Raw genomic sequence first — 54,862 nt, 5'->3', positions numbered from 1 at the left:
GCAGCCTTTCTTACTGTCAAGCTGTTTTTCGAAATTTTCGTTTCTACTCAACCGCTTGCGCTTTCGATCCGATTCACTCTTCTCGTCAGCGGGAGGCGCATTCTACAGCGTTCAAACTCGCTGTCAACACCTCCTGTTCAGCTTCATTCGCCAGTGGCGAACCTCTCGAAGCGGAACCTTCCGACACTCTCTCCAAACATTCAACTCATTGATCTACAAGGAGTTTTGCTTGGCGACTGCGCCGGAAGTGGGGCGCATTATAGGGATGCAAAATCTGCCGTCAACAACTTTCTGAAGTCTTTTTACTCTGTAGCCAGAGATACACGCGCAAAGGACTTCTTGCCGGCCTGCAACACGTGAGTCGCACCCAGCTTGAAGACGAAGCCGCGATCCACTACCTCGCCATCTACACGAACACCACCAGCCCCCAGCAGATCACGAGCTACCGCAGCGTTCTTTACCAGGCCCGCCTTATTAAGGACGGATGCGATGGGCATATCTTCGGCAGCGGACAACTGAACCTCAGGCAGGTCGAGCGGCAGCTCGCCTTCCTTCATACGGTTACCCGCCGAACGATGAGCAGAGGCAGCGGCTTCTTCGCCATGGAAGCGAGCCACGATCTCCTCGGCCAGCTTGATCTTGATGTCGCGCGGATTGGCGCCCGCTTCTACATCGCGCTTGAACTGCTCGATCTCTTCCATGGAGCGGAAGCTCAGCAGCTCAAAGTAGCGCCACATCAGCTGATCCGGAATGGACACCAGCTTGTTGTACATGACGCCCGGCGCTTCCTGGATACCTACGTAGTTACCCAGGGACTTGGACATCTTCTTCACGCCATCCAGACCTTCCAGCAACGGCATGGTCAGGATGCACTGGGACTCCTGCCCATAGGCGCGCTGCAATTCACGCCCCATCAGCAGGTTGAATTTCTGGTCGGTACCGCCCAGCTCCACGTCCGCACGCAACGCCACAGAGTCGTAACCCTGAACGAGCGGATAGAGGAACTCGTGGATCGCGATGGGCTGATTAGTGCTGTAGCGCTTGTTGAAGTCATCGCGCTCGAGCATGCGTGCAACCGTGTACTGCGACGCGAGGCGAATGAAATCAGCCGGACTCAGCTGGTCCATCCAGGTGGAGTTGAAGGCCACCTCGGTCTTGGCCGGATCGAGGATCTTGAACACCTGGGCCTTGTAGGTCTCGGCGTTATCCAGGACCTGCTCGCGAGTCAGCGGAGGGCGGGTAGCGCTCTTGCCACTGGGGTCGCCGATCATCCCGGTGAAGTCACCGATCAGGAAGATCACCTGATGCCCCAGCTCCTGGAACTGGCGCAGCTTATTAATAAGGACGGTGTGCCCCAGGTGAAGATCAGGAGCAGTCGGATCAAAGCCCGCCTTGATGCGCAGCGGCTGGCCACGCTTGAGCTTTTCGACCAGCTCGGATTCGACCAGGACCTCTTCCGCACCGCGCTTGATCAGCGCCAGCTGCTCTTCAACCGACTTCATGACAGGACTCGTAGACCATGGATAGACAAAGGGGAACCAACCATACAAGATCGCGAACTAATTACAAGTTTTGCGCCCAGCCCCATGCCAGTCAGCGGAAGGCACCAATCCAAGGTTGCCTAGGGCGGATTTTGATTATATTTTAGGCAGTTAGTTCATATTCCAAAAACACCACACGCCATGACGCATTCAGTACCTAAAGCGCCGCCGCCATACCCGAAGAGCCACTTGCTGGCTGCAAGCGGTGTGGCTGCGCTGCTCAGCCTGGCCCTGCTGGTGTTCCCGTCTCGCGAGGTCGAGGCGAAGAAGACCTACATCAATCTGGAGCTGGAGAACGGCTCGGAGATGGTGACCCAGGAGAAGGACGATCTCCGACAAGGTCCCGCTGCCGGGGATGAGGGTCTCTCGCCATTCGCCAAGATCGAGAACCCAGCCGAGAACCAGAACAGCGCCGAGAAAGACGCGGATAAGAAGAAAGAAGTAGCTACCGCTCCCGCTACCGTACAGACGCCTACCGATCCCAGTCTCAAGACTGCGACCGTGGGCAACGGCGACACTTTGTCCACGGTGTTTGCCAAGGTCGGCCTGTCCGCCAACGTTCTGCACGACGTCCTGAACAGCAGCAAGGACGCCAAGCAGCTGAGCCGCCTGAAGGTTGGCCAGAGCTTCGAGTTCAAGCTGAACCCCAAGGGTGAGCTCGAGAAGATCAGCACCAAGCTGAGCGGTCTCGAAAGCGTTCACCTCGAAAAGACTTCCAAGGGTTACGCCTTCAAGCGTGACCTGATCAAGCCGGAGCTCCGCTCGGCTTATGCTCGCGGCGTAATCGACAGCTCCCTGTTCCTGTCCGCCAAGCGCGCCGGTCTGTCCCATGACCTGACCATGGATCTGGCCAACATCTTCGGCTACGACATCGACTTCGCCCTCGACATCCGCGAAGGCGACGAATTCGAAATGATCTACGAAGAGAAAGTGGTCGAGGGCAAGAAAGTCGGTAGCGGCGAAATCCTCGCGGCTCGCTTCACCAACCGGGGCAAGACCTTCTCTGCAGTCCGCTACGTAGACAAGCAAGGCACCGCCAGCTATCTGCGCGGTGACGGCACTGCCATGCGCAAGGCCTTCATCCGCACCCCGGTGGACTTTGCACGGATCAGCTCGCGCTTCTCCAACGGCCGCCGCCATCCGGTCCTGAACAAGATCCGCGCTCACAAAGGCGTGGACTATGCAGCACCTCGTGGCACTCCGATCAAGGCCACCGGTGACGGCAAGATCGTCCTGGCAGGCCGCCGCGGTGGCTACGGCAACGCCGTGATTATCCAGCACGGCAGCAAATACAAGACGCTGTACGGACACATGCAAGGCTTTGCCAAGGGTATTCGTACCGGTGGCAGCGTGAAGCAGGGCCAGATCATCGGCTACGTGGGCACTACCGGTCTCTCCACCGGCCCGCACCTGCACTACGAGTTCCAGGTGAACGGCGTGCACGTCGATCCGCTGGGCGTGAAGCTGCCCATGGCCGATCCGCTGATGGCCAGCGAGAAGAAGCGCTTCCTGCAAATGACCCAGCCGCTGATGGCGCGGATGGATCAGGAAAAGGCCAGCATGCTGGCCTTGAACAAGCGCTGATCCGATGCCGCGCTACCTGGGGGTGATGTCCGGGACCAGCCTTGATGGCCTGGACATCGCTCTGGTCGAACAGACCGATCGCATCGCCCTCCTCGATACCCACTACATCCCCATGCCCAGCTCGCTGCGCAGCGAGCTACTGGCACTCTGCGCCTCCGGCCCGGACGAACTGGCCCGTGCCGCACTGGCGGAGAACGGCTGGGTCGAACTGGCCGCTACCGGCATCAATGCCTTGCTGGTTCGCAACAACCTGGGCGCCAAGGACATTCGCGCCATTGGCAGCCACGGCCAGACAGTACGCCACGAGCCCGCACGCGGTTTCACGGTCCAGATCGGCAATCCAGCCCTGCTCGCTGAGCTGACCGGCATCACCGTGGTCGGCGACTTCCGCCGCCGCGATGTCGCTGCCGGCGGCCAGGGAGCACCGCTTGTGCCGGCATTCCACGAATCGCTCTTCGGAGACGCCAACAGCCACCGTGCGGTGCTCAACGTGGGTGGTTTTAGCAACCTGAGCCTTATCGAACCGGGCAAACCGGTCCATGGATTCGATTGTGGTCCGGGGAACGTCCTGCTGGATGCCTGGATTCATCTCCAGCGCGGCGACAGCTACGACCGCAATGGCGACTGGGCGGCAAGCGGTACGCTGCAACAGCGCTTGCTGGACACCCTCTCGGGTGATGCCTTCTTCACCACGCGTGGTCCCAAGAGCACCGGACGTGAGTTGTTCAATCTCGGCTGGCTCCAGTCGCACCTGGCTCGCCTTCCGAAATTCAAACCTGAGGATGTGCAGGCCACTCTGCTCGAACTCACCGCCCAGAGCATCACCGATGCCCTCCGCGCTGCGCAGTCGAAGACCGATGACCTCCTGGTCTGTGGGGGCGGGGCTCACAACGGCCAGTTGATGCTGCGCCTCGCGACCCTGCTACCCGGTACCCAAGTCCGCAGCACCGCAGATTTCGGCGTGGACCCGGACTGGGTCGAAGCCATGGCCTTTGCCTGGCTCGCACACTGCTGCCTCGAAGGGATTCCCACCAATCGCCCCAGCGTCACTGGCGCCAGGGGGCTGCGTATCCTCGGCGCGATCTACCCCGCCTGACCCGCAAACGAAAACGCCGTGCCCAAGGGCACGGCGTTTTGTTGAATTCAGACGAGGTTCAGATCGAGAAGGACGAACCGCAGCCGCAGGTGGTGGTGGCATTCGGGTTCTTGATCACGAAACGCGAACCCTCGAGGCCTTCCTGGTAATCGACTTCGGCACCCGCCAGGTACTGGAAGCTCATCGGGTCGACCACAAGGCTCACGCCGTCGCGCTCGACAATGGTGTCATCGTCAGACACGTCTTCATCGAAAGTGAAACCGTACTGGAAGCCCGAGCAGCCGCCACCGGTGACGAACACACGGAGTTTCAGGCGCGGGTTGCCCTCTTCATCGACCAGGTTCTTCACCTTGCTGGCCGCGCTATCGGTAAACATCAGGGCTGAAGGGGTGAAGGTTTCGACGCTCATGCTGCAACTCTCCCGGCTTGACGCCGCCATACTGCGCTAAGGCGAGGCATTATCCGCTTACCCTAGAAAACTGGTCAACTATTAAGCGATTTGACCCACGATCGGGATCAGAGTGCGGCGCCGGTGATACCGCTACCGGCGCCGCAGACCATCAGGGCAGCAGCGCGGCGTGGGACAGGCCCAGGCGCTCCTCGAGGCCGAACATGATGTTGAGGTTCTGCACAGCCTGGCCGGACGCGCCCTTGACGAGGTTGTCGATGACCGAAAGCACCACCACCAGGTCGCCGCCCTGGGGACGGTGGACCGCAATACGGCAAACGTTGGCACCACGGACGCTACGGGTTTCCGGATGACTGCCGGCCGGCATCACATCGACGAAAGGTTCGTTGGCGTAGCGTTTCTCGAACAGGGCCTGCAGATCGACGGTCTTGTCCGCGACATTCGCGTAGAGGGTCGCGTGAATGCCACGGATCATCGGCGTCAGGTGCGGGACGAAGGTCAGGCCGACCGCGCCACCGGCAGCACGGCGCAGGCCCTGGCTGATTTCCGGCAGATGGCGGTGCCCCTTCACGGAGTACGCCATCATGCTCTCGCCCGCTTCGCAGAACAGCGAGCCCACCTTGGCGCCACGACCCGCGCCGCTGACGCCGGATTTGCAGTCAGCAATCAGTTGCGTGGTGTCGGCCAGACCGGCCTCCAGCAGCGGAATGAACCCGAGCTGGGTAGCCGTCGGGTAGCAACCCGGGACAGCGATCAGACGCGCGCCCTTGATGGCTTCGCGATTCACTTCCGGCAGGCCGTAAACGGCTTCCGGCAGCAGCGCGGGCGCGCCGTGGGGCTGGCCGTACCACTTGGCCCACTCTTCAGCGTCCTGCAGGCGGAAGTCGGCAGAAAGGTCGATCACGCGAGTGCCGGCGTCCAGCAGTTCACCCGCCAGGGCATGAGCAACGCCGTGCGGCGTCGCGAAGAAGACAACGTCGCAGCCGCCCAACGTAGCCACATCGGGCACGCTGAACGCGAGGTTGTCGTAATGGCCGCGCAGGTTCGGATACATATCGGCGACCTTCACCCCAGCCTCGGATCGCGAGGTGATTACCGCGACTTCCGCGTGCGGATGCTGAGCCAGCAGACGCAGCAGTTCGACACCGGTGTAGCCCGTGCCGCCGACGATTCCGACCTTGACCATCACTTGCCCCTCAAAGAACCGATTGGAAAGCTGCCGATGATAAGGCCGCATCGGCCAGGGGCCAACCGCCGAGGTGACGTGCGGCCGCTCCAACCTCTACTATCCGGGCAATCTGCCTGATGGAAACCGTCCCATGCTCTATCTGTGGCTCAAGGCCCTGCACATCATTGCCATCGTCTGCTGGTTCGCTGGCCTGTTCTACCTGCCCCGTCTCTTCGTCTACCACGCCCAGGCCGAGGACGAACCCAGCCGCGAACGCTTCAAGATCATGGAGCGCAAGCTGTACCGCGGCATCATGGGCCCATCGATGATCGCCACCCTGGTGTTCGGTATCTGGATGCTCTATCTCAACCCGGGCTGGCTCAGCCAGGGCTGGCTGCACGCCAAGCTCACCCTGGTCGTCCTGCTGATTGGCTATCACCACGCCTGCGGTTCGCTGCTCAAGCGCTTCGCGCGCGGAGAGAATCGCCGTGGTCACGTGTTCTATCGCTGGTTCAACGAAGTCCCGGTGCTGTTCCTGATCGCCATTGTCATCCTGGTGGTGGTCAAGCCCTTCTGACCCTGACAAAGAGGAATGCCAGATGTCCCTGCCCGCCCTGCTCGAACAACGCCTGCGCTTGCCGATCGTAGCTGCGCCGATGTTCCTGGTGTCCAACCCCAAGCTGGTCCTGGCCTGCTGCAACAATGGCATCGTCGGCAGCTTTCCTGCGCTCAACCAGCGCGAGAGCAGCGGTTTCCGCGCCTGGCTCGACGAGATCGAAGCCTCGCTCGCAGCGGATGCAGCCCCCTATGCGGTGAACCTCATCGTCCACCACAGCAACCCACGGGTGCAGGCGGACCTGGCCATCTGCGTGGAAAAGCGCGTCCCGATCATCATCACCAGCCTGGGCGCCGTGAAGGAAGTGGTCGACGCCGTGCATAGCTATGGCGGCCTGGTATTCCACGACGTAACCACCCGGCGCCATGCGGAAAAGGCCGCTGAAGCCGGTGTGGACGGCCTGATCGCGGTCGCTGCCGGTGCCGGCGGCCATGCCGGCACCTGGAGCCCGTTCGCGCTGATCGCCGAAATTCGCCAGTTCTTCGACAAAACGCTGCTGCTCGCCGGCTGCCTCAACCACGGCCACGAAATCTTCGCGGCACAGATGCTCGGCGCCGACCTGGCCTATCTCGGCACCCGCTTCATCGCCACTCAGCAGAGCGATGCCGAAACCCGCTACAAGCAGATGATCCTCGACGCCCGTGCCGCCGACATCATCCACACGCCAGCTGTTTCCGGCGTTCCCGCCAGCTTCATGCGCCAAAGCCTGGAAGCGGCCGGCTATGACATGAAGCGCCTCGCCGACAAAGGCAGCATCGACTACGGTGAGAAGCTGAAACCGGTCAGTGACGAAGCCAAGGCCTGGAAGACCGTGTGGTCCGCCGGCCAGGGCGTCGGCAACATCCGCGACCTGCCGACCGTGGACGAACTCATCGCCCGCCTCGACCAGGAATACCGCGCCGCGCGTGACAAGTCCGGGCAATTGGGCCAACGCTGGGCGCGATGAGGCGACGCACACTGCTCGGAATTGGTGCACTCGGCGCGCTGGGCATCTGGGCGGCGCGCCCGTCCGATCATGGCCGCCCCCACGACGCCTACTTCGCACACCTGAACCAGCTGCTGCGTGAAGACGGTGGCGGCGTACCGCAGATGATCATCGACCTCGACCGTCTGGACGCCAACGCCGACGTGCTTGCCGCCAGGCTTGGCCCACGCCCGCTGCGGCTGGTAGCCAAGTCATTGGCGTCTGGCGGATTGCTCGATTACCTGTCGCGCCGCCTGAACTGCACGCGTTTCATGGTTTTCCACCAACCGCAACTGAACCAATTGGCTCGACTCTTCCCTGCGGCCGACCTTCTGCTCGGCAAACCCCTGCCCGCCGCCGCAGCCTTGGCCTTCTACCAGCAGTTACCCCATCACCGCGGATTCGATCCGAGCCATCAGGTGACCTGGCTTGTGGATAGCACCCAGCGCCTGCAGGAGTACACCGAGCTGAGCCGCGCGCTTGGCCAGCCTCTGCAAGTTGCCCTGGAGATCGACATCGGCCTCGCACGCGGCGGATTCGCCACACCCCAAGAACTGGCCAGCGCCCTTGCGCAGATGGACGCGGCCGCGTCGCCATTGAAACTGCGCGGGCTGATGGGATACGACGCCCAGGTCGCCCACGCGCCATTCTGGGTCGGCACGGACAAGGCGTTGAGTGAGAGCAACGCGCGCTATCAGGCATTCATCCAGGCAGCCCGGACATCCCCGCTCTGGCCACGGGATTCCCTGCTGAATGGCGGCGGCAGTCAGACCTACCCGCTGCATGCCAATGGCGACAGCCCGTTGAACGAGGTAGCGGTGGGTTCCGCGCTGCTCAAGCCTGCCGCTTTCGACAGTGAGTTGCTCCGGGAACACCACGCGGCCCTGTGGATAGCCAGCCCTGTGCTCAAGGTGCTCGATGCCGCCCTGCCCTATCTGGATAGCATCCAGGGCCTTCTGCAGGGCTGGAACCCCAATCGCCAGCGCGCCCATTATCTGTACGGTGGCAACTGGCAGGCGAAACCTGTCTCCCCTTCCGGGCTCGCGTACGACAGCCTCTATGGTCGCAGCGCCAACCAGGAACGCCTGATCGGCTCCGTAGCCACGGGACTCGCCGTGGACGACTGGATCTTCCTGCGCCCCGAGCAATCCGAAGGCACCCTTGGTGAGTTCGCTGACCTGCGCCTGCTGCGCCGCGGCAATCTGGTTGGACGCTGGAATCCACTGAGCCTGGCCTAAGGCCAGTTTTTGTGCGCCAGGCCGCTTGTGCCGTGGGCCAGAGCGCAATTACGCTGTGCCATCATTCTTTCTGTCGCTGACAAGGACGCCCGCATGACCGAAGCCCGCTTCAAAATCGTCTTCGATGGAGAGCCCATGCCCGGCGTGGCACTGGAGACCGTCAAGGAAAACCTCGCCCGCCTGTTCAAGAGCGACACCAGCAAGATCGACAGCCTGTTCGGTGGCCGTAGCGTCGCCCTGAAGCGCGACCTGGTGGAAGCCGAGGCAGACAAGTATCTCGCCGCACTGCAACGCGCCGGCGCGAAGGTGCGCAAGGAGCAGGACATTGCAGCCGGACTTAGCCTGGTGGCCACGGACGATCATCCGGACCCTGTCGCCACTGCTGCCGTGGAAAGCAGCTCTGGTACGGACACCATGAGCTGCCCGAAATGCGGACACGAGCAGGCCAAGGCAGCAGAGTGCCAGGCCTGCGGCGTCATCATCGACAAGTATCTGGCCCGTCAGGCGCAATTGGCGGAAGAGCCGGCGGTGGTGAAAACGTCTGTCACCAACAACGAAGCGGCCTCTCCTTACGCGCCTCCCAGGGCACAGGTCGGCGAACATCTGCCGGAATTCGGGGAACTGAAAGTCTTTGGCACCAGCGGCCGGATCGGCCGGGTACGCTACCTCGGCTGGAGCATGGCGCTGATGCTGGCGTTCCTGCCGATAGGCGGGGTGATCCTCGGCAGCTTCGCACTCTCCGACGCCTTGGCGGGGCTGCTGACCCTGGTAGCCTGCCTTGCCCTAGTGGTGGTCAGCGTCTGCATCGGCGTGCAGCGCCTCCACGATATCGGCTGGTCCGGCTGGCTCTGGCTGCTTAACTTCGTCCCGATCGTTGGCAGCGTGTTCGCCCTGCTGATGCTCTTCATGCCCGGTACCGACGGCCCCAACCGTTACGGGCCGCCGCCGCCACCCAATAGCCGCGCGGTAAAAGTGCTGGCATGGCTGATCATTTTGGTGCCGGTTATCGGTATAGTCGCCGCCATTTCGTTACCGGCCTACCAGGACTATCTGATGCGCGCCCAGATGGGCGATGCCGCTAGCTTCGAACAGCCGGCCGATGCGCCCGCTCTCGAAGACGAGTCCGCAGAGTAAGCAACCTCCCGGGGCCGGTGTTGTCCAACCCGGTCCTGTTATGGAGAACCCCAGATGCCTCGTTATGCCTTGATCACCGGTGCCTCCAGCGGTATTGGCCTGGCTCTGGCCGAGGCACTGGCGCGACGCGGTCGGCACCTGTTGCTGGTCGCGCGGAATCGGGAAGCGCTCGAAAGTATCGCCTGCGAACTGACACAGCGTTTCGGCGTGGAAGTGCTGTTCCGCTATTGCGATCTGGCCGAACCCCTTCATGTATCCGGCCTGCTGATGGACCTGGAACAAGGCGAGCGGGAAATAGACCTGCTGGTGAACAACGCCGGCATCGGCTCCTCCGGGGCGTTCGTCGGCCAGGACTGGGGGCGCGAGCAGGAACTGATCGAACTGAACATCCTCGCCCTCGCGCGACTCTGTCATGGCATCGGCGGCCTGATGGCGCGACAGGGCGGTGGGCAGATCCTCAATGTCGCCTCGGTAGCGGGCTTCCAGCCGGGCGCATGGATGAGCAACTACTACGCAAGCAAGGCTTACGTGCTGAATTTTTCCGAAGGTTTGCGCGAGGAGTTGCGACCGCGCGGCGTGAAAGTCTCCGTGCTATGCCCCGGCCCCACCCGCACAGCCTTCTTCCGCGGCGCTCAGATGGAAGTCGGGAGCCTCGCAGGCAGCAAGCTGATGATGAGCCCGGAAGAAGTGGCGCTGATCACCTTACGCGCGCTGGAAAAGAACCGCGCGATCATCATCCCCGGCTGGCGCAACCGGCTGGCTGCGCAGTTGCCGCGACTGGCACCACGCTGGCTGGTGCGCAGCCTGGTGGGCCGGATCAATCGCCGCTTCGCCCAGCCCTGATCAGCCTCAATCCGCCTTCACGCACCGTCCATCCGCCCACGCACGCAGGTTCGCCAACTGCTCGGCCATCAGCACCGAAAGCGGTGCCGTTCCCTTGAGCTCGCGTAGCAGCAGGGCTTGGTCAGCCGGGCATTGCTGGGCTTGTGACGCATAGAGCATTCCCACGACGGCCTGCTCGATCTCGGCCCCCGAGAAACCATCACTGGCGGCAACCAGCTGGTGCAGGTCGAACTGCGCCGGGTCCAGCTCGCGACGAACGAGGTGGATGCGGAAGATTTCGGCACGAACCTCGGGCTGCGGCAGATCGACGAAGAACAGCTCGTCGAAACGCCCCTTGCGCAGCAACTCCGGCGGCAGGCGATCGATCGCGTTGGCGGTTGCGACCATGAACACCGGCGCCTTGCGCTCCGCCATCCAGGTCAGCAGGGTCCCCAGTACGCGCTGGCTCACGCCGCCATCGTGGTCGCCGCTAGCCAACCCCTTCTCCACCTCGTCCATCCACAACACGCAAGGCGCCATCTGCTCGGCAAGCTTCAGGGCCTCGCGCAGGTTGCGTTCGGTCTCGCCGAAAAACTTGTTGTACAGGCAGGCGAAGTCCAGACGCAGCAGCGGTAAGCCCCAGAGTCCGGCCACGGCCTTGGCCGCCAGGCTCTTGCCACCGCCCTGCACGCCGACCAGCAGAACGCCCTTCGGCCGATCAAGCGCTTTCTCATCCAGCACCGCAGCCTGACGCTCGGCCAGCCAGCGCTTGAGATTGGCCAACCCGCCTACTTCGGCGAACCGGGCGGTCTCGTATTCGAAGCTGAGAACGCCTTCAAGATCCAGCAACTGGAACTTGGCCTTGTTCAGTTCAGGCAGGTCCTCCTGGGTGATTGCACCGTCGTCGCAGATCACGTTGCGCGCCAGCGCGCGCGCCTCGCCATGGCTCATGCCGCGCAGGTTCTTCACCACCTGTTGCAGGGTACGGTTGTCGGTTCGGACCCGGGCGCCACGATTGCGCTCGCTCCAGCGTGAAGCCTCTTCCCGGACGATGCTCAACAGCTCGTCTTCATTGGGCAGCGCCAAGTCGAAGCGAGCGGCGTAGCGCTGGACTTCCGGCGGCAGCTTCAGCGCGTGCGAAACCAGCACCAGCGTCGGCTTGTGATTGCCCTCCGCCATGGCCACCTCCTTGAGCAGGCGCACCACCTTGGGATTCTCGCCAAGGAACGGATGCAGGTCGCACATCACATAGAGGTTTGGCTGCGGATCGGCCTTGATCAGCTTCAGTGCCGTTTCCGGTTCGCGACTGTCATTTTCGCCCAGGCTCTCGCCACCGAAACCCAGACGCTGCAGCCCTTCGCTGATGGCCCAGGTGAAAAGCCCGAGTCCCCGTTTGACCGCCAGGCTGGTGAGCGTTTCCAGCACCCGCCGCTCGTCCCATGACTCGATCAGGATCAGCTTCACGCGTGAATCCAGCACCAGGCCGAGGTCGTGGATATCGTTCTTCACAGGGGCTCCTTGTGGGCGTCGGCCAGCGCTGGCCGGGGCAATCGCTCGCCGTTAAACTCGGGACTTCTTATATCAGGCCGGAGAATTCCCGTGGACTGTCTGTTCTGCAAAATCGCCGCCGGACAAATTCCCGCTCGCACACTCTACGAGGATGACCAGGTCGTCGCCTTCCACGACATTTCGCCGCAGGCCCCTGTGCACTTCCTGGTGATTCCGAAGAAGCACATCCCCACCCTCACCGACCTCACCGAAGACGACAAGGCCCTGGTCGGCCATATTGCCTACACCGCCCAGCGCCTGGCCCAGGAGCAAGGTTGCGACCAGGGCTTCCGCCTGGTGATGAACTGCAACGAACAGGGTGGCCAGACCGTCTTTCACATCCACATGCATGTGCTCGGCCAGCGCCAGATGCACTGGCCGCCGGGCTGATCCCATCGGCCGGGGCCTGATACCGGTCAAGCCTCGGTCATCCCCTTGCGCTAGAATGCCCGCCGATATTCCACGGAGGTGCCGCATGGCCAGCGAACGTTCCTATTCCCCCGCCGACCGCCTGTTGCTACAGGCCGATGCCGCGCTGCGTACGCTGCTGCCGTTCACCGGCCAGCCTTTCCGCCCCTCCCCTGCCGAAGGCCAGGCCGACGCCGAACTCAAACCCGAGGACGCTCGCCATATTGCCGGGCTGATGCGGATCAACCACACCGGAGAGGTCTGCGCCCAGGCGCTCTATCAGGGCCAGGCACTGACCGCCAAGTTGCCGGAAGTGCGCGAGGCCATGGAGCACGCGGCGGAAGAAGAAGTCGATCATCTGGCCTGGTGCGAACAACGCATTCGCGAACTCGGCAGCCGCCCGAGCGTCCTCAACCCGATCTTCTATGGCCTGTCCTTTGGCGTCGGCGCCGTGGCCGGCCTGATCAGCGACCGGATCAGCCTGGGTTTCGTCGCAGCCACTGAAGACCAGGTATGCAAGCACCTCGATGAGCACCTGGAACAGCTGCCGGCCGAGGACGCCAAGTCGCGAGCCATCCTCGAGCAGATGCGTACCGACGAGGAACAGCACGCCAATAGCGCCCTGGAAGCGGGCGGCCTGCGTTTCCCCGCGCCGGTGAAGTTCGGCATGACGCTGTTGTCGAAGGTCATGACCAAGAGCACCTACCGGGTCTGAACCCCGTATATGAAAAAAGGGCGCCCTAGGGCGCCCTTTTCGTTTCCACCGCGAAGCGGCCTCAGTGAGGCACGTTCCGCGCGTAGAAGATTTCCAGCATTTCGTGGCGCACGCGCTCTTCGACTTCCTTGCGCTGGGCAGGCGTCAAGTTGCGGGTGGCGTCACCGAACAGGTAGTTCTCCAGCTCGAAGTCCTTGAGCAGCATCTTCGTGTGGAACATGTTCTCCTGGTACACGTTGACGTCCGTCATCTGGTAGGCGTCCTGGGTGTCGTCGGAGAGGTAGTTCTGGATCGAGTTGATCTCGTGGTCGATGAAGTGCTTCTTGCCTTCCACGTCACGGGTGAAGCCGCGCACGCGGTAGTCCACGGTGACGATGTCCGAATCGAACTGGTGGATCAGGTAGTTGAGCGCCTTCAGCGGGGAGATCACGCCGCAAGTAGAGACATCGATGTCCACCCGGAAGGTGGCGATACCCGACACCGGATGGATTTCCGGGTAGGTATGAACGGTGATGTGGCTCTTGTCGAGGTGCGCCAGGATGGTCTCCGGCAGCGGGCCCGGAGATTCCTCGATCTGGCTGTCGGTGGGCGTCACCGGCTGCTCGGAGATGAGGATGGTCACGCTCGCACCCTGGGGATCGTAATCCTGGCGGGCGATGTTGAGGATGTTGGCACCGATGATATCGACTACGTCGGTGAGGATCTGGGTCAGGCGTTCGGCGTCGTACTCTTCGTCGATGTACTGGACGTAGGCCTGCTGGTCCTCGGGGGTTTCCGCGTAGCAGATGTCATAGATGTTGAAGCTCAAGGTCTTTGTCAGGTTGTTGAACCCGTGGAGCTTGAGTTTGCTTTTCACCGTTGAGAGCTCTCTGTGCATATGCGGCTCTGCCGCGTGGTTGAGCATGCCCGTCAGAAGCGCACGACACTTCTGCGTAGGACGGTTTACACCTCTTCGCGTTGGCGATTGTGGTCGTAGGTTCGGGGCCCGATGCCCCGGAAATTGGAAGGGGGCGAATTATGCAGACGACGGGCGCCGTCTGCCAGAGTTTGCCGCGCAAATATGATGGCCGGATGTCTTCGGACAACCGGCCATCGGCCCAAGGTTCAGGGCGTTTTCACGATCGCGCGCGCTGGAACGGGTGCTCAGCCCAGTTCGACGATCTCGTAGTCATGGGTGATCTCGACGCCGGCCCGGCCGAGCATGATCGAGGCCGAGCAGTATTTCTCGGCGGACAGTTCCACGGCGCGTTTGACTTGCGCCTCTTTGAGGCCCCGGCCCTTAACCACGAAATGCACGTGGATCTTGGTGAAGACCTTGGGGTCTTCGCTGGCGCGCTCGGCATCGAGGAAGGCTTCACAGCTTTCCACGGGCTGGCGGGATTTCTTCAGGATGCTCACCACGTCGAAGTTGGTGCAGCCGCCCAGGCCGAGCAGCAGCATTTCCATGGGACGCACGCCCAGGTTACGACCACCGGACTCGGGCGGACCGTCCATCACCACCACATGGCCGCTGCCGGATTCGCCAAGGAACAGGGCTTCGCCCGCCCATTGGATGCGTGCTTTCATCGCCTGGAACTCCGCTCGGAAAAAGGTGCGGTAGCTTATCACAGCGCCTTTTCCACACCGGGCCTCAAATAGTTCCTGAGCAGGTGTTAGGTGCGTCGCAAAATCACATTGTCGAATGGGGGAGCTCTGTTAAGCTGGCGCCGGATTACTGGCACACTTGGCCGGACAACTATTAGAAAATTGCCTGTTTGACAAAGGCTTACCTTCTCTTTTTCGGGACTCGGGCATGGTCGCAATTACCCTTACACCAAAAATAAAGAGCCTGGACAAAATACTCGCGCATTGTCACCGCCGCCGTTACACGGCCAAGAGCACCATCATCTATGCCGGTGACCGTTGTGAAACCCTCTTCTTCATCATCAAGGGCTCCGTCACCATCCTGATTGAGGACGACGACGGTCGCGAGATGATCATCGCCTACCTCAATGCCGGAGACTTCTTTGGCGAGATGGGCCTGTTCGAGAAAGAGGGTGCGGAGAAGGAGCGCAGCGCCTGGGTCCGCGCCAAGACAGAATGCGAAGTGGCTGAACTGAGCTACGCCAAGTTCCGCGAACTCACCCAGCAAGACCCGGAAATCCTCTATGCACTGGGCAGCCAGATGGCTGACCGCCTGCGCAACACCACGCGCAAGGTGGGCGACCTGGCCTTCCTCGATGTCACCGGCCGCGTTGCGCGCACCTTGCTCGACCTGTGCAAGCAGCCCGATGCCATGACCCATCCGGACGGCATGCAGATCAAGATCACGCGTCAGGAAATTGGCCGGATCGTGGGCTGCTCCCGCGAGATGGTCGGCCGCGTGCTCAAGAGCCTGGAAGAACAGGGTCTGGTGCACGTAAAGGGCAAAACGATGGTGGTTTTTGGCACCCGCTGAGAACCCCAAATGAAAAAGCCGGCGCAAGCCGGCTTTTTCATTTCTGGAGGACCGAACCGGATCAATCCGGATCGATGCCCGCCACGACGCGGTTGCGGTCGGGGAAGAACAGCCGGCCCAGCTCGACGCCTGGCTCTTCAGCGCGCATGAACGCCTCGCCCACCAGGAATGCGTAAACACCGCTGACTTCCATCAGTTCCACGTCGGCGCGGTTGAGGATGCCGCTCTCGGTGATGACCAGGCGATCGCGCGGAATGCGCGGCAGCAGGTCGAGGGTGTTTTCCAGGCTGACCTCGAAGGTGTGAAGGTTGCGGTTGTTGATGCCCACCAGCGGGGTGTCCAGGCAGTTCAACGCGCGATCCAGTTCGTCACCGTCATGCACTTCCACCAGCACGTCGAGGCCGACGTCCTTGGCGGTGGCTGCCAGCTCCTTCATACGCACGTCGTCCAGCGCGGACACGATCAGCAGGATGCAGTCGGCGCCAATGGCACGAGCTTCGACCACCTGGTAGGGGTCGATCATGAAGTCCTTGCGGATCACCGGCAGGGAGCAGGCGGCACGCGCCTCCTGCAGATAGGCATCGGCACCCTGGAAGAAGTCGACGTCGGTGAGCACCGACAGGCAGGCGGCGCCGCCCGCTTCGTAGCTCTTGGCGATCAGCGCAGGATTGAAGTTCTCGCGCAGTACACCCTTGCTCGGCGAGGCTTTCTTCACTTCGGCGATCACCGCCGGCTCGTGGCGCTCGGCGCGTTCCAGCAGCGCGCGGGCGAAACCACGGGGAGCGTCGGCGGAGCGCGCCAGCGCCTCGACCTCGGCCAGGGAAACGCGGGCACGACGCTCGGCCACTTCCTCGGCCTTGCGTGCCAGGATCTTCTCAAGAACGGTTGGGATGCTCACGCTTCATTCTCCACTCGGAACACCGCGGTAAAGGAGGCCAGTTCGTCCAGCTTCTCGCGGGCGAGGCCTGTGTGCAGAGCGTCCTGTGCCAGACGCACACCTTCTTTCAGGTTGGAGGCCAGGTCAGCGGCATAGAGCGCAGCGCCGGCATTCAGCACGATCATGTCGGCGGCCTTCTGGCCGTTCTCGGTCTTGCGCCTGCCCAGGGCATCACGGATCAGCTCCAGGGATTCCTGCGGGCTGCCGACGGTCAGGCCGATCAGGCTTTGGCTCTTGATGCCGAAGTCCTCGGGCTGGATCTGGTACTCGGTCACTTCGCCGTTCTTCAGCTCCGCAACATGGGTCGGCGCCGCGAGGCTCACCTCGTCCAGACCATCGCGCGAATGCACGACAAGAATGTGATCGCTGCCCAGGCGCTTGAGCACCTCGGCCAGCGGACGGCACAGCGCCTGGCTGAACACGCCCACCACCTGGTGCTTCACACCGGCCGGATTCGTAAGCGGGCCAAGCATGTTGAACAGGGTACGCAGACCCAGCTCACGACGCGGACCGGCGGCATATTTCATGGCCTTGTGATGGACCTGGGCGAACATGAAGCCGACGCCGATGCTCTCGATGCAACGGGCGACCTGCTCGGGCTTGAGGTCAAGGTAGATGCCGGCGGCTTCGAGTACGTCGGCGCTGCCGGTCTTGCCGGAAACCGCCCGGTTGCCGTGCTTGGCGACCTTGCCGCCCGCCGCCGCGACCACGAAGGTGGCGGCGGAAGACACGTTGAAGATGTTGGCGCCATCGCCACCGGTACCGACCACATCCACCACGTGCTTGAGGGTGGAAAGTTCGACGCGGACCGCCAGCTCACGCATCACCGAAACGGCGCCGACGATTTCCTCGATGGTCTCGCTCTTCATGCGCATGCCCATGAGGAACGCGCCGATCTGCGCATCAGTGCACTGGCCGGTCATGATCAGGCGCATCACGTCCTGCATTTCTTCGGTGGTCAGGTCCAGTTGGTTGACCACCCGGTTCAGGGCTTCCTTGATGTCCATCAGCGCACTCCGCCGGTCTGCTTGAGGAAGTTGGCCAGAAGTTCGTGGCCCTGTTCGGTAAGGATGGACTCCGGATGGAACTGCACACCCTCGATATTCAGCGTTTTGTGACGCAGCCCCATGATCTCGTCGACGCTGCCGTCGGCATGCTGGGTCCAGGCGGTCACTTCCAGCTCGTCGGGCAGGGTCTCCAGCTTCACCACCAGGGAGTGGTAGCGGGTGACCGTCAGCGGGTGGTTCAGGCCCTCGAAGACGCCCTGGTCCTTGTGGAACACCGGACTCGTCTTGCCATGCATGGCCTGGCGCGCACGCACCACGTCGCCACCGAAAGCCTGGCCGATGCTCTGGTGACCCAGGCAGACGCCGAGGATCGGCAGCTTGCCGGCGAAGTGGCGGATCACCTCCAGCGACACGCCCGCCTCGTTGGGCGTGCAGGGGCCAGGGGAGACGACGATGCGTTCCGGGTTCAGCGCCTCGATCTCGGCGACGGAGAGCTCGTCGTTGCGGATCACATGCACGTCCGCGCCCAGCTCACCGAGGTACTGCACCACGTTGTAGGTAAAGGAATCGTAGTTGTCGATCATCAGCAGCATGGTGCAATCCTCAGGCGTCGGTCTTGGCGGTCTGTTCGGCGAGAGCCACGGCACGGAACATGGCGCGGCGCTTGTTCAGCGTCTCTTCCCATTCCAGTGCAGGGACCGAGTCGGCGACGATGCCGGCGCCGGCCTGTACGTGCAGCTCGCCGTCCTTGATGACCGCCGTGCGGATCGCGATGGCAGTGTCCATGTTGCCGTTCCAGGCCAGGTAACCCACGGCGCCGCCGTAGACGCCACGTTTGACCGGTTCGAGGTCGTCGATGATCTCCATGGCGCGGATTTTCGGTGCGCCGGAGAGGGTGCCGGCCGGCAGGATGGCGCGCAGCGCTTCCATTGCGGAGATGCCTTCCTTGAGCTGGCCGGTGACGTTGGAAACGATGTGCATCACGTTGGAGTAACGCTCGATCACCATCTTCTCGGTGACCTTGACGCTGCCCGTGCTGGCGACACGACCGACGTCGTTGCGGCCAAGGTCGATCAGCATCAGGTGCTCGGCGAGCTCCTTGGCGTCGGAGAGCAGGTCTTCTTCCAGTGCGCGGTCGGCTTCCTCGGTCGCGCCACGCGGGCGGGTGCCGGCGATCGGGCGCACGGTGACCAGGCCATCCTCGACACGCACCAGCACCTCCGGCGAGCTGCCCACGACGTGGAAATCACCGAAGTTGAAGAAGTACATATAAGGAGTGGGGTTGAAGCAGCGCAGGGCGCGGTACAGATCGATGGGCGCAGCCTGGAAGGGAATCGACATGCGTTGGGAAATCACCACCTGCATGCAGTCGCCAGCCAGGATGTATTCCTTGATCTCGCGCACCGATTGCTCGTAATCCTCGCGGCTGAAGCTGGAGCGGAAGTCCGGCTCGCCGCCAACCGGCATGCTCGGGTCCACGCCCAGGCGCGGCACCACGGGCTGACGCAGCTTCTGGCGAATTTCCACCAGACGTGCCTGACCCTTCTCATAGGCATCGGGCTGGGTCGGGTCGACCAGGACGATGGCGTGCAACTTGCCGGCGAGGTTGTCGAACACGATCACGGCGTCCGAAACCATCAGCAGGATGTCCGGCGTGCCCAGCGGGTCAGGGTTCGGGCAATTGGCCAGGCGTTTCTCGACGTAGCGCACGCAGTCGTAGCCGAAGTAACCCACCAGGCCGCCGTTGAAACGCGGCAGGCCGGCGATGGGCGCTACCTGGTAGCGCTCCTTGAAGGCTTCGACGAAGGCCAGCGGGTCTTCGCAATCGTGGGATTCCACCTCGACATCGTCGACGCTGACGCTGACCTTCAGGCCATGAGCGCGCAGCACCGTGCGGCTTTGCAGGCCGATGATGGAGTAGCGCCCCCATTTCTCACCGCCCTGCACGGACTCCAGCAGGTAGGAGTACGGGGTATCAGCGAGCTTCAAATAAAGGGAAAGGGGGGTGTCGAAATCCGCCAGGGTCTCGAACGCAAGCGGAATGCGGTTGTAGCCTTCGGCGGCCAAACGCAGGAATTCTTCGCGGGTCATGATCAGCCTCATGGGGCGGGGAACCCCTTTTAGGGGTTCCGGGAGATAAAGACGTCGGTGTGAAAGCGCGCCGGAGTATCCGGCCAGAATGAATTAGGCGCGCCAGCGCCAACGGGCGACGGCCTTGATGATCTTCATTCCGGCTCGTTCGAGCCAATGCTTGCAGGGAACCACCACGTTTCTGTCTCGTTGAGGCGAATTGTCGGAGGAGTTCGGCGACATTAGCGCAGCGCCGTGGGCGGCGCAACCGCCGGGAAGCAGCTCTCGCAGGTCATCAACGACCAGCGCTGGTTCCTCTTCGGCGATGGGCCGGCCGTGGTTATAGCCGTAGCTCAGCGCCACGCATTTCACCCCGGCGGCCTTGGCGGCGAGCACGTCATTGCGCGAATCGCCGACGAACAATGCCTCGCTGCGACTGACCCCGGTCATGTGCATCACATGAAGCAGCGCAGCCGGATCGGGTTTCTGCTGCGGCAGCGTGTCGCCGGCGATGATCAGCGGGAAATAGCGGCCCAGCTTCATCTCGTCCAGCAAGGGAGCGACGAAGCGCTCGGGCTTGTTGGTGATCAACGCCAGTTCCACGCCCTTCTTCTTCAGCCACTTCAGGGTTTCCGCCACACCGGGGTAGACGGTGGTCAGCGCATGACTGTCGGCGTAGGCCTCCATGAACAGCTCCAGGCCGCGCTCGGCATCGCTATCATGCACGGTGGAATGATCGAGGCCGCCAGCCAGCGCGCGGCGCACCAGCACCCGGGCGCCGTTGCCGACCCACTCGCGGACCTGTTCGATGCCCGCCACCGGGCGCCCCAGGGCGACCAGCATGCGGTCGACGGCGGCGGCGAGATCCGGCACGGAGTCCACCAGGGTCCCGTCCAGGTCGAACATCACCAGGCGTGGCAGGTGCCCATCGAACAGCCGGTGCAACGTTCCCATATCAGACCTGGGCCAGCTCGGCGCGCATGGCGGCAATGACCTCGGCGTAGTCCGGCGTATTGAAGATGGCCGAGCCGGCGACGAAGGTGTCGGCGCCTGCGGCGGCGATCTCACGGATGTTCTTCACGTTGACGCCACCGTCGATCTCCAGGCGGATGTCACGACCGGATGCGTCGATCAGGGCACGCGCCTCGCGCAGTTTGTCGAGGGTGCCGGGGATGAACTTCTGCCCACCGAAGCCGGGGTTGACGCTCATCAGCAGGATCATGTCGACCTTGTCCATCACGTACTTCAGCACGTCCAGCGGGGTGGCCGGATTGAACACCAGGCCGGCCTTGGCACCGCCGTCACGGATCAGCTGCAGGGAACGATCGACGTGCAGGGTGGCTTCCGGGTGGAAGGTGACGTAAGTCGCGCCGGCTTCGATGAAGTCGCCGATGATACGGTCCACGGGCGAAACCATCAGGTGCGCATCGATGGGCGCGGTGATGCCGTACTTGCGCAGCGCCGAGCAGACCATGGGGCCGATGGTCAGGTTGGGCACATAGTGGTTGTCCATCACGTCGAAGTGAACGATGTCGGCGCCGGCGGCGAGAACGTTCTCCACTTCCTCGCCCAGGCGGGCGAAATCGGCGGAAAGGATCGACGGTGCGATGGCGAAGGGCTGCATGGCTGACCTCAGGGGCGGAATCACGGTGGCGCGAATTGTAGCCGGGATGGATGGCGCGCGGGGATTCGACCGATGACTGAGGCGAGGCAGAAAAAAACCTGCCCGCGACGGGGACGCGGGCAGGTTGAAGGTTGGAGAAGTTCTTACTCCGGCACGGAGGTGCGCATGCGCTCGCTGCGGCCGCGCAGCCATTCCAGTACCAGCAGCAGCGCGATTGAGAAGCCGATCAGCAGGGTCGCGGCGGCGGCGATGGTGGGGCTGAGGTTCTCGCGGATACCGCTGAACATCTGCCGCGGCAGGGTGGCCTGTTCGGGGCCGGCGAGGAACAGGGTCACCACCACTTCGTCGAAGGAGGTGGCGAAGGCGAACAGCGCCCCCGAGATCACCCCCGGCGCGATCAGCGGCAGGGTTACCTTGAAGAACGCGGTCAGCGGCGGCGCGCCCAGGCTGGCGGCGGCGCGCACCAGGTTGTAGTTGAAGCCCTGCAGGGTCGCCGACACCGTGATGATCACGAACGGCACACCCAGCACGGCATGCACCAGGATCAGCGACAGGTAGCTGTTACCCAGGCCCAACGGGGCGAAGAACAGGTAGCTGGCCACGCCGATGATCACCACCGGCACCACCATCGGCGAAATCAGCAGGCTCATCACCAGCGCCTTGCCGCGGAATTCGCCACGGGTCAGGCCGATGGACGCCAGGGTGCCGAAGACCATCGCCAGCACGGTCGCCGCCGGGGCGACGATCATGCTGTTGGTCAGCGAGCGCATCCACTCCGCCGAGTTGAAGAAGTCGGCATACCAACGCAGGGAGAAGCCCTGCAGCGGGTAGACCAGGAAGGTGCCGGAGTTGAACGACAGCGGGATGATCACCAGCACCGGCAGGATCAGGAACAGCAGCACCAGGCCGCAGAGGCCGCGCAGCGTGTAGAACCACAGGCGCTCGACCGGGGACATGTAGGGACTCAGCATTTTCTTGTTCTCCTCAACCGAGACGCAGGCGGCCAGCGCCCACCAGCCAGCTGTAGACCACATAGAGGATCAGGGTGGCGAACAGCAGCATGCCGCCCAGGGCCGTGGCCATGCCCCAGTTGATGGTGGTGTTGGTGAAGAAGGCAACGAAGTAGCTGACCATCTGGTCGTTCGGGCTGCCCAGCAGTGCCGGCGTGATGTAGTAGCCGATGGACAGGATGAACACCAGCAGGCACCCGGCGCCGACGCCCGCGACGGTCTGCGGGAAGTACACCTTCCAGAAGCTGGCGAAGGGATGGCAGCCGAGGGAGATCGCCGCACGCATGTAGCTGGGGGAAATGCCCTTCATCACGCTGTAGATCGGCAGGATCATGAACGGCAGCATGATGTGCACCATGGCGATATAGACACCGGTGCGGTTGAACACCAGCTGCAACGGCTGGTCGATCAGGCCGAGCTTGAGCAGCGCGCCGTTGATCAGGCCGCCGGACTGCAACAGCACGATCCACGCTGCAACGCGCACCAGGATGGAGGTCCAGAACGGCAGCAGCACCAGGATCATCAGCAGGTTGCTCTTGCGCGTCGGCAGGTTGGCCAGCAGGTAGGCCAGCGGATAGGCCAGCAACAGGCAGATCACAGTGATCACTGCGCCCATCCAGAAGGTACGGGCGAAGATATCCAGGTAGATGGCCTGGTCCGGGGTGGCCGGGGCCACTTCGCCCAGGTCATCGATGCGATGGTCGAGGGCGGCCAGCAGGTAATAGGGGGTCAGGTTGCTGGCGTTGCGACGAATCGCCTGCCAGTACGCGGGGTCGCCCCAGCGCTCGTCCAGGCTTTCCAGCGCGTCCTTGTAGGAGGCCGGTTCGGTCTTGAACGGGAGGGCGCGGGCGGTCTTGGCCATCAGGCTGCGGTAGCCGGCCAGTTCCATGTTCAGGCGCTTGGAAAGGTCGCCGATAGTCTGGTTCTTGCGCGCCGCAGCGAGATCTTCGGCCAGCGCTTTGTACACCGGTTCGGCGGGCAGCGCCTTGCCATCCCAGCCGGAAATGGCCTCTACGGTGCGCGGCATGGAGCCGACCACTTCCGGATTGTTCACGCTCTTGTAGAGCAGCGCGCCAATGGGCACCAGGAAGGTCAGCAGGAGGAAAATCAGCAGCGGCAGGATCAGCGCCTGGGACTTCAGGCGGTTCATCCGCTCGGCTCGGGCGAGGCGCTGCTTGAGGCTGGGGCCGGCGACCTCGTTCAGGGGCACTGCAGTGGCCATGGCGAACTCCGTTGAAACAGGGTTGAACGTTCAGGCCCTAAGGCCAGGGTGAGGAAGAATTTCCCTCACCCCCAGCCCCTCTCCCAAAGGGAGAGGGGGAGTTGCAGCCGGACTTACTTGGCCGCCCAGGAGTTGAAGCGTTGCTCCAGTTGCTCGCCGTAGTCAGCCCAGAAGGTGACGTCCATGGCGACCTGGTCCTTGATGTTTTCCGGAGTGGTCGGCATGTCCTTCAGCAGGCCCTTGTCCAGCAGCGGCACCGCCTGGGTGTTGGCCGGACCGTAGGCGATGTTCTCGGAGTAGATCTTCTGCTGTTCGGGCTTGACCGAGAAGGCGATGAATTCCTTGGCCTTGTCGGCATCCTTGGCGCCTTTCGGGATGGCCCAGGAGTCGAAGTCGTAGATACCGCCGGTCCACACGACTTTCAGATTGCTTTCCTTCTGCACCGCAGCGATGCGGCCGTTGTAGGCGGAGCTCATGACCACGTCACCCGAGGCGAGGAACTGCGGCGGCTGGGCACCGGCTTCCCACCACTGGATGCTCGGCTTGATCTCGTCGAGTTTCTTGAAGGCGCGATCCTGGCCTTCCTTGGTGGCCAGCACGGTGTAGACGTCCTTGGGCGCAACGCCATCGGCCATCAGGGCGAATTCCAGGGTGTACTTGGCGCCCTTGCGCAGGCCGCGCTTGCCAGGGAACTTGTTCACGTCCCAGAAATCGGCCCAGCTGGTGGGAGCGGACTTCAGCTTGTCGGCGTTGTAGGCCAGCACGGTGGACCACACGAAGAAGCCGACGCCGCAAGGCTGGACGGCGCCGGGTACGAAGTCTTCAGCCTTGCCGAACTGGGCAGCATCCAGCTCTTCGAACAGGCCTTCGTCACAGCCGCGGGACAGCTCGGGCGACTCCACTTCCACCAGGTTCCAGGAGACGCTGTTGGTGTCGACCATGGCCTTCACCTTGGCCATTTCACCGTTGTATTCGCCTGCGATGATCTTGTTGCCGGTGCTCTGCTGGTAGGGCTCGTAGAACGCCTTGACCTGCGCATTCTTGTTGGCGCCACCGAAGGACACCACGGTCAGGTCGGCAGCCATTGCCTGGGTGGCGCAAGCCAACCCGAGGGCGATGGCGGTGAGTTTCAGGGATTTCGACATTGTTATTTTCTCCACAGTGCAGGGTTGCTAATGCCTTGGTGCCGCCGCGTCATTCCGCCAGAAGCGGGTCCAGTGCGCGGACGTGCTCCACTTGCCAGCCGAGCGGCACCACATCGCCTACCGCCAGTGCGGGGTCGAGCTCAGCAATAGGTTGCTTGACGAAGAAATCGGGCTTGCCGCAGACCTCCATGCGGATACGCACGTGGTCGCCCAGGTAGATGAACTCGGCGACGCGCCCGGAGAAACGGTTCACGCAGCTCTCGCTGTGACCGTTGATGCGTACGCGCTCGGGGCGGATCGACAGGGTCACCGGCTCGCCCGGCTGGCCGACGTTGATCGCCAGGGCCTCGACCTTCTCACCACGGCCCAGGCGCACGACGCAGCGCTCGCCATCGCGGCTTTCCAGCTGGCCGTTCAGGCGATTGTTCTCGCCGATGAAGTTGGCCACGAAGGTGTTCTTCGGCAGTTCGTAAAGCTCGCGCGGCGGAGCGATCTGCTGGATCTCGCCCTGGTGGAACACCGCGACGCGGTCGGACATGGTCAGCGCTTCGCCCTGGTCGTGGGTCACGTAGACCACGGTGACGCCCAGGCGTTGATGGATGTGCTTGATCTCCATCTGCATGTGCTCGCGCAGCTGCTTGTCCAGTGCACCGAGGGGTTCGTCCATCAGTACCAGTTGGGGCTCGAACACCAGGGCGCGGGCCAGGGCGACACGCTGCTGCTGGCCGCCGGAAAGCTGGCCGGGGTAGCGGTTGCGGAAGGTATCCAGCTGCACCATGGAGAGCGCACGCTTGACCCGCTCGCTGGCGTCGGTCTTGCTCATGCCGCGCACCGAGAGCGGGAAGGCCAGGTTCTCGGCCACCGTCATGTGCGGGAACAGCGCATAGTTCTGGAACACCATGCCGATGTCGCGCTTGTGCGGGGGGACGTTGTTGATGGAGCGACCGGCCAGGAGAATCTCGCCGCTGGTGGGGGTTTCGAACCCGGCGAGCATCATCAGGCTGGTGGTCTTGCCGGAGCCGGACGGCCCGAGCAGGGTGAGGAATTCGCCTTTGCGAATATCCAGGTTGAGGTCTTTGACGATCAGGGTCTCGCCGTCGTAGCTCTTCTGCACGCCGCGAAAGCTGACCAGGATGTCGTTGCCTTGTGTCTCGGCCATAACCGCACCTTTGTTTTTGTGTCTGCCGTAGAGGAAAGCGTAGAGAACGCGGCAGACCACGCAAATCGGGCGGTATGAGAGATTGCTATAAGGCTTGGAGAGGATTCCTTGTAGGGATCGCCCTACAAATCGCAGCGCGATTGTCGGACATTCACAGCAGCTTGTGCTCGACCGCGTACTTCACCAGGTCCGCGACCGAGTGCAATCCCAGCTTCTGCATCAGGCGGGCCTTGTGGGTGCTCACCGTCTTGCTGCTGACCGCCAGCTGCTGGGCGATTTCGTTCACACCTTCGCCCCGTACGAGGCGCTCGAACACCGAGAACTCGCGCTCTGAAAGCAGCGTATGGGCCGGGCGGGCGTCCGTCAGGCCCACCTCGAAGACCATGCGGTCGGCGAGATCGGGGTCGATGTAGCGACCTCCCGCGGCCACCTTGCGGATCGCAGTGAGCAACAGGGCTGGATCACTGTCCTTGGTGGCATAGCCGGCAGCGCCGATCTTCAGGGCCCGCGCGGCCATTTGCGCTTCGTCGTGCATGGACAGCACCAGCACCGCCGGCGGATTGCCAAGGGCGCGGATGCGCGGAATGGCCTCCAGGCCGTTGACGCCGGGCATGGAGATGTCCAGCAGCACCACTTCGCAGGGTGTCTGGCGCAGGGTTTCCATCAGTTGCTCGCCATTGCCGGCCTCCCCCGCCACGCAGAGGTCTTTGGCCAGGCCGATGAGCTGCTTGATGCCCTCGCGGACGATGGTGTGGTCTTCTGCCACCAGTACTCGGATCACGCCACTTTCTCCTTATCCAATGCCACGCGCACGCAAAGGGTGGTGCCCTCGCCCGGCTGGCTCTCGATCTGCAGGCTGCCGCCCAACATCAGTACGCGCTCGCGCATGCCCACCAGGCCGAACGAACTGCCGCTTCTGACGCCGGTATCGAACCCCCGGCCATCATCGCTGATGCGCAGGCAGAGCGTGCCGCCCTCTTCACTCAGGCGAACCGCGACAGTATGCGCCTCGGCGTGACGCATGACGTTGGTCAGCGCCTCCTGCAGCACTCGGAACAGGCCTACTGCCTTGGCATCGGACAGCTGCGGCAACTGCTCGGGCACTTCCACCAGGCAGGGTATCTGCGTACGCGCCTCGAATCGCCTGGCCTGCCACTCGATGGCCGAGGCGATGCCGGCATCGAGAATCGGCGGGCGCAGTGCCGTCGCCACGTCACGCACCAGCTGGAAGAGCTGCGCAATCAGGCGCTTCATGCTGTCCAGGCGTTCACGTAGACCCGGGTCGAGTCCGGCGAAGGCCAGCTCGCACATGGAGGTTTCCAGCTTCAGGACGGTAAGCACCTGGCCCAGTTCGTCGTGCACCTCACGGGCAATGCGGGCCTTTTCTTCTTCGCGCACGCTTTCCAGGTGGGCCGACAAGTCCCGGAGCTGCGCGCGGGAAGCTGCCAGCTCCAGCTCGATCTGCTTGTTCTCGGTGATATCCCAGACCACGCCATCCCAGACCGCACGACCGTCGTCGAAGATCCGCGCACCGGCCTTGATGTCGGCCCAGCGCAGCGCGCCATCGCGGGTGAGAATGCGGCCCTGCCAGTGCCAATCGCGATCGGCGTCCAGTGCCTGAAGCTGGCTCTGCCAGTAGCCGTCGCGGTCGTCCGGATGAACCAGGCCGCGAATACCACGTCCCGTATCCAGCAACTCACTGGCGCTGTAGCCCACCAGGCCTTCGCTGCCTTCACCGATGAAGGCGAAATTGGACGGCGCACCTGCTTTCGGCCGCTCGAGACGGAAGACCAGGCCGGGCACGTTGGAGGCAATGCCCTTGAGGCGTGCTTCACTTTCTTCCAGGGCCTCGCGTGCTCGGCGGCGCTCGGTGGCATCGGAGAGGAACACCACCAGGTATTCGGAAGAGCCGAAGCGCAGGAAGCTCAGCGACACATCTGCTGGAAGCCAGGCGCCGTCGGGACGCAGGCAACGGGTCTCGAAGCTCAGCGGGCCTTCGTCACTGTTGCGTGCACGGCGCCAGAGATTGAGCCAGCGATCCATGTTCAGCTCGGGCTGGAAATCCGCCAGGGGGCGATCTGCAAGACTGCCTGGCCGATAACCCAGCATCTGCTCAGCAGCGCGGTTGGCGTAGCGCACGTGGCTGTCCCAGTTCACCCAGAGAATGCCCAGGGTGCTGTGGTCGATGGAAAACTGGGTAAGGCGCAGCGCTTCTTCGGCAGCCTCGCGCAGCTGCAGTGCATGGCGCGAATCCAGCAGTTGCCGCTCCAGCCGACGCTGCTGTCGGCGCAGCCAGGTGATGATGACTGCCGCTGTGAGCAACAGCGCGCCGAGAAACAGGCTGAGGTTCTGCCAGAAGCCGCTGGATTCTCCGAGGCGGGGATACTTGGGCTGCAGCCAGCGCTCATGCAACTGGTCGAGGTCCTTCGGCGGCAGGTTGCGCAAGGCGATGTCGACGATGGCAGCCAGTTCCGGCCAGTCCCGCCTCGAGGCGACCCGCAGCAGCTGCGGGAAACCGATGTCGCCGACCACTGCGAGCCCGGTGAACTCCTGTTCGCGAGACAGCCGGCTGAGCTGGGCCTCGTCGAGCACGGCATAGCGGACCTGCTCGGCCAGCAACGCCTGCAGGGCCTGCCGCTCGCTGCCCATGGGCTTGAGATTGAGGTTGGAGTAGGTCGCGCGCAAGTAGTCGGCCACTGGACTCGGCTGGCGCAGGGCAACCGGCGATGTAGCGTCGAGCTGCTCCAGGTCCACCGCGCCATTACCCTCGCGCTCGCCCACCAGCAACTGCGAGACGCGCATGTAGGGATCGGAGAACAGCCACAGGCGCAAGCCGGCGGGCGTCTGTCCGAGACCGGGGGCAAGGTCGATCTGTCCGGAGCGCAGGCCCTGTTCCAGTTCGCCCTGACTGTCGTAGGTGTGCCAGACCAACTCGACACCCATGGACCTGGCCAGCCAGTTCATCAACTCGACGTTGGCTCCGGAGAGTTGCTGCAGGCGCCGATCCAGCTGGACGTAAGGCGCTTGCAGCACGGCACCCACACGGAGTTGCCCATGATTCTCGAGCCATTGCCGCTGGCCGTCGTCCAGCGGCAGCGCCGTGGGTGCAGCCAAGGCAGGTATCGCCAGGCAGCAGGCGAACAGGAAGGAAAGGAGCGCACGGATCATCGAGGACCAACCGCAACAAGGAGAAACAGCCGACATACCTTACTCCAGCCACGGTCAACCATGCGAAGGCTCGGCCTGACAAAAACCCATCGAGCCATTAGGCTCCTGTTTCCCAGCTCGACCAGGAATGCCCAGATGCCTCGCGCCCTTCGCCTGCCCCTTGCAGCCCTTTGCCTAGCGCTATTGCCTGCCTCACCTGCCGTCCTGGGGGAAGAGGACTCCGCGACAGCGCCCAAGGAACCTGCATCAGCAGTAGAGCGCGCGCCGCTGGAGGAACGTAGCCAGGAGGATTCCACCAGCCTGGAGCGCCAGATCCCGATCCGGGATCAACAGCGGCTCAAGGCAGGGGAAGAGGCTTTCCTCGCGCTCTGGCAGCCGGCCAATGTCAGCGCTCCCGAGGGGTTGGTGATCCTGCTGCCCGGCGACGGCGAAACGGCCGACTGGCCAGAGGCGATCGGCCCATTGCGGCGCGGCCTGCCGAATTCCGGCTGGAGCACCCTCGCCCTGACACTGCCCGACCCCAGCGACGATCCGCTGCCACCACGCCCGCTGAAGACCGAGGAACCGACCAAGGCGGAACCGGCGGTGAGCCCAGAGAAAGCCCAGGAAGAAGGCCCGGCCAACACCGAGCAGGCCGGAAGCGCCGAACCCAACACCGACCCGGCGCCGCCACCGCTGTCTCGCGACGCCATCCAGAAGACTCAGACGGACCGCGTGTTCGCCCGGATCGAGGCGGCACTCGCCTTCGCGCGCCAGCAGAAGCCCAAGGCCATCGTGCTGCTGGGCCATGGCACCGGTGCCTATTGGGCGGCACAGTTCCTTGCCGCCAATGAGCCGCAAGACGTACGTAATCTTCTATTGGTAGCGGCGGAGTTGCCTGCTGGCTATGCACCAGCGCTGGAGGACTCACTACCCGAATTGAAACTGGCCACTGGCGACTTCTACTACAAGGACCAGCCAGCCGACCGCGACGCCGCCCTGCGTCGCAGTCACGCGAGCAAGCGGCAGAAGCACCCGGCCTACATCCAGATCGCCATGAAGGGCCTGCCAGGCGACCGCACCACCGAGCAGGAGCAGCTCATCCGGCGCATCCGTGGCTGGCTGAGCCTGCATCTGGAAGCGGGTACCGGTAAAGCGCCCACGGACGGCTGAAGCCTCAGCGGAATCCGTGACGCTCGCGGATGAGGTTGTAGGCGCTTTGCAATTCGCGGGTGCGGTCGGTCGCAGCACGCACCACGGCCGGGCTGGCACCCGAACCGGCCAGCTTGTCCGGGTGGTTCTGGCTGAGCAGTCGGCGGTAGGCCCGTTTGATCACCGCGGGTTCACAATCGGCCGTCACGCCCAGCAGGGTCAAGGCGTCCCTGTAGCTGTTAGCGCGTTTGGGCGGCAATCCCTGCGGGGTGTCGTAGCCCGCCCCCAGCGCCTCGATCCGGGAAGCTGCGAGCCCCAGCCAGCCTCCCCATTGCAGGATGAGTTCGCGCTCGCGCTTGCCGATCCGACCATCCGCCGCAGCCATCTGCCAGCAGCTGCGCAGCAGGCGTTCCACCGTGGCCCGCTCATCCTTCAGCTTGTGCAACGCAGGGTGCAGGTTGTCGCCGCTCGACTTGCCCCGGTTGAAGGCGGCGATGGCACGACGGGTGCCCGCTTCGTCCAGCCCGATGCGCTTCATTTCCGATCGCGCCTGCTGGATGTGCGCCTCCTGAACCCGCCCATCGCTCTTGGCCAGGCGTCCCAGCAGGATGAACAACAGGTCCCGCTGATCGATGGCGGGATCGCCACGCAAGCGCGCACGCAACGCATCCCAGGAATCAAGGTGCAGACGCCGGTCGAGTACATGCCCCAGCAAACCGCCGAGCATGGCTCCCGGGATGTTCGCCAAGGCGAATCCGGCGGCAGCGCCGATCAGGGTAGCGGGCCAGATCACTCAGGCCTCCGTCATCAGCAGACGTTCGACTTCCGCCAGGCGCTCGTGGGTGCCCACGTCGACCCAACGCCCGGCGAATCGCTCGCCAGTCACCTGGCCCGCGGCCATCGCCTGACGCAGCAACGGCGCCAGTTTGAAGGCCCCTGCCTGACACCCTTCGAACAGACGCGGATGGAGCACGGCGATACCGCTGTAGGTGAGACTCGACTCGCCTGCCACTGCATCACGCACTCGACCATTCTCCAGGACAAAGTCGCCGTGGGGATGGTGCGTCGGGTTGTCTACCAGCACCAGGTGCGCCAAGCCGTCCAGCGGTCGGCGCAGATGGCTGAACTCGAAGTCGGTCCAGACATCGCCATTCACGATGAGGAAAGGCTCATCGCCCAGCAGCGGCAAGGCTTGGAAAATGCCGCCGCCGGTTTCCAGCGGTTCGCCTTCTGCCGAGTAACGGATGGACAAGCCGAAGCGCGCACCATCGCCCAGGTGATCTTCGATCTGCTGGCCGAGCCAGGCATGGTTGATCACCAGTTCGTTGAAGCCGGCCTTCGCCAGGGCCTGGAGGTGAAACTCGATCAGCGGGGTGCCGGCGGCACGAACCAGCGGCTTTGGGGTATGCAGGGTCAGGGGGCGCATGCGCTCACCCTTGCCGGCCGCGAGGATCATCGCCTTCATGGTTGGACGGCCTCGTCCCGCGGAAGGCTGGCCAACAGTTCACCCAGCTCCGCCAGTTCGGGACGGCGTTCGATCACTTCCTTTATATAGGCAAAGAAGCGCGGCACATCGCCCAGGTACTTGGGCTTGCCATCGCGATGGCAGATGCGCGCGAAAATGCCGATGACCTTGAGGTGGCGCTGCACGCCCATCAGGTCGCTGGCACGGCGGAACTCGGCGAAGTCGGGCTGGACCGGGATGCCGGCTTCGCGGGCCAGGTTCCAGTAACGCTCCAGCCAGCCTACGACACGCTCTTCAGGCCAACTGAGGAAGGCGTCCTTGAACAGGCAGGTCACGTCGTAGGTCACCGGACCGTAGACGGCGTCCTGGAAATCCAGCACGCCGGGGTTGGGGGTGCTGAGCATCAGGTTGCGCGGCATGTAGTCCCGGTGCACCAGCACCTGCGGCTGTGCCAGGGCGCTGCCGATCAGCAAGTCGGAAATACGCTGCCAGGCAGCCAGGCGCTCACCTTCCAGTTCGATGCCCAGATGATGTTGCAGGTACCACTCGGGGAAAAGCTGCAGCTCGCGACGCAGCAGCGCGTCGTCGTAACTGGGCATGGGCACATCGAGGCTGCGCTTCTGGAAAGTCAGCAGTGCTTTCAGGGCATCGTCGAACAACGAGTCGGCGTTCTCCGCATCGATGACTTCGAGGTAGGTCTGGCGCCCCAGGTCGTCGAGGATCAGGAAGCCTTGCTCCACATCGGCGGCGAGAATACGCGGCACGTGCACGCCGGCCTCGGCGAGCATTCCGGCCACTTTGACGAAGGGACGGCAATCCTCTCGGGGCGGCGGAGCATCCATCAGGATCAGGGTGCGGCCTTCGGCCTGCCAGCGGAAGTAACGACGGAAGCTGGCGTCACTGCTGGCCGGAACCAGCTCGGCGGCCGGCACGGGGCCCCAGCCTTCGGCAGCGAACAGGGTGGGCAACTGCTGATCAAGCCACTGGCTCAGCTGCTGAAGTCGCAGGTCTTCATGGTGCATCGGGTGGTCTCCGGCGGCGCTAGCCGTTGTGCGGGTCATGCTTTATTATCCAGCATCTTTTTCAGCCCATCGAGAGGCGTGCGGCCCTAGCGGGTCGAAGGCGCGCAGGAAGCCCGGACTAACAAGATGGCAGTAAGATCCCCCGCGTTTCGTAGAAAGTTCCCCCTGCTGGTGACCGGCAGCCTGCTGGCCCTCCAGCCAGTAGCCACCTCATTCGTCGTCGCCGCAGAGCAATTCGACTGCCAGGCTTCCACAACTGGCGGGTGGGCATGCGCGCCCAAAGCCAGCACAGAGAGCCTGCCACCGCGCCCCGTGCACAGCGGCAGTGCCGTGAGCTCGACCATTGGCGCCGCTCCCCAGGCCACCCAGGAAGGTGAAGCCGAAGGCAGCGATACCACTCTGGTGACCGAGGCCGAAGGCAAGGGCCTGGCATCCCGCAGCGCCGACTACAGTCACCTCGACTGGGTGCCGCGCGACAAACTCACGCCCGCGCAACTGGCCGAAGCCGGTCCTTACTGCGCCGGTGCCTACATCGAGCCGCCGCGTCCGGGCATGGATGACAGCACGCCGATGGAGGATGCGCCAACCTACATCTCCGCCAAGGCCTCGCGCTACGAGCAGGAGAAACAGATTGCCACCCTCGCCGGGGACGTCGTCCTGCGCCAAGGCAGCATGCAGGTGGAAGCCAACGAGGCCAACCTGCACCAGGCGGAAAACCGTGGCGAACTGATCGGTAACGTCAAGCTGCGCGACAAGGGCGCCCTGGTTGTCGGCGATCGCGCCGAACTGCAACTGGACAACGGCGAAGCCAAGGTCGACAACGCCGAATACGTCCTGCACCAGTCGCACACCCGTGGTAGCGCGCTGTACGCCAAGCGCCAGGAAGACGCCATAATCCGCCTGAAGGACGGTACCTACACCCGTTGCGAACCAGGCGATAACGCGTGGCACCTGAAGGGCAACAACATCAAGCTGAATCCGGCCACCGGCTTCGGCACCGCGACCAACGTCACGCTGCGGGTCAAGGACATTCCGGTGTTCTATACCCCGTACATCTATTTCCCGATCGACGACCGTCGTCAGTCCGGCTTCCTGCCGCCGACCATCGGCACCAGCACCGACACCGGCTTCCTGCTGGTCACGCCGTACTACTTCAACCTGGCGCCGAACTACGACGCCACCCTGTATCCGCGTTACATGTCCAAGCGCGGCCTGCTGATGGAAGGCGAGTTCCGCTACCTGACCCACAGCAGCGAAGGCCAGCTGGGCGCCGCGTATCTCAATGACAAGGAAGATGAGCGCGAGCTCATGTCCGAGTTCGAGGAGAAGCGTTGGCTGTACAACTGGAAACACATCGGCGGGCTGGACTCCCGGCTGCTGGCGGAAGTCGACTACACCGACATCAGCGATCCGTACTACTTCGACGACCTGGATACCGACCTGGGTGTGGACACCCCCACTTTCGTCAACCAGCGCGGCACCCTGACCTATCGCGGCGATTCCTACACCGCGAAGCTGAATGCCCATGCTTACGAGCTGGCGACGATTTCCGATGCCACTCCGTATGATCGCCTGCCGCAGATCACCCTGGACGGCGCGCTGCCGTTCCAGCCCGGCGGGCTCAACTTCGACTACAGCACTGAGTTTGTACGTTTCGACCGGGATTTGCGTAAGGGCGATTTCTTCGACATCGATGGCAACCCAACGCCATGGCTCGACGAAAATACCTTCGGCCTGGCACGCGCCAATGGTGACCGCACCCACCTTGAACCCAGTGTCAGCCTGCCAATGAACTGGACATGGGGCTTCCTCAAGCCGCAGGTCAAGTACGCCTATACCCAATATGATCTGAGCCTTGACAGCACCGGCAAGAGCGATCTTGCACTGGTCAACCAGGACTTCGACAGCAATCCGGATCGCCAACTGCCCATCTACAGTGTCGATAGCGGCCTCTACTTCGACCGGAAGACCCAGTTCTTTGGCAAGAACTACACGCAGACCCTGGAACCGCGCCTGTTCTACCTCTACGTGCCGGAAGAAGACCAGGACGATATTCCGGTCTTCGATACTGGCGAGTACACCTTCAACTACGCCTCGCTGTTCCGCGACAACCGCTTCTCCGGCCGTGATCGCATCGGCGACGCCAACCAGGTCTCTCTGGGCGTGACCAACCGCTGGATCGAGTCCAATGGCTTCGAGCGCCAGCGCTTCAGCATCGGCCAGGCGTTCTACTTCCAGGATCGGAAGGTACAACTGCCGGGTATCGACGCCGACACCCGTGCCGACGCTCAGGCCTCGGTTTCACCTTACGCGCTGGAATACCTGTACCGTTTCAACCGCGACTGGCGCCTCACCTCGGACTTCAACTGGGACCCGGATTCCCATCGCACCCGCTCCGGCAGCGCGATGTTCCACTACCAGCCTGAAGACAACCCGAACAAGGTGATCAACGCCGGCTATCGCTACCGCAACGACACCATCCGCTACGACCAGACAACTGGCCAATGGACGTTCAGCCCCGACTACGGCACGCCCACATTGGCGAATGGCCAGCCCAACCCGAACTTCATCAAGGACTACTACAAGATCAGCCAGCACGACTTCTCCGTCATCTGGCCGATCGTCCCGCAATGGAGTGCTCTGGCTCGCTGGCAGTATGACTACAGCCAGAACCGTACCCTGGAAGCCTTTGGCGGCTTCGAGTACGACAGTTGCTGCTGGAAGCTGCGCTTGATCAACCGCTACTGGGTCGACTACGACGAATTCGACCAGACCCCGGATTCAACCAACGAAAGTGGCGATCACGGGATCTTCCTGCAAATCGTCCTGAAGGGTCTCGGTGGCGTCGTGGGCAACCAGACCGAAAGCTTCCTGGATAAAGGCATTCAAGGTTACCGTGAACGTGAAGACCAAGCTCTCTGATTGTCTGCGCCCGCTGCTGTTGGGCGCCATGCTACTCGGCGGCCTCGTGCACGCCGATGTTCGCTCCATCGACCGCGTGGTCGCCATTGTCGATAACGATGTGATCATGCAGAGCCAGCTCGACCAGCGCCTGCGTGAAGTGCAGCAGACCATTGCCAAGCGCGGCGCTTCGCTGCCGCCTGAACATGTGCTCAGCCAGCAGGTGCTGGAACGCCTGATCATCGAGAACATCCAGCTGCAGATCGGCGACCGCTCCGGCATCCGTATCGCCGACGAAGAACTGAACCAGGCCATCGAAGCCATCGCCCAGCGCAATGGCATGACGGTCGACCAGTTCCGCGGCGCGCTCGCCCGTGACGGCCTGTCCTATGACGACGCGCGCGACCAGGTTCGTCGCGAGATGGTCATCAGCCGTGTACGCCAGCGTCGCGTCGCCGAACGTATCCAGGTCACCGATCAGGAAGTGCAGAACTTCCTGGCCTCCGACATGGGCAAGATCCAGCTGTCCGAAGAGTTCCGCTTGGCCAATATCCTGATCCCGGTACCGGAAGGCTCCTCGCCCAGCACCATTCAGGCTGCCGAGCGCCAGGCCCAGGAGCTGCACCAGCAGCTGCAACAGGGTGCTGACTTCGCCCAACTGGCCATCTCCCGCTCCGCCGGTGAAACCGCCCTGGAAGGCGGCGAGATCGGCTGGCGCAAGGCTGCTCAACTGCCCCCGCCCTTCGACGCCATGATCAGCGCCCTGCAACCCGGCCAGGTGACCGATCCGGTTCGCACCCCAGGCGGCTTCATCATCCTGAAGCTGCTGGAAAAGCGTGGCGGCGACACCCTGGTTCGCGACGAAGTACACGTCCGCCACATCCTGCTCAAGCCCAGCGAAATTCGCAGCGAAGCAGACACCAAGCGACTTGCCGAGCGTCTTTACGAGCGCATCCAGTCCGGCGAAGACTTCGCTGAACTGGCGAAAAGCTTCTCCGAAGACCCGGGTTCGGCCCTCAACGGCGGCGACCTGAACTGGATCGACCCCAACGCCCTGGTGCCGGAATTCCGTGAAGTCATGGGCAAGACACCGGCCGGCGAGCTATCCAAGCCGTTCAAGAGCGCCTATGGCTGGCACGTGCTGGAAGTGATGGGCCGCCGCGCCACCGACAGCAGCGAGAAGTTCCGCGAACAGCAGGCCATGAACATCCTGCGCAATCGCAAGTACGACGAAGAGCTGCAGGCCTGGCTGCGCCAGATCCGCGACGAAGCGTACGTCGAAACCAAGCTGTAAATCCCGAGCGAGTCTCAGTCGTGCGCTGGCGGTACAATCGCCGCCAGCGTATCGGCCCCCTGCACAGGACTCGCCATGACATCCCTTCGTTTCGCGCTCACTCCCGGTGAACCCGCCGGCATCGGCCCCGACCTCTGCCTGCTGCTTTCCCGCTCCGCCCAACCCCATGCACTCATCGCCATCGCCAGCCGCGAACTGCTCGAGCAACGCGCCGGCGAATTGGGTCTCTCCATCCAGCTGATCGAGGTCGATCCCGCCCAACTCCCGGATGCGCCTGCGCCTGCCGGCAGCCTCTATGTCTGGGACACGCCCCTGCGAGCCGCAGTCGATCCGGGACAACTGGCACCGGCAAACGCCGACTATGTACTGGACACCCTCACCCGCGCGGGCCAAGGCTGCCTCGACGGCCTCTTCGCCGGGATGATCACCGCTCCGGTGCACAAAGGCGTGATCAACGAGGCCGGCATCGCCTTCTCCGGACATACCGAATTCCTCGCGGAGCTCACCGCGACGCGCCAGGTTGTGATGATGCTGGCGACTCGTGGCCTGCGGGTCGCGCTGGTAACCACCCACCTGCCACTCAAGGACGTCGCAGCGGCCATTACTCCGGACCGATTGCAACGGGTCAGCCGCATCCTGCATGCCGACCTGGTGAACAAGTTCGGCATCGCCCAGCCGCGCATCCTGGTTTGCGGCCTGAATCCCCACGCCGGTGAAGGGGGCCACCTCGGCCGGGAGGAGCTGGAGGTCATCGAGCCAACCCTGGAAGGCCTGCGTGCCGAAGGTTTGAACCTGATCGGCCCGCTGCCGGCGGACACCCTGTTCACGCCGAAGCACCTCGAACACTGTGACGCCGTGCTCGCCATGTACCACGACCAGGGCCTGCCAGTGCTCAAGTACAAGGGTTTCGGTGCAGCGGTGAACGTCACCCTGGGCCTGCCGATCATCCGCACTTCGGTGGACCACGGTACGGCCCTTGACCTGGCCGGCACCGGCCGGATCGACTGCGGCAGCCTCGAGGTCGCGCTGGAGACCGCCTACCAGATGGCCGCCGCGCAGCAACGCAGCCATTGCGCCCCCGCGCCGCTTTGATGCTCCAGCCTTAGGCGGCGTGGGCCCGCGCCTGATAAACTGCGCGATTCAGTTTCCACGCCAGGCCCTCCGGCCTGGCCCCAAGGCCCGGAGCCTTCGATGTCCGAACACTACCAACACCGCGCGCGCAAGCGTTTCGGCCAGAACTTCCTGCATGACGCTGGCGTCATCTATCGCATCCTGCGCAGCATCCATGCCCGCGAAGGCGAGCGCCTGCTGGAAATCGGCCCGGGCCAGGGCGCCCTTACCGAAGGCTTGCTCAGCAGCGGTGCCCAGCTCGATGTGATCGAGCTGGACCTCGACCTGATCCCCATCCTGCAGCACAAGTTCGGTCAGTTACCCAACTTCCGCCTCAACCAGGGCGATGCGCTGAAGTTCGACTTCCGCCGGCTCGATGCCGCACCGCACAGCCTGCGTGTGGTGGGTAACCTGCCGTACAACATCTCCACGCCGCTGATCTTCCACCTGCTTGCCCACGCGGACCTGATCCGCGACATGCACTTCATGCTGCAGAAGGAAGTGGTGGAGCGCCTGGCCGCCGAGCCGGGTGGCGGCGACTGGGGTCGGCTTTCGATCATGGTCCAGTACCACTGTCGCGTGGAGCACCTGTTCAATGTCGGACCGGGCGCATTCAACCCGCCGCCCAAGGTGGATTCGGCCATCGTGAGGCTGGTGCCGCACGAAGTCCTGCCACATCCAGCCAAGGATGTCGCCATGCTGGAGCGCGTCGTGCGCGAAGCCTTCAATCAGCGGCGCAAGACCCTGCGCAATACCCTCAAGGGCCTGCTTGACGCTGCCGCCATCGAAGCAGCGGGTGTCGACGGCGGCCTGCGTCCGGAGCAACTGGACCTCGCTGCCTTTGTCCGCCTGGCTGATCAACTGGCTGCGGCGGATCCCAAACCCTAGACTCCATATCCAGCTACTCGAGAGCCTTCGCGTGTCCGATCCCCGATATAAGGTCGACGTCAGCGTCGTCACCCGCTTCCTCCCGGAACAATCGCAGCCGGACGAGAATCGCTTTGCCTTCGCCTACACCGTGACCATCCACAACAATGGCGAGCTGCCGGCCAAGCTGCTCACCCGCCATTGGGTGATCACAGATGGCGACGGCCACGTACAGGAAGTCCGTGGTGCCGGCGTAGTTGGCCAGCAGCCCCTGATCGCCCCCGGCGCCAGCCACACCTATACCAGCGGGACCGTCATGGCCACGCGGGTCGGCAGCATGCAGGGCAGCTATCAGATGGTCGCCGACGACGGCAAACGCTTTGACGCCATCATCGCGCCCTTCAGCCTCGCCGTTCCCGGCTCGCTGCACTGAGAGCACCGGCATGACGACCTATGCGGTTGGCGATCTCCAGGGTTGCCTGGATCAGCTGAAGTGCCTGCTTGAGCAAGTGCGATTCGATCCGGCAAAGGATGAGCTGTGGCTGGTGGGTGACCTGGTCAACCGCGGCCCGAAGTCCCTGGAGACCCTGCGTTTCCTCTATTCGATCCGCGATTCGGTAGTGTGCGTGCTTGGCAACCACGACCTGCACCTTCTCGCCGTGGCCAACAACATCGAACGACTGCGCAAAGCCGATACCTTGCGCGAGATCCTCGACGCACCGGACCGTGCCGAACTGCTCGACTGGCTGCGCCAGCAGAAGCTGCTGCACTACGACGAGCAACGGGATATCGCCCTCGTTCACGCCGGCATCCCGCCCCAGTGGTCGCTCAAGAAGGCGCTGAAACGCGCTGCCGAGGTGGAAGAGGCCTTGCGGGACGACGCACGCCTGCCTCTGTTCCTCGACGGCATGTACGGCAACGAGCCGGCCAAATGGGATGGTGATCTGCAAGGCGTCACGCGCCTGCGGGTGATCACCAACTACTTCACGCGCATGCGCTTCTGCCGTGCCGACGGCACCCTGGACCTCAAGTCGAAGGAAGGCCTGGACACGGCGCCTCCGGGATACTCTCCCTGGTTCAGCTTCCCCGAGCGCAAGACCCGTGGGCAGAAGATCATCTTCGGCCACTGGGCGGCCCTGGAAGGCAATTGCAACGAACCCGGCCTGTACGCCCTCGACACCGGCTGCGTCTGGGGCGGCAGCATGACTCTTTTGAACATCGACAGTGGCGAGCAGATCAACTGCAGCTGCGAGGAGAACCGCCATGAGTGAATTCCAACGCATTCCGCCCGAACAGGCGCAAACCCTGCGCGAACACGGCGCCGTGGTGGTGGACATCCGCGATCCGCAGAGCTTCGCCCTGGGCCATATCAGCGGCTCGCACCACCTGGACAACTACTCCCTGCCCGACTTCATCGCCCAGGCCGACTTCGACAAGCCGCTGATCGTCACCTGCTATCACGGCAACTCCAGCCAGGGCGCGGCCGCCTACCTCGCCCATCAGGGTTTCTCCGAGGTCTACAGCCTCGATGGCGGCTTCGAACTGTGGCGGAGCGTCTATCCCGGGGAAGTCGCCCAGGGCAACCTCGAATAAAAAATTTTCGGTGAGGCGCAACCCCGCGCCATCACTGGCTTGGCGTCACTTCTCCGACGGACGGTAATCCCCTGTTATCGATCCGTAATGCTTGACCTTGCCGATAACGAACTACTCTTAGCTCAGGCCATCCAAAAAAGGGGAGAGCCGGTACACCGGTTCCGGGCCATCGGCAGCGACCATTCAGGTGTTCTGGGGGAATTCAATCGGCCGACCTTCTTCGGCTGACTGCCCGCACCCGCACAACCGACCCCGCGCCGGCTTCCTGATTCCAGCGAGGTGACGTCATGAGCATTTTCAGCCACTTCCAACAACGCTTCGAAGCGACTCGCCAGGAGGAATATTCCCTTCAGGAATACCTCGACCTGTGCAAACAGGACCGCAGTGCCTACGCCACCGCCGCCGAACGTATGCTCATGGCAATCGGTGACCCGGAACTGCTCGACACCTCGCTCGATCCGAGGCTGTCACGGATCTTCTCCAACAAGGTGATCCGTCGTTATCCGGCCTTTGCCGACTTCCATGGCATGGAAGAGTGCATCGACCAGATCGTTTCCTACTTCCGCCATGCTGCCCAAGGCCTGGAAGAGAAGAAGCAGATCCTTTATCTCCTCGGCCCGGTAGGTGGCGGCAAGTCCTCCCTGGCAGAGAAGCTCAAGCAGCTCATGGAACGCGTTCCTTTTTATGCCATCAAGGGATCGCCAGTCTTCGAATCGCCCCTGGGTCTGTTCAATGCCGACGAGGACGGTGCCATTCTCGAAGAGGAATACGGCATCCCGCGGCGTTACCTGCGCTCGGTGATCTCGCCCTGGGCGACCAAGCGCCTGAACGAATTCGGCGGCGACATCAGCAAGTTCCGCGTGGTCAAGCTCTACCCCTCGATCCTCAACCAGATCGCCATTGCCAAGACCGAGCCCGGCGACGAGAACAACCAGGACATTTCCGCCCTGGTGGGCAAGGTGGATATCCGCAAGCTCGAGGAATTCCCGCAGAACGACGCCGACGCCTACAGCTTCTCGGGCGCGCTGTGCCGGGCCAACCAGGGCCTGATGGAATTCGTCGAGATGTTCAAGGCGCCGATCAAGGTGCTGCACCCGTTGCTGACCGCCACCCAGGAAGGCAACTACAACAGCACCGAGGGGCTGGGCGGTTTGCCGTTCAGCGGCATCATCCTGGCCCACTCGAACGAATCGGAATGGCACAGCTTCCGCAACAACAAGAACAACGAGGCCTTCATCGACCGGATCTACATCGTCAAGGTGCCCTACTGCCTGCGGGTCGCCGACGAGATCAAGATCTACGACAAGCTGCTCGTCGGCAGCTCCCTGGCCCACGCCCACTGCGCGCCGGACACCCTGCGCATGCTGGCGCAGTTCTCCGTGCTGTCACGCCTGAAGGAGCCGGAGAACTCCAACATCTATTCGAAGATGCGTGTCTACGATGGTGAGAACCTTAAGGACACAGATCCGAAAGCGAAGTCGATTCAGGAGTATCGCGATACGGCAGGCGTGGACGAAGGCATGAACGGCCTGTCGACCCGCTTCGCCTTCAAGATCCTCTCCAAGGTGTTCAACTTCGACCCGCACGAAGTGGCAGCCAACCCGGTGCACCTCCTTTATGTGCTGGAACAGCAGATCGAACAGGAGCAGTTCCCGGCCGAAATGCGCGAGCGCTACCTGCGCTACATCAAGGAGTACCTGGCGCCGCGCTACATCGAGTTCATCGGCAAGGAAATCCAGACTGCCTACCTGGAGTCCTACAGCGAATACGGCCAGAACATCTTCGACCGCTATGTGCTGTACGCGGATTTCTGGATCCAGGATCAGGAATACCGCGACCCGGAAACCGGCGAAATCCTCAATCGCGTAGCCCTGAACGAGGAGCTGGAGAAAATCGAGAAGCCCGCCGGCATCAGCAACCCGAAGGATTTCCGCAACGAGATCGTCAACTTCGTGCTGCGCGCCCGGGCCAACAACAACGGCAAGAACCCCAGCTGGCTCAGCTACGAGAAGCTGCGCGTGGTCATCGAGAAGAAAATGTTCTCCAACACCGAGGATCTCCTGCCGGTCATCAGCTTCAATGCCAAGGGGAGCAAGGAGGAGCAGCAGAAGCACAACGACTTCGTCAAACGCATGGTCGAGCGCGGCTATACGGAGAAACAGGTACGCCTGCTGTCCGAATGGTACCTGCGGGTACGCAAGTCGCAGTAAAACAGTCTCAAGCTGCAAGTCAGGAACACGCCAGCCGGAGGCGCCGTATCGTACGGCGTCCTCCGCGCTTTGCAGCCTGAAGCTCCCCGGAGGGGTCTATGAGCTACGTCATCGACAGGCGATTGAACGGCAAGAACAAGAGCACCGTGAACCGGCAGCGGTTCCTGCGGCGCTACCGCGAGCACATCAAGAAGGCCGTGGAGGAGGCCGTCAGCCGCCGCTCCATCACCGACATGGAGCATGGCGAACAGATCAGCATTCCCGGCCGTGACATCGACGAACCGGTTTTGCACCACGGTCGCGGTGGCCGCCAGACCATCGTCCACCCCGGCAACAAGGAATTCACCACCGGTGACCGCATCCCCCGACCCCAGGGCGGCGGCGGTGGGCGCGGGGGCGGCAAGGCCAGCAATCAGGGCGAGGGCATGGACGACTTCGTCTTCCAGATCACTCAGGAGGAATTCCTCGACTTCATGTTCGAGGACCTCGAGCTGCCCAACCTGGTAAAGCGCCACCTCACCGGGTCCGACACCTTCAAGACCGTGCGGGCGGGCATCAGCAACGAAGGCAACCCGTCGCGCATCAACATCGTCCGCACCCTGCGCTCGGCCCACGCCCGCCGCATCGCGCTCTCCGGCAGCAGTCGCGGCAAGCTGAAGGTAGCGAAAGCGGAGCTGGAACGCCTGAAGCGCGAGGAACCGGACAACTTCGGCGATATCCAGGAACTTGAGGCAGAAATCGCCAGGCTTCGCGCCAGGATCGAGCGAGTCCCCTTCCTCGACACCTTCGACCTCAAGTACAACCTGCTGGTCAAGCAGCCCAACCCATCGTCCAAGGCGGTGATGTTCTGCCTGATGGACGTCTCGGGCTCCATGACCCAGGCCACCAAGGACATCGCCAAGCGCTTCTTCATCCTCCTTTACCTCTTCCTCAAGCGGAACTACGACAAGATCGAGGTCGTGTTCATCCGCCACCACACCAGCGCCCGCGAGGTGGACGAGGAAGAGTTCTTCTACTCCCGGGAAACCGGCGGCACCATCGTCTCCAGCGCGCTCAAGCTGATGCAGGAGATCATGGCCGAGCGCTACCCCATCAATGAATGGAATATCTATGCCGCCCAGGCTTCGGACGGCGACAACTGGAACGACGATTCACCCATCTGCCGGGATATCCTGATCAAGCAGATCATGCCGTTCGTGCAGTACTACACCTACGTCGAGATCACTCCGCGCGAGCATCAGGCGCTGTGGTACGAGTACGAACAGGTCTGCGAAGCGTTCGGCGATACCTTCGCCCAGCAACAGATCGTCTCGGCGGCGGATATCTACCCGGTGTTCCGCGAGCTGTTCCATCGCAGGCTCGTGACCTGAGGGGAGGCGTGAAATGACTGCCAGCAAGAAGGAACGCAAGCCCATTTCCACAGGGTCGGAATGGACCTTCGACCTGATCCGCACCTACGACCGCGAGATCAGCAGGATCGCCGAGCGCTATGCGCTGGACACCTACCCAAACCAGATCGAAGTGATCAGCGCCGAGCAGATGATGGACGCCTATGCGTCAGTCGGCATGCCCATCGGCTATCACCACTGGTCCTACGGCAAGCACTTTCTCGCCACCGAGAAGGGTTACTCGCGGGGCCAGATGGGCCTCGCCTACGAGATCGTGATCAACTCCGACCCCTGCATCGCCTATCTGATGGAGGAAAACACCATCACCATGCAGGCCCTGGTCATCGCTCATGCCTGCTACGGCCACAATAGCTTCTTCAAGGGCAACTACCTGTTCCGCACCTGGACCGACGCCAGCTCGATCATCGACTACCTGGTGTTCGCCAAGCAGTACATCAATCTGTGCGAAGAGCGCCACGGCATCGATGCGGTGGAAGACCTACTCGACTCCTGCCACGCCCTGATGAACTACGGCGTGGACCGCTACAAACGGCCCTACCCCATTTCCGCCGAGGAGGAACGGCGCCGGCAGAAAGAACGTGAAGAACACCTGCAGAAGCAGATCAACGACCTCTGGCGCACCATTCCCAAGGGCGCCGGCAAGGGTGGCGAGAAGGACAACCAGCGTTTCCCCGCCGAACCGCAGGAAAACATCCTCTACTTCATCGAGAAGCACGCCCCCCTGCTGGAACCCTGGCAGCGGGAAGTGGTGCGCATCGTGCGCAAGGTCGCCCAGTACTTCTATCCACAACGCCAGACCCAGGTGATGAACGAAGGCTGGGCCACCTTCTGGCACTACACGCTTCTCAATGACCTGTACGACGAAGGGCTCGTCACCGAAGGCTTCATGATGGAGTTCCTGCAATCGCACACCAGCGTGGTCTACCAGCCGCCCTTCGACAGCCCCTACTACAGCGGCATCAACCCCTACGCCCTGGGCTTCGCGATGTACCGCGACATCCGCCGCATCTGCGAGGAACCCACGGAGGAAGACCGCCACTGGTTCCCGGACATCGCCGGCAGCGACTGGCTGTCAACGCTCAAGTTCGCCATGAACAGCTTCAAGGATGAAAGCTTCATCCTGCAGTTCCTGTCACCCAAGGTGATCCGCGACTTCAAGCTGTTCAGCATCCTCGACGACGACCAGAAGGATGAGCTGTACGTCCCGGCCATCCATGACGAGCAAGGCTACCGGCTGATCCGCGAAACCCTGGCCGCCCAGTACAACCTCGGCAACCGCGAACCCAACGTGCAGATCTGGAGCGTGGATCGTCGTGGCGATCGCTCGCTCACCCTGCGCCACCAGCAGCACGACCGCAAACCCCTGGGGGAGTCCACCGACGAGGTACTCAAGCACCTGCACCGGCTTTGGGGCTTCGATATCCACCTGGAAACCCGTTACGGCGAACAGATCACAGGGAGTCATCACGTCCCCCCAAAGGGGGAGCGCACTGAGGACGGGGAATACCCGCGCCTGGACCTGATCATTCCACCCATTTGATCGGTTGACCGCGTGCCCGGCCCACGCCGAGCATGCGGTTCACCCCTATGGGAGCCGCCCTCAGATGCGCCTGTTCCTCGTCCTGCTGCTGTGTCTGGCCCTGGCCACCTGCTCCACGTCCATCCCGCAAATCCGCATCCTGCAACCGGCCAGTGCCGAACTGGCCGGGCGCAGCAGCTTTGCGCTGGTGCCGCCGGAACAGGCGGTGAACGGTGAGCTGCCGTATCGGGAGCGCTACGCCCAGCTCGCCCCTCTGATCCGGCAGGAGCTGGAAGCCCGCGGCTATCGCGCTGAAGGCAATGCACAGTTGCAGGTGTACTACTGGCTGGCCGTGAACAATCAGCCGCTCGAATTCAAGGTCGATCAGGCGCCCCCCAGTCCCCTTGGTCCCTACCAGGCCATCCACCGACTGCGTGACGAGACTGGAACCTTGCGCCTGCGCCTGACCGATCCCGCCGGCAAGGTACTTTGGGAAGGCTTGGCCAGCACCGGCCTCAGCCCCTCCTGGGACAGTGCCGAACTGCTCGAAAACGCAGTAAGGGCGCTGATCGGGCAGATTCCTGCAACCCACTAGACTGCTATCCTCCGCAGCCACGGAGGCAACACATGCAGATATACAAAGTCGGTGGCGCGGTACGCGACCGCCTGTTGAATCGCGCCATCACCGAGAACGATTGGGTCGTGGTGGGCGCCACCGCTGAAGAAATGCTGGAAAAGGGTTACCGCCCAGTGGGCGCGGACTTCCCGGTGTTCCTGCATCCGCAGACCGGCGAGGAATATGCCCTGGCGCGCACCGAGCGCAAGAGTGGACGCGGCTACGGCGGCTTCACCTTCTACGCCAGCCCGGATGTGACCCTGGAACAGGACCTGATTCGCCGGGATCTCACGGTCAACGCCATGGCCGAGGATGACCACGGCAATCTCATCGACCCCTATGACGGCCAGAAAGACCTCGAATCCCGCGTACTGCGCCACGTCTCCCCCGCTTTCGCCGAAGACCCGCTGCGAGTCCTGCGCGTCGCACGATTCGCCGCACGCTATGCGCCCCTGGGCTTCACCGTCGCGCCGGAAACCCTTGAGCTGATGCGGCAGATCGCCGAATCAGGCGAACTGGATGCCCTGACACCGGAGCGCAGCTGGAAAGAAATCTCTCGCGCCCTGATGGAGCCACGCCCGGACGTGTTCATCCAGGTGCTGCACGAATGCGGCGCCCTGGCAGCCTGGTTGCCTGAAGTGGACGGCCTGTTCGGCGTGCCGCAGCCGGCGCAACATCACCCGGAAGTCGACACCGGCGTGCACGTGCTGGTCGTCCTGCGCCAGTGCGCCGAGCACGACCAGCCGCTGACCGTACGCTGGGCCAGCCTGTTGCACGACCTGGGCAAGGGCCTGACCCCAGAAGAGGAATGGCCCCAGCACATCGCCCACGAAAAGCGCGGCCTGAAACTGATCAAGGCCATCAATGAGCGCTGCAAGGCGCCCCGCGACTGCCAGGAACTGGCACTGTTGGTCGGCGAGTATCACACCCACGCCCATCGCGCCCTGGAACTGCGCGCCTCCACCCTGCTGGAGCTCTTGCAAAGCTTCGACGTCTACCGCCGGCCGCAGCGCTTCGAAGAGTTCGTCGCCGCCAGTGAGATGGACGCGCGCGGCCGCACCGGTCTAGAGCATCGCGACTATCCGCAGGCCGCCTATCTGCTGGGCGCAGCCCAGGCTGCCCGCCAAGTCGCCGTGCAACCGCTGCTGGAAAAGGGATTGAAGGGAGCCGAATTGGGCGAAGCGCTCAAGGCCGAGCGCCTCAAGGCACTCAAGGCTTACAAGGAAGGTGGCGGGAAGGCCTGAATCAGCCCGGGCGGCGTCAGCTCGACGCCGCGCCAGGAGAAGGATGCCGGCCAGAGTGCCTGCTCGATAGCGGCACGCTCCCAGAGCTCAGCGAAGCCTCGATGTTCGCCGGGATGCTGAAGCTCGGGCGCCAGCAGCGACAGGGGCCAGAGCACGAAAGCATTTTTCAGCACTTCCGGGCGCGGCAGGATGAGGCCGTCGAAGTTCCCCACGCGATCGCCATACAGCAGCACGTCGATGTCCAGCGGCAGTCCCTTGCGGCCCGGCGCATAACGACCGTTGTCAGCCTCGATCTCCTTCAGGCGGCGATCCAGTTCGTGCAAGGACAGGTCGGTGAGGGCGGCCACCACGAAATTGAAGAAGTTCCCGCTCTTGATACCCACGGGAAAGCTTTCGAACACCGGAGAGCAGCGAATGTCCTGGAGGAATCCGTCCAGCGCCTCGAGCCCGGCGGTCAGATTCCGCTCACGCTCGATATTGCTGCCGAGGCCAAGGTAGATACGAGTCAGCGACATCCGCGCTCGATCTCCACGCCAACGCTGCTGGCTGCCGGTACGGCACCGGGTTTGTGCAGCTTCAGGCGGACCCAGGGAATATTGAACTCGGTCATCAGCACAGCCACCAGGCGCTCAGCGAAGGTTTCCACCAGGAGGAACTGCGCCTCGGCGGCGAACGCCTGGATGCGCTGGGAAACGGCGGCATAGTCGAGTGCTTTCTCGAGGTCGTCGCCAGCAGCGGCCGGTCGGTTGTCCCAGGCCAGATGCAGGTCCAGTCGCAGGCACTGGCGGATACTGCGCTCCCAGTCATAGGCACCGATTACGGTGTCCACTTCCAGACCCTCGATGAAAACCGTGTCCACGTCAGTGCTGCCCCGCTAGAATCGGGACTTCCTCGCCCCGGAATGGATACCATGTTTTGGCTGCTGGCGACTCTCGCCTACCTGCTCGGATCGTTGTCCTTCGCCATTCTGCTCAGCCGACTCTTCGGCACGGGCGACCCACGTGCCCAGGGTTCCGGCAACCCTGGCGCCACCAATATGTTGCGGGTGGCGGGAAAGAAACTTGCGATCCTGACCCTGCTTGGCGACCTGCTCAAAGGCGTGTTGCCGGTACTGGTCGCCCATCTCTGTGGCTTCGACATCCAACAGCAGGCCTGGGTCGGCCTCGCAGCGGTGCTCGGGCACCTTTATCCCATTTACTTCCGATTTCGCGGCGGCAAGGGTGTCGCCACCGCCGCCGGCATGCTGCTCGGCCTGTATCCACCGGCAGCACTACTGGCCATTTGCGCCTGGGCGCTGACCTTCTACCTGACTCGTACCAGTTCGCTGGCGGCCTTGATCGCCACGCCGCTCACACTGCCGCTGCTGGCCTGGCAACAACCCGGCGCGCTGCTACCGATGACAGTGCTGACCGGACTTATCGTCTGGCGCCATCGCGGCAATCTACGCGACCTTTTCGCAGGACGCGAACGGCATTTCTGAACGTCTGCGTGAAATCGACTCACCCAGTAATCAGACTGGGGGCAGTTGCTCCATCGACCAACGCGCCTGTACACCAATCGCCGGGCCATCCTGCTGGCCCGCCAGCAAACGCTGGCAGCCGGCGTAAGCGATCATCGCGCCGTTGTCGGTGCAGAAACGCGGCCGTGCATAGAACACATCACCCTTCAGCTCACCGAGCATCTTGGCCAAGGCCTGGCGCAACGACTGGTTGGCGCTGACACCGCCGGCGATCACCAGGCGCTTGAGACCGGTCTGCTTGAGCGCGCGACGGCACTTGATGGTGAGAGTCTCCACCACCGCCTGTTCGAAGGCCAGAGCGATGTCGCAACGGGTTTGCTCGCCGTCGTCTCCAGCATCGCGGCAGCGCTGCCAGGTATTGAGGGCGAAGGTCTTGAGGCCGCTGAAAGAGAAGTCCAGGCCGGGACGATCGGTCATCGGCCGTGGGAACACGAAGCGGCCGGGGGTGCCGCTCTGGGCCAGCCGCGCGATTTCCGGACCGCCCGGATAACCGAGGCCGATCAGCTTGGCGGTCTTGTCGAAGGCTTCGCCCGCGGCGTCGTCCACCGACTCGCCGAGCAACTGGTAGCGGCCGATGCCATCCACCCGCACCAACTGGGTGTGACCACCCGAAACCAGCAAGGCGATGAACGGGAACTCCGGCGGCGTTTCTTCCAGCATGGGCGCCAGCAAGTGGCCTTCCATATGGTGGACACCAAGCGCCGGCACGCCCCAGGCGAACGCCAGGGCCTGGGCACAGGAGGCCCCCACCAGCAGCGCGCCAACCAGGCCGGGACCCGCGGTGTAGGCGATGCCGTCGATATCCTCGGGCTTGCGACCGGCCTCTTCCAGCACTTCGCGCAGCAGCGGCAGCAGGCGCTTCACATGGTCGCGGGACGCCAGCTCGGGCACGACGCCGCCGTAGACCCGATGCAGGTCGATCTGACTGAACAGCGCATCGGCCAGCAGGCCGCGTTCACTGTCATAAAGGGCGACGCCGGTTTCGTCGCAGGAGGTTTCCAACCCCAGCACTAGCATGGGTACGCGCCTTTCTGGCCTGGCAAAAGAAGAAGGCGCGAATCATAATCGCCGCCCCCTGCGCCGACCAGCGGTTTTCGACTGAAGGCTTTGCATTCCGTGCCCTGAGGCGTTAATATCCGCAGCCCTTGAAATCCGACGCGCCACCGAGCCAGCTTTTGCCGGAATGCGTCGACCATTCGGTAATTGATGAAGGTACGACCTGGATGCCAGCCGTCAAAGTTAAAGAGAACGAACCCTTCGACGTAGCTCTGCGTCGTTTCAAGCGCTCCTGCGAGAAAGCCGGCGTACTGGCCGAAGTTCGCAGCCGTGAGTTTTACGAGAAGCCCACTGCAGAGCGCAAGCGCAAAGCCGCCGCCGCGGTCAAGCGTCACGCCAAGAAAGTGCAGCGCGAGCAGCGTCGCCGCGAGCGCCTGTACTGAGTTAGCAGGCTACGCCGCACGCTCACGCATCGCCCGGCTCCGGCCGGGCGAGTGCATGCTGGGTACACAAGAAACTCCGCTTCGCTTTTGCGAATGGCGGAGTTTTTTGCTTTCCAGCGCAAGACTCCCGCCTGACTTCACTGACCGGGCGCGAGTATGCTTTGAACCTTCCCGCGCCCTGAGCACCCTATGGCTGGCCTGATCCCCCAAGGCTTCATCGACGATCTGCTGAACCGCACCGACATAGTCGAAGTGGTCGGCGCCCGCGTGCAGCTGAAGAAGGCCGGCAAGAACTACACCGCTCGCTGCCCCTTCCATAACGAAAAGACGCCCTCCTTCAGCGTCAGCCCGGACAAGCAGTTCTATTACTGCTTCGGCTGCGGCGCCGGCGGCAATGCCCTCGGCTTCGTCATGGATCACGATCACCTGGACTTCCCCCAGGCGGTCGAGGAACTGGCCAAGCGCGCAGGCCTGGAAGTCCCCAGAGAAGAAGGCGGTCGCAGCAGCGGGCCACGCCAGCCGAGCGATTCGCCGCTCTACGCCCTGCTTACCGCTGCATCGGACTTCTATCGCCACGCGCTGAAGCAACACCCGACCCGAAAGGCCGCCGTCGAATACCTGAAAGGACGCGGCTTGACCGGCGAAATCGCCCGCGACTTCGGCCTCGGCTTCGCCCCGCCCGGCTGGGACAACCTGCTCAAACACATGAGCGGAGACAGCCTGCAGCAGAAGCACATGATCGACGCCGGCTTACTGATCGAAAACACCGATACCGGCAAGCGCTACGACCGCTTCCGTGACCGGGTGATGTTCCCGATCCGTGACAGCCGTGGACGCATCATCGCCTTCGGTGGCCGGGTGCTTGGCGACGACAAGCCCAAGTACCTGAACTCGCCGGAAACCCCGGTTTTCCACAAGGGCCAGGAACTCTACGGGCTGTTCGAGGCACGCAAGCACAATCGCAACCTCGACGAAATCATGGTCGTCGAGGGGTACATGGACGTCATCGCCCTCGCCCAACAGGGCCTGCGCAATGCCGTCGCCACGCTGGGTACGGCCACCAGCGAAGAGCACATCCGCCGCCTGTTCCGCCTGGTGCCGAACATCCTCTTCTGTTTCGACGGCGACCAGGCAGGACGCAAAGCCGCTTGGCGCGCCCTGGAAGCAACCCTCTCCGGGCTGGAGGACGGACGCCGCGCGCGCTTCCTCTTCCTGCCCGAGGGCGAAGACCCGGACAGCCTGGTCCGCAAGGAAGGCACCGACGCATTCCGGGCGCGGATCACCCAGCATGCACAACCGCTCGCGGACTACTTCTTCCAGCAACTGACTCAGGAAGCCGACCCCAGCTCACTGGAAGGCAAGGCTCACCTGGCTACGCTGGCCGCGCCGCTGATCGAGCGAATTCCCGGCGCTAATCTCAAGGTCCTGATGCGCCAGCGCCTGGCCGAGATTACCGGCCTCAATGGCGAGGCACTCGGCCAGTTCGCCCGCAGCGCGACACCGGCGAGAAGCGAGAGCCACGACCACCCGGAAGACGCCTACTACGCATCCTTCGCCGGCTACGACGACCAGCAGCACGAGCCGGACCATTCGCACTACTTCGAGCAGCCAGCCGCCCAGCAGGGCACCTGGCAGAAAGACGAACGGCGTAAGGAAGGCTGGAAAAAGGACGACTGGAAGAAAGACGGCAAGAAATGGAACAAGCAGGGCCGCGATGATTTCAGGCAGCCGCCGCGCACGGAAGTGAAGGTGGAATCCCCCACTCTCACGGCACTTCGCACGCTGTTGCACCATCCGTCATTGGCGCAGAAAGTCGAGGATGCCAGCCACTTCGCCGCCGAAGACGACACGTACGCCCAGCTCATGGTGGCGCTCGTGGAGGCCGTTCAGAAGAATCCGAAACTTCGTTCGCTGCAGCTGATCGCCCGCTGGCATGGCACCGATCAGGGCCGTCTATTACGGGCCCTGGCGGAAAAGGAATGGCTGATTTCCGAAGACAACCTTGAACAACAGTTTTTCGACACTATAACTAGGTTGTCGGCTCGCCAGCGGGAACGCCGCCTGGAAAAGCTGCTGCGAAAAGCGCGGCAAAGCGAACTCAGCGCAGAGGAAAAAGATCAGCTGCGCGACCTCCTCAGCCGCAACACTTCTCCCCTGACTCCGACCCCAACTGGCGCGTAAGGCCCCGGATCAGGTATAATCCTCGGCTTGTTTTCAGCCCGCCAAGACCTTAAATGGATAGGGTGCTATGTCCGGAAAAGCGCAACAGCAGTCTCGCCTTAAAGAATTGATCGCCCGTGGACGTGAGCAGGGATACCTGACTTACGCGGAGGTCAACGACCACCTGCCGGAGGATATTTCCGATCCGGAACAGGTGGAAGACATCATCCGCATGATCAACGACATGGGGATCAACGTATTCGAAAGTGCCCCGGATGCGGATGCCCTGTTGCTGGCCGAAGCCGATACCGACGAAGCCGCTGCAGAAGAAGCCGCCGCCGCTCTGGCTGCGGTGGAAACCGACATCGGCCGCACTACCGACCCCGTGCGCATGTACATGCGTGAAATGGGTACCGTGGAACTGCTGACCCGCGAAGGCGAGATCGAAATCGCCAAACGCATCGAGGAAGGCATCCGCGAAGTCATGAGCGCGATCGCCCACTTCCCTGGCGCGGTCGACGGCATTCTCGCCGACTACCAGCGCATCACCAGCGAAGGCGGTCGCCTGTCCGACGTTCTCAGCGGTTATATCGACCCGGATGACGGCACCGTGCCGGCTGAGGAAGTCGAGCCCGTCGAACTGAAGGACGATTCCGCTTCGGCCAAGGACAAGGACGAAGACGAGGACGAAGAAAGCGAAGGCGACGAAGAGGAAGAAGGCGATGGCGGTCCGGACCCGGAAGAAGCCCTGCGCCGCTTCACTGCCGTTTCCGATCAGCTCGAAAAGGCCAAGAAGGCCCTGAAGAAGCACGGCCGCAACAGCAAGCAGGCTACTGAAGAGCTGCAGGCCCTGGCCGAGCTCTTCATGCCGATCAAGCTGGTGCCGAAGCAGTTCGACGCTCTTGTGGAAAAAGTCCGCAGCGCCCTGGACCGTGTCCGCGGTCAGGAACGCGCCATCATGCAGCTGTGCGTGCGTGATGCCCGTATGCCGCGTGCCGACTTCCTGCGCCTGTTCCCGGGCAACGAAGTGGACCTCGACTGGGCCGACAGCCTGGCCAAGGGCAAGGCCAAGTACGCCGAAGCCATCGGCAAGCTGGTGGACGACATCAAGCGCAACCAGCAGAAGCTGGTGGATCTCCAGAACGAGGTCGAACTGACCGTCAACGAGATCAAGGACGTCAACCGCCGCATGTCCATCGGTGAAGCCAAGGCTCGCCGGGCGAAGAAAGAGATGGTCGAGGCCAACCTGCGTCTCGTGATCTCCATCGCCAAGAAGTACACCAACCGCGGTCTGCAGTTCCTCGACCTGATCCAGGAAGGCAACATCGGCCTGATGAAGGCGGTGGACAAGTTCGAATACCGTCGCGGCTACAAGTTCTCGACCTACGCCACCTGGTGGATCCGTCAGGCGATCACTCGCTCGATCGCCGACCAGGCACGCACCATCCGTATTCCGGTGCACATGATCGAGACCATCAACAAGCTCAACCGCATCTCCCGTCAGATGCTGCAGGAAATGGGTCGCGAGCCCACTCCGGAAGAGCTTGGCGAGCGCATGGAGATGCCCGAGGACAAGATCCGCAAGGTATTGAAGATCGCCAAAGAGCCGATCTCCATGGAAACCCCGATCGGCGACGACGAAGACTCGCACCTGGGCGACTTCATCGAGGACAGCACCATGCAGTCCCCGATCGATGTAGCCACTGTGGAGAGCCTCAAGGAAGCGACCCGCGAAGTCCTGGCCGGCCTCACCGCCCGTGAAGCCAAGGTCCTGCGTATGCGCTTCGGCATCGACATGAACACCGACCATACCCTCGAGGAAGTCGGCAAACAGTTCGATGTAACCCGTGAGCGTATCCGTCAGATCGAAGCCAAGGCGCTGCGCAAGCTGCGTCACCCGTCGCGAAGCGAGCACCTGCGCTCCTTCCTCGACGAGTAAGCGATACGAGAACCCCCGGCCAGTCCGGGGGTTTTCTTTTGTGTGTCGCATCGCTCAGCGCGTTCATTTCACTTCCAGCCGACAAGCGGTCACGTCTACACTTCGGTCCTACATCCCTTCAAGGAATGAGGCCGCCAATGGCGCGAGCGCGGGCCCTACTGATGCTTTGGCTGGCACTCTGGACCTTCCCGGCCGGCGCCCTGACGCTCACTCCGGAAGAACAGGCCTGGCTCGACACTCACGGCGAGCTGCAACTCGGTATCGACACCTCCTGGCCCCCCTTCGAATTCCAGGATTCCCAAGGCCGCCACCAAGGCCTGGCAGCCGACTACGTCGAACTGATCCGTCGCAAACTGAAGCTCAAGCTCACCCCGGTGGAGTCCGGTAATTGGGGCGAAGTGC

Annotated in this window: 53 protein-coding genes (1 of these 53 running past the window's edge); 29 read left to right on the top strand and 24 right to left on the bottom strand. The window is 62.9% G+C overall.

The window, feature by feature from the left end:
* Positions 1 to 212: hypothetical protein (locus tag E8E95_RS25285; RefSeq protein ID WP_280354755.1), on the top strand; the 212-nt coding region annotated here is incomplete at its 5' end.
* Between the two features lie 90 nt (positions 213 to 302).
* On the opposite strand, the gene tyrS is transcribed toward E8E95_RS25285, so the two are convergent.
* Entirely contained in the window at positions 303 to 1,502 is a 1,200-nt protein-coding gene (tyrS, locus tag E8E95_RS25280; RefSeq protein WP_280354754.1) for a tyrosine--tRNA ligase, read from the bottom strand.
* Positions 1,503 to 1,682: 180 nt separating this feature from the next.
* Here tyrS and E8E95_RS25275 point away from each other — a divergent pair, with 180 nt between their 5' ends.
* Positions 1,683 to 3,125 carry a peptidoglycan DD-metalloendopeptidase family protein gene (locus E8E95_RS25275; protein ID WP_280354752.1) on the top strand — a complete coding sequence of 481 codons (1,443 nt, stop codon included), beginning with the start codon at positions 1,683 to 1,685 and terminating at the stop codon, positions 3,123 to 3,125.
* 4 nt (positions 3,126 to 3,129) lie between these two features.
* Entirely contained in the window at positions 3,130 to 4,221 is a 1,092-nt protein-coding gene (locus tag E8E95_RS25270) for an anhydro-N-acetylmuramic acid kinase (protein WP_280354751.1), read from the top strand.
* A gap of 58 nt (positions 4,222 to 4,279) precedes the next feature.
* Here E8E95_RS25270 and erpA read toward each other — a convergent pair whose 3' ends face one another.
* Positions 4,280 to 4,630 (bottom strand): iron-sulfur cluster insertion protein ErpA, encoded by a 351-nt coding sequence (gene erpA / locus E8E95_RS25265; RefSeq protein ID WP_179058143.1) that lies wholly within the window; start codon positions 4,628 to 4,630, stop codon positions 4,280 to 4,282.
* A gap of 151 nt (positions 4,631 to 4,781) precedes the next feature.
* A complete protein-coding gene (gene argC, locus E8E95_RS25260; protein WP_280354749.1) occupies positions 4,782 to 5,816 on the bottom strand; it encodes an N-acetyl-gamma-glutamyl-phosphate reductase in 1,035 nt (344 codons plus the stop codon).
* A gap of 133 nt (positions 5,817 to 5,949) precedes the next feature.
* Here argC and hemJ point away from each other — a divergent pair, with 133 nt between their 5' ends.
* The 5 genes from hemJ (at position 5,950) to E8E95_RS25235 (ending at position 10,593) form a co-directional block, all read left to right on the top strand.
* Entirely contained in the window at positions 5,950 to 6,375 is a 426-nt protein-coding gene (hemJ, locus tag E8E95_RS25255) for a protoporphyrinogen oxidase HemJ (RefSeq protein WP_179058141.1), read from the top strand.
* A 22-nt stretch (positions 6,376 to 6,397) separates the two neighbouring features.
* The gene (locus E8E95_RS25250) at positions 6,398 to 7,360 is read left to right on the top strand and encodes a nitronate monooxygenase family protein (protein ID WP_280354748.1); all 963 of its coding nucleotides are present in this window, start codon (positions 6,398 to 6,400) and stop codon (positions 7,358 to 7,360) included.
* Complete coding sequence (locus E8E95_RS25245; RefSeq protein WP_280354747.1) at positions 7,357 to 8,616, top strand: alanine racemase; 1,260 nt, start codon at positions 7,357 to 7,359, stop codon at positions 8,614 to 8,616. The genes E8E95_RS25250 and E8E95_RS25245 overlap by 4 nt, the downstream gene beginning before the upstream one ends.
* Positions 8,617 to 8,709: 93 nt before the next feature.
* Positions 8,710 to 9,750, top strand: a complete 1,041-nt coding sequence (locus tag E8E95_RS25240; protein ID WP_280354745.1) for a DUF805 domain-containing protein — start codon at positions 8,710 to 8,712, stop codon at positions 9,748 to 9,750.
* A 54-nt stretch (positions 9,751 to 9,804) separates the two neighbouring features.
* Positions 9,805 to 10,593 carry an SDR family oxidoreductase gene (locus E8E95_RS25235; RefSeq protein WP_280354743.1) on the top strand — a complete coding sequence of 263 codons (789 nt, stop codon included), beginning with the start codon at positions 9,805 to 9,807 and terminating at the stop codon, positions 10,591 to 10,593.
* A gap of 6 nt (positions 10,594 to 10,599) precedes the next feature.
* Here the strand turns inward: E8E95_RS25235 and E8E95_RS25230 are convergent, their stop codons facing one another.
* Positions 10,600 to 12,081: an AAA family ATPase gene (locus E8E95_RS25230; RefSeq protein WP_280354741.1), complete on the bottom strand. Its 1,482-nt coding sequence runs from the start codon at positions 12,079 to 12,081 to the stop codon at positions 10,600 to 10,602.
* A 90-nt stretch (positions 12,082 to 12,171) separates the two neighbouring features.
* Between E8E95_RS25230 and E8E95_RS25225 the strand changes: the two genes are divergently transcribed.
* On the top strand, positions 12,172 to 12,510 hold the full coding sequence (locus E8E95_RS25225) for a histidine triad nucleotide-binding protein (RefSeq protein ID WP_280354739.1): 339 nt from the start codon (positions 12,172 to 12,174) through the stop codon (positions 12,508 to 12,510).
* Between the two features lie 85 nt (positions 12,511 to 12,595).
* Positions 12,596 to 13,243, top strand: a complete 648-nt coding sequence (gene coq7 / locus E8E95_RS25220) for a 2-polyprenyl-3-methyl-6-methoxy-1,4-benzoquinone monooxygenase (protein WP_077522756.1) — start codon at positions 12,596 to 12,598, stop codon at positions 13,241 to 13,243.
* Between the two features lie 61 nt (positions 13,244 to 13,304).
* Here coq7 and speD read toward each other — a convergent pair whose 3' ends face one another.
* Entirely contained in the window at positions 13,305 to 14,099 is a 795-nt protein-coding gene (speD, locus tag E8E95_RS25215; protein WP_280354737.1) for an adenosylmethionine decarboxylase, read from the bottom strand.
* A gap of 287 nt (positions 14,100 to 14,386) precedes the next feature.
* Positions 14,387 to 14,809, bottom strand: a complete 423-nt coding sequence (locus tag E8E95_RS25210) for an OsmC family protein (RefSeq protein WP_179058133.1) — start codon at positions 14,807 to 14,809, stop codon at positions 14,387 to 14,389.
* A 226-nt stretch (positions 14,810 to 15,035) separates the two neighbouring features.
* Here E8E95_RS25210 and crp point away from each other — a divergent pair, with 226 nt between their 5' ends.
* The gene (gene crp / locus E8E95_RS25205) at positions 15,036 to 15,680 is read left to right on the top strand and encodes a cAMP-activated global transcriptional regulator CRP (RefSeq protein WP_028631060.1); all 645 of its coding nucleotides are present in this window, start codon (positions 15,036 to 15,038) and stop codon (positions 15,678 to 15,680) included.
* 61 nt (positions 15,681 to 15,741) lie between these two features.
* Here the strand turns inward: crp and trpC are convergent, their stop codons facing one another.
* The 12 genes from trpC to E8E95_RS25145 all read right to left on the bottom strand — a co-directional run bounded on the left by trpC (position 15,742) and on the right by E8E95_RS25145 (position 29,022).
* The gene (gene trpC, locus E8E95_RS25200) at positions 15,742 to 16,578 is read right to left on the bottom strand and encodes an indole-3-glycerol phosphate synthase TrpC (protein WP_280354735.1); all 837 of its coding nucleotides are present in this window, start codon (positions 16,576 to 16,578) and stop codon (positions 15,742 to 15,744) included.
* On the bottom strand, positions 16,575 to 17,624 hold the full coding sequence (trpD, locus tag E8E95_RS25195) for an anthranilate phosphoribosyltransferase (protein WP_280354733.1): 1,050 nt from the start codon (positions 17,622 to 17,624) through the stop codon (positions 16,575 to 16,577). The genes trpC and trpD overlap by 4 nt, the downstream gene beginning before the upstream one ends.
* Positions 17,624 to 18,217, bottom strand: coding sequence for an aminodeoxychorismate/anthranilate synthase component II (locus E8E95_RS25190; RefSeq protein WP_280354732.1), 594 nt, complete (start codon positions 18,215 to 18,217; stop codon positions 17,624 to 17,626). The genes trpD and E8E95_RS25190 overlap by 1 nt, the downstream gene beginning before the upstream one ends.
* 10 nt (positions 18,218 to 18,227) lie before the next feature.
* Positions 18,228 to 19,715 carry an anthranilate synthase component I gene (gene trpE / locus E8E95_RS25185; protein ID WP_280354731.1) on the bottom strand — a complete coding sequence of 496 codons (1,488 nt, stop codon included), beginning with the start codon at positions 19,713 to 19,715 and terminating at the stop codon, positions 18,228 to 18,230.
* A gap of 93 nt (positions 19,716 to 19,808) precedes the next feature.
* The gene (locus tag E8E95_RS25180; RefSeq protein ID WP_280354730.1) at positions 19,809 to 20,648 is read right to left on the bottom strand and encodes a phosphoglycolate phosphatase; all 840 of its coding nucleotides are present in this window, start codon (positions 20,646 to 20,648) and stop codon (positions 19,809 to 19,811) included.
* Position 20,649: 1 nt separating this feature from the next.
* Entirely contained in the window at positions 20,650 to 21,318 is a 669-nt protein-coding gene (rpe, locus tag E8E95_RS25175) for a ribulose-phosphate 3-epimerase (protein WP_280354728.1), read from the bottom strand.
* Between the two features lie 143 nt (positions 21,319 to 21,461).
* On the bottom strand, positions 21,462 to 22,289 hold the full coding sequence (locus E8E95_RS25170; RefSeq protein WP_077520870.1) for an ABC transporter permease: 828 nt from the start codon (positions 22,287 to 22,289) through the stop codon (positions 21,462 to 21,464).
* A 13-nt stretch (positions 22,290 to 22,302) separates the two neighbouring features.
* Positions 22,303 to 23,550 (bottom strand): ABC transporter permease, encoded by a 1,248-nt coding sequence (locus E8E95_RS25165; RefSeq protein WP_280354725.1) that lies wholly within the window; start codon positions 23,548 to 23,550, stop codon positions 22,303 to 22,305.
* Between the two features lie 113 nt (positions 23,551 to 23,663).
* Positions 23,664 to 24,695: an ABC transporter substrate-binding protein gene (locus E8E95_RS25160; protein WP_077520866.1), complete on the bottom strand. Its 1,032-nt coding sequence runs from the start codon at positions 24,693 to 24,695 to the stop codon at positions 23,664 to 23,666.
* 49 nt (positions 24,696 to 24,744) lie between these two features.
* Positions 24,745 to 25,854, bottom strand: a complete 1,110-nt coding sequence (locus tag E8E95_RS25155; RefSeq protein ID WP_179058125.1) for an ABC transporter ATP-binding protein — start codon at positions 25,852 to 25,854, stop codon at positions 24,745 to 24,747.
* A gap of 151 nt (positions 25,855 to 26,005) precedes the next feature.
* Positions 26,006 to 26,635: a response regulator transcription factor gene (locus E8E95_RS25150; RefSeq protein ID WP_280354722.1), complete on the bottom strand. Its 630-nt coding sequence runs from the start codon at positions 26,633 to 26,635 to the stop codon at positions 26,006 to 26,008.
* Positions 26,632 to 29,022: a transporter substrate-binding domain-containing protein gene (locus E8E95_RS25145; RefSeq protein ID WP_280354720.1), complete on the bottom strand. Its 2,391-nt coding sequence runs from the start codon at positions 29,020 to 29,022 to the stop codon at positions 26,632 to 26,634. The genes E8E95_RS25150 and E8E95_RS25145 overlap by 4 nt, the downstream gene beginning before the upstream one ends.
* A gap of 135 nt (positions 29,023 to 29,157) precedes the next feature.
* On the opposite strand from E8E95_RS25145, the gene E8E95_RS25140 reads away from it, so the two are divergent.
* Entirely contained in the window at positions 29,158 to 30,174 is a 1,017-nt protein-coding gene (locus tag E8E95_RS25140) for an alpha/beta hydrolase family protein (RefSeq protein WP_280354718.1), read from the top strand.
* 4 nt (positions 30,175 to 30,178) lie between these two features.
* Here E8E95_RS25140 and E8E95_RS25135 read toward each other — a convergent pair whose 3' ends face one another.
* The 3 genes from E8E95_RS25135 to E8E95_RS25125 are packed head-to-tail and all read right to left on the bottom strand — an operon-like array spanning position 30,179 to position 32,640.
* Entirely contained in the window at positions 30,179 to 30,946 is a 768-nt protein-coding gene (locus tag E8E95_RS25135; RefSeq protein ID WP_280354716.1) for a TerB family tellurite resistance protein, read from the bottom strand.
* Positions 30,947 to 31,618, bottom strand: coding sequence for an N-acetylmuramate alpha-1-phosphate uridylyltransferase MurU (gene murU / locus E8E95_RS25130; RefSeq protein ID WP_280354714.1), 672 nt, complete (start codon positions 31,616 to 31,618; stop codon positions 30,947 to 30,949).
* Positions 31,615 to 32,640, bottom strand: coding sequence for a phosphotransferase (locus E8E95_RS25125; RefSeq protein WP_280354785.1), 1,026 nt, complete (start codon positions 32,638 to 32,640; stop codon positions 31,615 to 31,617). Before E8E95_RS25125 ends, murU begins: the two co-directional genes overlap by 4 nt.
* A 126-nt stretch (positions 32,641 to 32,766) precedes the next feature.
* Between E8E95_RS25125 and E8E95_RS25120 the strand changes: the two genes are divergently transcribed.
* From E8E95_RS25120 to E8E95_RS25065, 12 genes are all read left to right on the top strand, one after another.
* Positions 32,767 to 35,562, top strand: coding sequence for an LPS-assembly protein LptD (locus E8E95_RS25120; protein WP_280354713.1), 2,796 nt, complete (start codon positions 32,767 to 32,769; stop codon positions 35,560 to 35,562).
* A complete protein-coding gene (locus tag E8E95_RS25115) occupies positions 35,543 to 36,835 on the top strand; it encodes a peptidylprolyl isomerase (protein WP_280354711.1) in 1,293 nt (430 codons plus the stop codon). Before E8E95_RS25120 ends, E8E95_RS25115 begins: the two co-directional genes overlap by 20 nt.
* Before the next feature lie 75 nt (positions 36,836 to 36,910).
* The gene (pdxA, locus tag E8E95_RS25110) at positions 36,911 to 37,927 is read left to right on the top strand and encodes a 4-hydroxythreonine-4-phosphate dehydrogenase PdxA (protein WP_280354709.1); all 1,017 of its coding nucleotides are present in this window, start codon (positions 36,911 to 36,913) and stop codon (positions 37,925 to 37,927) included.
* A gap of 99 nt (positions 37,928 to 38,026) precedes the next feature.
* A complete protein-coding gene (gene rsmA / locus E8E95_RS25105; RefSeq protein ID WP_280354707.1) occupies positions 38,027 to 38,833 on the top strand; it encodes a 16S rRNA (adenine(1518)-N(6)/adenine(1519)-N(6))-dimethyltransferase RsmA in 807 nt (268 codons plus the stop codon).
* Between the two features lie 31 nt (positions 38,834 to 38,864).
* The gene (gene apaG / locus E8E95_RS25100; RefSeq protein WP_179058115.1) at positions 38,865 to 39,245 is read left to right on the top strand and encodes a Co2+/Mg2+ efflux protein ApaG; all 381 of its coding nucleotides are present in this window, start codon (positions 38,865 to 38,867) and stop codon (positions 39,243 to 39,245) included.
* A 10-nt stretch (positions 39,246 to 39,255) separates the two neighbouring features.
* Positions 39,256 to 40,083 (top strand): symmetrical bis(5'-nucleosyl)-tetraphosphatase, encoded by an 828-nt coding sequence (locus E8E95_RS25095; protein ID WP_280354704.1) that lies wholly within the window; start codon positions 39,256 to 39,258, stop codon positions 40,081 to 40,083.
* Positions 40,076 to 40,405, top strand: coding sequence for a thiosulfate sulfurtransferase GlpE (gene glpE, locus E8E95_RS25090; RefSeq protein WP_280354703.1), 330 nt, complete (start codon positions 40,076 to 40,078; stop codon positions 40,403 to 40,405). Before E8E95_RS25095 ends, glpE begins: the two co-directional genes overlap by 8 nt.
* Before the next feature lie 287 nt (positions 40,406 to 40,692).
* Entirely contained in the window at positions 40,693 to 42,615 is a 1,923-nt protein-coding gene (locus tag E8E95_RS25085) for a PrkA family serine protein kinase (protein ID WP_280354702.1), read from the top strand.
* Positions 42,616 to 42,713: 98 nt separating this feature from the next.
* Entirely contained in the window at positions 42,714 to 43,985 is a 1,272-nt protein-coding gene (locus E8E95_RS25080; RefSeq protein ID WP_077520821.1) for a YeaH/YhbH family protein, read from the top strand.
* Positions 43,986 to 43,998: 13 nt separating this feature from the next.
* Positions 43,999 to 45,564, top strand: a complete 1,566-nt coding sequence (locus tag E8E95_RS25075; RefSeq protein ID WP_280354701.1) for a SpoVR family protein — start codon at positions 43,999 to 44,001, stop codon at positions 45,562 to 45,564.
* Between the two features lie 64 nt (positions 45,565 to 45,628).
* On the top strand, positions 45,629 to 46,138 hold the full coding sequence (locus tag E8E95_RS25070) for a DUF4136 domain-containing protein (RefSeq protein WP_280354700.1): 510 nt from the start codon (positions 45,629 to 45,631) through the stop codon (positions 46,136 to 46,138).
* 32 nt (positions 46,139 to 46,170) lie between these two features.
* Positions 46,171 to 47,403, top strand: coding sequence for a multifunctional CCA addition/repair protein (locus E8E95_RS25065; protein WP_280354699.1), 1,233 nt, complete (start codon positions 46,171 to 46,173; stop codon positions 47,401 to 47,403).
* Here the strand turns inward: E8E95_RS25065 and folK are convergent.
* Both folK and folB read right to left on the bottom strand, forming a co-directional pair.
* Positions 47,376 to 47,918 carry a 2-amino-4-hydroxy-6-hydroxymethyldihydropteridine diphosphokinase gene (gene folK, locus E8E95_RS25060; protein WP_280354698.1) on the bottom strand — a complete coding sequence of 181 codons (543 nt, stop codon included), beginning with the start codon at positions 47,916 to 47,918 and terminating at the stop codon, positions 47,376 to 47,378. The genes E8E95_RS25065 and folK overlap by 28 nt on opposite strands.
* Complete coding sequence (gene folB / locus E8E95_RS25055) at positions 47,909 to 48,262, bottom strand: dihydroneopterin aldolase (protein WP_280354697.1); 354 nt, start codon at positions 48,260 to 48,262, stop codon at positions 47,909 to 47,911. The genes folK and folB overlap by 10 nt, the downstream gene beginning before the upstream one ends.
* A gap of 51 nt (positions 48,263 to 48,313) precedes the next feature.
* On the opposite strand from folB, the gene plsY reads away from it, so the two are divergent.
* Entirely contained in the window at positions 48,314 to 48,883 is a 570-nt protein-coding gene (gene plsY / locus E8E95_RS25050; protein WP_280354696.1) for a glycerol-3-phosphate 1-O-acyltransferase PlsY, read from the top strand.
* A 30-nt stretch (positions 48,884 to 48,913) separates the two neighbouring features.
* Here the strand turns inward: plsY and tsaD are convergent, their stop codons facing one another.
* Positions 48,914 to 49,939, bottom strand: coding sequence for a tRNA (adenosine(37)-N6)-threonylcarbamoyltransferase complex transferase subunit TsaD (gene tsaD, locus E8E95_RS25045; RefSeq protein WP_280354695.1), 1,026 nt, complete (start codon positions 49,937 to 49,939; stop codon positions 48,914 to 48,916).
* Positions 49,940 to 50,145: 206 nt separating this feature from the next.
* On the opposite strand from tsaD, the gene rpsU reads away from it, so the two are divergent.
* From rpsU to E8E95_RS25025, 4 genes are all read left to right on the top strand, one after another.
* On the top strand, positions 50,146 to 50,361 hold the full coding sequence (gene rpsU / locus E8E95_RS25040; RefSeq protein ID WP_003085057.1) for a 30S ribosomal protein S21: 216 nt from the start codon (positions 50,146 to 50,148) through the stop codon (positions 50,359 to 50,361).
* Positions 50,362 to 50,550: 189 nt separating this feature from the next.
* On the top strand, positions 50,551 to 52,542 hold the full coding sequence (dnaG, locus tag E8E95_RS25035) for a DNA primase (RefSeq protein WP_280354694.1): 1,992 nt from the start codon (positions 50,551 to 50,553) through the stop codon (positions 52,540 to 52,542).
* A gap of 67 nt (positions 52,543 to 52,609) precedes the next feature.
* The gene (gene rpoD, locus E8E95_RS25030; protein ID WP_280354693.1) at positions 52,610 to 54,460 is read left to right on the top strand and encodes an RNA polymerase sigma factor RpoD; all 1,851 of its coding nucleotides are present in this window, start codon (positions 52,610 to 52,612) and stop codon (positions 54,458 to 54,460) included.
* A 137-nt stretch (positions 54,461 to 54,597) separates the two neighbouring features.
* Positions 54,598 to 54,862, top strand: partial view of an EAL domain-containing protein gene (locus E8E95_RS25025; protein ID WP_280354692.1) — the beginning only. 3,473 nt of this gene lie beyond the right edge of the window; 265 of the gene's 3,738 nt are visible here — the first part of the coding sequence; the start codon lies at positions 54,598 to 54,600; the stop codon falls past the right edge of the window.

Origin of the sequence: Pseudomonas sp. BN414, from assembly GCF_029871275.1 — a bacterium.
GTDB classification, from domain to species: domain Bacteria; phylum Pseudomonadota; class Gammaproteobacteria; order Pseudomonadales; family Pseudomonadaceae; genus Metapseudomonas; species Metapseudomonas resinovorans_C.
The sequence above is the reverse complement of the archived record's forward strand: the minus strand, read 5'-3'. Positions and strand labels throughout refer to the sequence as shown.

Excerpts from the sequence above, each read along its gene's own strand:
- plsY (WP_280354696.1), top strand. The coding sequence starts at position 48,314 with ATGTTTTGGCTGCTGGCGACTCTCGCCTACCTGCTCGGATCGTTGTCC.
- E8E95_RS25270 (WP_280354751.1), top strand. The coding sequence starts at position 3,130 with ATGCCGCGCTACCTGGGGGTGATGTCCGGGACCAGCCTTGATGGCCTG.
- trpD (WP_280354733.1), bottom strand. The coding sequence starts at position 17,624 with ATGGACATCAAGGAAGCCCTGAACCGGGTGGTCAACCAACTGGACCTG.
- rpsU (WP_003085057.1), top strand. The coding sequence starts at position 50,146 with ATGCCAGCCGTCAAAGTTAAAGAGAACGAACCCTTCGACGTAGCTCTG.
- E8E95_RS25275 (WP_280354752.1), top strand. The coding sequence starts at position 1,683 with ATGACGCATTCAGTACCTAAAGCGCCGCCGCCATACCCGAAGAGCCAC.
- dnaG (WP_280354694.1), top strand. The coding sequence starts at position 50,551 with ATGGCTGGCCTGATCCCCCAAGGCTTCATCGACGATCTGCTGAACCGC.
- E8E95_RS25250 (WP_280354748.1), top strand. The coding sequence starts at position 6,398 with ATGTCCCTGCCCGCCCTGCTCGAACAACGCCTGCGCTTGCCGATCGTA.
- E8E95_RS25080 (WP_077520821.1), top strand. The coding sequence starts at position 42,714 with ATGAGCTACGTCATCGACAGGCGATTGAACGGCAAGAACAAGAGCACC.
- E8E95_RS25125 (WP_280354785.1), bottom strand. The coding sequence starts at position 32,640 with ATGCACCATGAAGACCTGCGACTTCAGCAGCTGAGCCAGTGGCTTGAT.
- E8E95_RS25160 (WP_077520866.1), bottom strand. The coding sequence starts at position 24,695 with ATGTCGAAATCCCTGAAACTCACCGCCATCGCCCTCGGGTTGGCTTGC.
- E8E95_RS25240 (WP_280354745.1), top strand. The coding sequence starts at position 8,710 with ATGACCGAAGCCCGCTTCAAAATCGTCTTCGATGGAGAGCCCATGCCC.
- E8E95_RS25245 (WP_280354747.1), top strand. The coding sequence starts at position 7,357 with ATGAGGCGACGCACACTGCTCGGAATTGGTGCACTCGGCGCGCTGGGC.
- E8E95_RS25210 (WP_179058133.1), bottom strand. The coding sequence starts at position 14,809 with ATGAAAGCACGCATCCAATGGGCGGGCGAAGCCCTGTTCCTTGGCGAA.
- E8E95_RS25095 (WP_280354704.1), top strand. The coding sequence starts at position 39,256 with ATGACGACCTATGCGGTTGGCGATCTCCAGGGTTGCCTGGATCAGCTG.
- rsmA (WP_280354707.1), top strand. The coding sequence starts at position 38,027 with ATGTCCGAACACTACCAACACCGCGCGCGCAAGCGTTTCGGCCAGAAC.
- erpA (WP_179058143.1), bottom strand. The coding sequence starts at position 4,630 with ATGAGCGTCGAAACCTTCACCCCTTCAGCCCTGATGTTTACCGATAGC.
- E8E95_RS25155 (WP_179058125.1), bottom strand. The coding sequence starts at position 25,854 with ATGGCCGAGACACAAGGCAACGACATCCTGGTCAGCTTTCGCGGCGTG.
- crp (WP_028631060.1), top strand. The coding sequence starts at position 15,036 with ATGGTCGCAATTACCCTTACACCAAAAATAAAGAGCCTGGACAAAATA.
- E8E95_RS25170 (WP_077520870.1), bottom strand. The coding sequence starts at position 22,289 with ATGCTGAGTCCCTACATGTCCCCGGTCGAGCGCCTGTGGTTCTACACG.
- argC (WP_280354749.1), bottom strand. The coding sequence starts at position 5,816 with ATGGTCAAGGTCGGAATCGTCGGCGGCACGGGCTACACCGGTGTCGAA.
- hemJ (WP_179058141.1), top strand. The coding sequence starts at position 5,950 with ATGCTCTATCTGTGGCTCAAGGCCCTGCACATCATTGCCATCGTCTGC.
- E8E95_RS25120 (WP_280354713.1), top strand. The coding sequence starts at position 32,767 with ATGGCAGTAAGATCCCCCGCGTTTCGTAGAAAGTTCCCCCTGCTGGTG.
- E8E95_RS25235 (WP_280354743.1), top strand. The coding sequence starts at position 9,805 with ATGCCTCGTTATGCCTTGATCACCGGTGCCTCCAGCGGTATTGGCCTG.
- coq7 (WP_077522756.1), top strand. The coding sequence starts at position 12,596 with ATGGCCAGCGAACGTTCCTATTCCCCCGCCGACCGCCTGTTGCTACAG.
- murU (WP_280354714.1), bottom strand. The coding sequence starts at position 31,618 with ATGAAGGCGATGATCCTCGCGGCCGGCAAGGGTGAGCGCATGCGCCCC.
- E8E95_RS25165 (WP_280354725.1), bottom strand. The coding sequence starts at position 23,550 with ATGGCCACTGCAGTGCCCCTGAACGAGGTCGCCGGCCCCAGCCTCAAG.
- tsaD (WP_280354695.1), bottom strand. The coding sequence starts at position 49,939 with ATGCTAGTGCTGGGGTTGGAAACCTCCTGCGACGAAACCGGCGTCGCC.
- E8E95_RS25075 (WP_280354701.1), top strand. The coding sequence starts at position 43,999 with ATGACTGCCAGCAAGAAGGAACGCAAGCCCATTTCCACAGGGTCGGAA.
- E8E95_RS25070 (WP_280354700.1), top strand. The coding sequence starts at position 45,629 with ATGCGCCTGTTCCTCGTCCTGCTGCTGTGTCTGGCCCTGGCCACCTGC.
- E8E95_RS25180 (WP_280354730.1), bottom strand. The coding sequence starts at position 20,648 with ATGGGAACGTTGCACCGGCTGTTCGATGGGCACCTGCCACGCCTGGTG.
- E8E95_RS25065 (WP_280354699.1), top strand. The coding sequence starts at position 46,171 with ATGCAGATATACAAAGTCGGTGGCGCGGTACGCGACCGCCTGTTGAAT.
- rpe (WP_280354728.1), bottom strand. The coding sequence starts at position 21,318 with ATGCAGCCCTTCGCCATCGCACCGTCGATCCTTTCCGCCGATTTCGCC.
- tyrS (WP_280354754.1), bottom strand. The coding sequence starts at position 1,502 with ATGAAGTCGGTTGAAGAGCAGCTGGCGCTGATCAAGCGCGGTGCGGAA.
- E8E95_RS25190 (WP_280354732.1), bottom strand. The coding sequence starts at position 18,217 with ATGCTGCTGATGATCGACAACTACGATTCCTTTACCTACAACGTGGTG.
- E8E95_RS25140 (WP_280354718.1), top strand. The coding sequence starts at position 29,158 with ATGCCTCGCGCCCTTCGCCTGCCCCTTGCAGCCCTTTGCCTAGCGCTA.
- E8E95_RS25085 (WP_280354702.1), top strand. The coding sequence starts at position 40,693 with ATGAGCATTTTCAGCCACTTCCAACAACGCTTCGAAGCGACTCGCCAG.
- rpoD (WP_280354693.1), top strand. The coding sequence starts at position 52,610 with ATGTCCGGAAAAGCGCAACAGCAGTCTCGCCTTAAAGAATTGATCGCC.
- folK (WP_280354698.1), bottom strand. The coding sequence starts at position 47,918 with ATGTCGCTGACTCGTATCTACCTTGGCCTCGGCAGCAATATCGAGCGT.
- pdxA (WP_280354709.1), top strand. The coding sequence starts at position 36,911 with ATGACATCCCTTCGTTTCGCGCTCACTCCCGGTGAACCCGCCGGCATC.
- glpE (WP_280354703.1), top strand. The coding sequence starts at position 40,076 with ATGAGTGAATTCCAACGCATTCCGCCCGAACAGGCGCAAACCCTGCGC.
- trpE (WP_280354731.1), bottom strand. The coding sequence starts at position 19,715 with ATGACCCGCGAAGAATTCCTGCGTTTGGCCGCCGAAGGCTACAACCGC.
- E8E95_RS25145 (WP_280354720.1), bottom strand. The coding sequence starts at position 29,022 with ATGATCCGTGCGCTCCTTTCCTTCCTGTTCGCCTGCTGCCTGGCGATA.